Annotated in this window: 49 protein-coding genes and 1 tRNA gene (2 of these 50 cut by a window edge); 23 read left to right on the top strand and 27 right to left on the bottom strand. The window is 33.8% G+C overall.

Annotation, left to right across the window (positions count from 1 at the left end):
• On the bottom strand, positions 1 to 947 hold the 5' portion of the coding sequence (locus FOL89_RS11610) for an OmpP1/FadL family transporter (protein WP_144282967.1). Its footprint begins 481 nt before the window's first position; only the first 947 of its 1,428 coding nucleotides appear in the window; the start codon lies at positions 945 to 947; its stop codon lies beyond the left edge, outside the window.
• Positions 948 to 977: 30 nt separating this feature from the next.
• The gene (locus FOL89_RS11605) at positions 978 to 2,024 is read right to left on the bottom strand and encodes a prolyl-tRNA synthetase (RefSeq protein ID WP_144282966.1); all 1,047 of its coding nucleotides are present in this window, start codon (positions 2,022 to 2,024) and stop codon (positions 978 to 980) included.
• A 147-nt stretch (positions 2,025 to 2,171) separates the two neighbouring features.
• On the opposite strand from FOL89_RS11605, the gene proS reads away from it, so the two are divergent.
• The 15 genes from proS (at position 2,172) to FOL89_RS11530 (ending at position 23,436) form a co-directional block, all read left to right on the top strand.
• Positions 2,172 to 3,647, top strand: a complete 1,476-nt coding sequence (gene proS / locus FOL89_RS11600) for a proline--tRNA ligase (protein ID WP_144282965.1) — start codon at positions 2,172 to 2,174, stop codon at positions 3,645 to 3,647.
• Between the two features lie 127 nt (positions 3,648 to 3,774).
• The gene (locus FOL89_RS11595) at positions 3,775 to 5,067 is read left to right on the top strand and encodes an OmpA family protein (RefSeq protein WP_144282964.1); all 1,293 of its coding nucleotides are present in this window, start codon (positions 3,775 to 3,777) and stop codon (positions 5,065 to 5,067) included.
• Positions 5,068 to 5,177: 110 nt separating this feature from the next.
• A complete protein-coding gene (locus FOL89_RS11590; protein ID WP_144282963.1) occupies positions 5,178 to 6,506 on the top strand; it encodes an Nramp family divalent metal transporter in 1,329 nt (442 codons plus the stop codon).
• A 131-nt stretch (positions 6,507 to 6,637) separates the two neighbouring features.
• The gene (locus tag FOL89_RS11585; RefSeq protein ID WP_144282962.1) at positions 6,638 to 7,174 is read left to right on the top strand and encodes a nucleotide exchange factor GrpE; all 537 of its coding nucleotides are present in this window, start codon (positions 6,638 to 6,640) and stop codon (positions 7,172 to 7,174) included.
• A 102-nt stretch (positions 7,175 to 7,276) separates the two neighbouring features.
• Positions 7,277 to 8,392 carry a molecular chaperone DnaJ gene (gene dnaJ / locus FOL89_RS11580; protein WP_144282961.1) on the top strand — a complete coding sequence of 372 codons (1,116 nt, stop codon included), beginning with the start codon at positions 7,277 to 7,279 and terminating at the stop codon, positions 8,390 to 8,392.
• A gap of 131 nt (positions 8,393 to 8,523) precedes the next feature.
• The gene (locus tag FOL89_RS11575) at positions 8,524 to 8,874 is read left to right on the top strand and encodes a prevent-host-death protein (RefSeq protein WP_144282960.1); all 351 of its coding nucleotides are present in this window, start codon (positions 8,524 to 8,526) and stop codon (positions 8,872 to 8,874) included.
• A gap of 224 nt (positions 8,875 to 9,098) precedes the next feature.
• A complete protein-coding gene (locus FOL89_RS11570) occupies positions 9,099 to 10,007 on the top strand; it encodes a universal stress protein (protein ID WP_144282959.1) in 909 nt (302 codons plus the stop codon).
• Positions 10,008 to 10,018: 11 nt separating this feature from the next.
• Complete coding sequence (locus FOL89_RS11565; RefSeq protein WP_144282958.1) at positions 10,019 to 10,465, top strand: GNAT family N-acetyltransferase; 447 nt, start codon at positions 10,019 to 10,021, stop codon at positions 10,463 to 10,465.
• Position 10,466: 1 nt separating this feature from the next.
• Positions 10,467 to 11,582: an alanine racemase gene (locus FOL89_RS11560; RefSeq protein WP_144282957.1), complete on the top strand. Its 1,116-nt coding sequence runs from the start codon at positions 10,467 to 10,469 to the stop codon at positions 11,580 to 11,582.
• Between the two features lie 84 nt (positions 11,583 to 11,666).
• Positions 11,667 to 12,542: a helix-turn-helix domain-containing protein gene (locus FOL89_RS11555; RefSeq protein ID WP_185146972.1), complete on the top strand. Its 876-nt coding sequence runs from the start codon at positions 11,667 to 11,669 to the stop codon at positions 12,540 to 12,542.
• 957 nt (positions 12,543 to 13,499) lie between these two features.
• On the top strand, positions 13,500 to 15,131 hold the full coding sequence (locus tag FOL89_RS11550; RefSeq protein WP_144282955.1) for a helix-turn-helix domain-containing protein: 1,632 nt from the start codon (positions 13,500 to 13,502) through the stop codon (positions 15,129 to 15,131).
• A gap of 959 nt (positions 15,132 to 16,090) precedes the next feature.
• On the top strand, positions 16,091 to 17,077 hold the full coding sequence (locus FOL89_RS11545; protein WP_144282954.1) for a hypothetical protein: 987 nt from the start codon (positions 16,091 to 16,093) through the stop codon (positions 17,075 to 17,077).
• 436 nt (positions 17,078 to 17,513) lie between these two features.
• Positions 17,514 to 19,388, top strand: coding sequence for an FISUMP domain-containing protein (locus FOL89_RS11540; RefSeq protein ID WP_144282953.1), 1,875 nt, complete (start codon positions 17,514 to 17,516; stop codon positions 19,386 to 19,388).
• A gap of 627 nt (positions 19,389 to 20,015) precedes the next feature.
• Positions 20,016 to 21,512 carry a hypothetical protein gene (locus FOL89_RS11535; protein ID WP_144282952.1) on the top strand — a complete coding sequence of 499 codons (1,497 nt, stop codon included), beginning with the start codon at positions 20,016 to 20,018 and terminating at the stop codon, positions 21,510 to 21,512.
• A 487-nt stretch (positions 21,513 to 21,999) separates the two neighbouring features.
• Entirely contained in the window at positions 22,000 to 23,436 is a 1,437-nt protein-coding gene (locus FOL89_RS11530) for a helix-turn-helix transcriptional regulator (RefSeq protein ID WP_185146971.1), read from the top strand.
• Positions 23,437 to 23,743: 307 nt separating this feature from the next.
• Here FOL89_RS11530 and FOL89_RS11525 read toward each other — a convergent pair whose 3' ends face one another.
• Positions 23,744 to 24,634 (bottom strand): AraC family transcriptional regulator, encoded by an 891-nt coding sequence (locus FOL89_RS11525; protein WP_144282950.1) that lies wholly within the window; start codon positions 24,632 to 24,634, stop codon positions 23,744 to 23,746.
• 350 nt (positions 24,635 to 24,984) lie between these two features.
• On the opposite strand from FOL89_RS11525, the gene ccoG reads away from it, so the two are divergent.
• Positions 24,985 to 26,442 carry a cytochrome c oxidase accessory protein CcoG gene (ccoG, locus tag FOL89_RS11520; RefSeq protein ID WP_144282949.1) on the top strand — a complete coding sequence of 486 codons (1,458 nt, stop codon included), beginning with the start codon at positions 24,985 to 24,987 and terminating at the stop codon, positions 26,440 to 26,442.
• Positions 26,443 to 26,646: 204 nt separating this feature from the next.
• Here ccoG and FOL89_RS11515 read toward each other — a convergent pair.
• The 3 genes from FOL89_RS11515 to FOL89_RS11505 all read right to left on the bottom strand — a co-directional run bounded on the left by FOL89_RS11515 (position 26,647) and on the right by FOL89_RS11505 (position 31,588).
• Positions 26,647 to 26,718: transfer RNA gene (locus FOL89_RS11515), tRNA-Arg, on the bottom strand.
• A gap of 54 nt (positions 26,719 to 26,772) precedes the next feature.
• Positions 26,773 to 28,542, bottom strand: a complete 1,770-nt coding sequence (locus FOL89_RS11510) for a TonB-dependent receptor (protein ID WP_144282948.1) — start codon at positions 28,540 to 28,542, stop codon at positions 26,773 to 26,775.
• An 82-nt stretch (positions 28,543 to 28,624) separates the two neighbouring features.
• Positions 28,625 to 31,588: a tetratricopeptide repeat protein gene (locus FOL89_RS11505; RefSeq protein WP_144282947.1), complete on the bottom strand. Its 2,964-nt coding sequence runs from the start codon at positions 31,586 to 31,588 to the stop codon at positions 28,625 to 28,627.
• A gap of 255 nt (positions 31,589 to 31,843) precedes the next feature.
• Here FOL89_RS11505 and FOL89_RS11500 point away from each other — a divergent pair, with 255 nt between their 5' ends.
• The 3 genes from FOL89_RS11500 (at position 31,844) to FOL89_RS11490 (ending at position 34,278) form a co-directional block, all read left to right on the top strand.
• Positions 31,844 to 33,520 (top strand): APC family permease, encoded by a 1,677-nt coding sequence (locus FOL89_RS11500; protein ID WP_144282946.1) that lies wholly within the window; start codon positions 31,844 to 31,846, stop codon positions 33,518 to 33,520.
• 86 nt (positions 33,521 to 33,606) lie between these two features.
• A complete protein-coding gene (locus tag FOL89_RS11495; protein ID WP_144282945.1) occupies positions 33,607 to 33,921 on the top strand; it encodes a DUF962 domain-containing protein in 315 nt (104 codons plus the stop codon).
• A 15-nt stretch (positions 33,922 to 33,936) separates the two neighbouring features.
• Positions 33,937 to 34,278: a DUF4377 domain-containing protein gene (locus FOL89_RS11490; RefSeq protein ID WP_144282944.1), complete on the top strand. Its 342-nt coding sequence runs from the start codon at positions 33,937 to 33,939 to the stop codon at positions 34,276 to 34,278.
• A 52-nt stretch (positions 34,279 to 34,330) separates the two neighbouring features.
• On the opposite strand, the gene FOL89_RS11485 is transcribed toward FOL89_RS11490, so the two are convergent.
• Positions 34,331 to 35,239: an SPFH domain-containing protein gene (locus FOL89_RS11485; protein WP_144282943.1), complete on the bottom strand. Its 909-nt coding sequence runs from the start codon at positions 35,237 to 35,239 to the stop codon at positions 34,331 to 34,333.
• Positions 35,240 to 35,312: 73 nt separating this feature from the next.
• Positions 35,313 to 36,668, bottom strand: a complete 1,356-nt coding sequence (locus FOL89_RS11480) for a deoxyguanosinetriphosphate triphosphohydrolase (RefSeq protein ID WP_144283069.1) — start codon at positions 36,666 to 36,668, stop codon at positions 35,313 to 35,315.
• 45 nt (positions 36,669 to 36,713) lie between these two features.
• Between FOL89_RS11480 and FOL89_RS11475 the strand changes: the two genes are divergently transcribed.
• The 3 genes from FOL89_RS11475 to FOL89_RS11465 all read left to right on the top strand — a co-directional run bounded on the left by FOL89_RS11475 (position 36,714) and on the right by FOL89_RS11465 (position 40,017).
• The gene (locus FOL89_RS11475) at positions 36,714 to 37,472 is read left to right on the top strand and encodes a DNA-formamidopyrimidine glycosylase family protein (protein ID WP_228444903.1); all 759 of its coding nucleotides are present in this window, start codon (positions 36,714 to 36,716) and stop codon (positions 37,470 to 37,472) included.
• A gap of 611 nt (positions 37,473 to 38,083) precedes the next feature.
• On the top strand, positions 38,084 to 38,806 hold the full coding sequence (locus FOL89_RS11470; RefSeq protein WP_144282942.1) for an AAA family ATPase: 723 nt from the start codon (positions 38,084 to 38,086) through the stop codon (positions 38,804 to 38,806).
• Between the two features lie 176 nt (positions 38,807 to 38,982).
• A complete protein-coding gene (locus FOL89_RS11465) occupies positions 38,983 to 40,017 on the top strand; it encodes a hypothetical protein (protein ID WP_144282941.1) in 1,035 nt (344 codons plus the stop codon).
• Positions 40,018 to 40,101: 84 nt separating this feature from the next.
• On the opposite strand, the gene dnaN is transcribed toward FOL89_RS11465, so the two are convergent.
• Positions 40,102 to 41,232, bottom strand: a complete 1,131-nt coding sequence (gene dnaN, locus FOL89_RS11460) for a DNA polymerase III subunit beta (protein ID WP_144282940.1) — start codon at positions 41,230 to 41,232, stop codon at positions 40,102 to 40,104.
• A 156-nt stretch (positions 41,233 to 41,388) separates the two neighbouring features.
• Between dnaN and FOL89_RS11455 the strand changes: the two genes are divergently transcribed.
• On the top strand, positions 41,389 to 41,745 hold the full coding sequence (locus FOL89_RS11455; RefSeq protein ID WP_144282939.1) for a diacylglycerol kinase family protein: 357 nt from the start codon (positions 41,389 to 41,391) through the stop codon (positions 41,743 to 41,745).
• Positions 41,746 to 41,769: 24 nt separating this feature from the next.
• Here FOL89_RS11455 and FOL89_RS11450 read toward each other — a convergent pair whose 3' ends face one another.
• The 18 genes from FOL89_RS11450 to FOL89_RS11365 all read right to left on the bottom strand — a co-directional run.
• On the bottom strand, positions 41,770 to 42,150 hold the full coding sequence (locus tag FOL89_RS11450; protein WP_144282938.1) for a ribonuclease inhibitor: 381 nt from the start codon (positions 42,148 to 42,150) through the stop codon (positions 41,770 to 41,772).
• A 52-nt stretch (positions 42,151 to 42,202) separates the two neighbouring features.
• Entirely contained in the window at positions 42,203 to 45,892 is a 3,690-nt protein-coding gene (locus FOL89_RS11445) for a phosphoribosylformylglycinamidine synthase (protein ID WP_144282937.1), read from the bottom strand.
• Between the two features lie 10 nt (positions 45,893 to 45,902).
• Complete coding sequence (locus FOL89_RS11440; RefSeq protein WP_144282936.1) at positions 45,903 to 47,228, bottom strand: glycosyltransferase family 39 protein; 1,326 nt, start codon at positions 47,226 to 47,228, stop codon at positions 45,903 to 45,905.
• 40 nt (positions 47,229 to 47,268) lie between these two features.
• On the bottom strand, positions 47,269 to 48,696 hold the full coding sequence (gene purB, locus FOL89_RS11435; RefSeq protein ID WP_144282935.1) for an adenylosuccinate lyase: 1,428 nt from the start codon (positions 48,694 to 48,696) through the stop codon (positions 47,269 to 47,271).
• Positions 48,697 to 48,816: 120 nt separating this feature from the next.
• On the bottom strand, positions 48,817 to 49,272 hold the full coding sequence (locus tag FOL89_RS11430; protein WP_144282934.1) for a DoxX family protein: 456 nt from the start codon (positions 49,270 to 49,272) through the stop codon (positions 48,817 to 48,819).
• 90 nt (positions 49,273 to 49,362) lie between these two features.
• On the bottom strand, positions 49,363 to 49,806 hold the full coding sequence (locus FOL89_RS11425) for an SRPBCC family protein (RefSeq protein ID WP_144282933.1): 444 nt from the start codon (positions 49,804 to 49,806) through the stop codon (positions 49,363 to 49,365).
• A 24-nt stretch (positions 49,807 to 49,830) separates the two neighbouring features.
• A complete protein-coding gene (locus FOL89_RS11420; protein WP_144282932.1) occupies positions 49,831 to 50,259 on the bottom strand; it encodes an SRPBCC domain-containing protein in 429 nt (142 codons plus the stop codon).
• A 30-nt stretch (positions 50,260 to 50,289) separates the two neighbouring features.
• Positions 50,290 to 51,123: an SDR family oxidoreductase gene (locus FOL89_RS11415; protein WP_144282931.1), complete on the bottom strand. Its 834-nt coding sequence runs from the start codon at positions 51,121 to 51,123 to the stop codon at positions 50,290 to 50,292.
• Between the two features lie 121 nt (positions 51,124 to 51,244).
• Positions 51,245 to 52,111, bottom strand: a complete 867-nt coding sequence (locus FOL89_RS11410) for a VOC family protein (RefSeq protein WP_144282930.1) — start codon at positions 52,109 to 52,111, stop codon at positions 51,245 to 51,247.
• A 70-nt stretch (positions 52,112 to 52,181) separates the two neighbouring features.
• Entirely contained in the window at positions 52,182 to 52,415 is a 234-nt protein-coding gene (locus FOL89_RS11405) for a helix-hairpin-helix domain-containing protein (protein WP_228444902.1), read from the bottom strand.
• Between the two features lie 32 nt (positions 52,416 to 52,447).
• Entirely contained in the window at positions 52,448 to 52,861 is a 414-nt protein-coding gene (locus tag FOL89_RS11400) for an SRPBCC family protein (RefSeq protein WP_144282928.1), read from the bottom strand.
• 155 nt (positions 52,862 to 53,016) lie between these two features.
• Positions 53,017 to 53,448 carry a VOC family protein gene (locus tag FOL89_RS11395; protein ID WP_144282927.1) on the bottom strand — a complete coding sequence of 144 codons (432 nt, stop codon included), beginning with the start codon at positions 53,446 to 53,448 and terminating at the stop codon, positions 53,017 to 53,019.
• A 65-nt stretch (positions 53,449 to 53,513) separates the two neighbouring features.
• Complete coding sequence (locus FOL89_RS11390) at positions 53,514 to 54,038, bottom strand: DinB family protein (RefSeq protein WP_144282926.1); 525 nt, start codon at positions 54,036 to 54,038, stop codon at positions 53,514 to 53,516.
• Positions 54,039 to 54,049: 11 nt separating this feature from the next.
• Positions 54,050 to 54,421, bottom strand: a complete 372-nt coding sequence (locus FOL89_RS11385) for a DoxX family membrane protein (protein ID WP_144282925.1) — start codon at positions 54,419 to 54,421, stop codon at positions 54,050 to 54,052.
• A 111-nt stretch (positions 54,422 to 54,532) separates the two neighbouring features.
• A complete protein-coding gene (locus FOL89_RS11380) occupies positions 54,533 to 55,123 on the bottom strand; it encodes a Crp/Fnr family transcriptional regulator (RefSeq protein WP_144282924.1) in 591 nt (196 codons plus the stop codon).
• 228 nt (positions 55,124 to 55,351) lie between these two features.
• Positions 55,352 to 56,563 (bottom strand): DUF763 domain-containing protein, encoded by a 1,212-nt coding sequence (locus FOL89_RS11375; RefSeq protein ID WP_144282923.1) that lies wholly within the window; start codon positions 56,561 to 56,563, stop codon positions 55,352 to 55,354.
• A gap of 164 nt (positions 56,564 to 56,727) precedes the next feature.
• Positions 56,728 to 57,609, bottom strand: a complete 882-nt coding sequence (locus FOL89_RS11370) for a YitT family protein (protein ID WP_144282922.1) — start codon at positions 57,607 to 57,609, stop codon at positions 56,728 to 56,730.
• Positions 57,610 to 57,617: 8 nt separating this feature from the next.
• A protein-coding gene (locus FOL89_RS11365; RefSeq protein WP_144282921.1) for an HD domain-containing protein crosses the window boundary here: on the bottom strand, positions 57,618 to 57,671 show its end. It continues 531 nt past the right edge of the window; only the last 54 of its 585 coding nucleotides appear in the window; its start codon lies off the right edge, out of view — the gene reads right to left on this strand; its stop codon occupies positions 57,618 to 57,620.

Below are 57,671 nucleotides of genomic sequence, written 5' to 3'. Positions count from 1 at the left end.
TCTACATTTAAAGCAAAATTTTTGCTTGGAACAAATGCACCGCTTAGAGTAGCTTTCATTGGAGATCTGAACCTTCTGTCTTCTACAAAACTATCGGCATAAATATATCCATCTGTTCCCGTATAATGATCAGTATAAATTCTATCCAAAGACCACCAAGTCGGTGTTTCAATTGATGCTCCCAATCTCAGTTGATTGGTCACTTTTCCGATCACGCCAAGACTTGCAGAGAAGCCGTTTGATTTTTCAGAAAAAGGAGTATACTGTTTATCGAAAGTATAAGCAGTATTATCTAAATCTAATCCAAAACTTGCACTGTCGTATTGTTCTAGATCTACGTAGTGCATATTAATACTTGCACCAAGATACAGTGAGTTATTATAATTCGCTCCTACACCTAAATTAAATTTAGTTTGAGTGCCATATCGGTTGTAAGCCTGCCCCAGATAAGATAGGTTTCCTATGACATTATTTCCTGAACCATCAATAAGATTTTTAGCAATTACAACATTTGTATTACCCGGAGATTCTACATAATTTTCAATAGATGTAGTAGAAATATTAGCTCCAAGATTAATAAATTTCCACGGAGTTTCCGTCATAAGCTGAAAGACCGCAACGCCTCCCACATTACCTATATTTGCTTTGCTAATATTATAATTGATTGAGTTTCCTGCAAGTGAACTTGTATTTTTGTTATTTTCTATAGACAATGTTGCGGAAACATCACCTGCAATAGCCACACCTAAACCGGCAGGGTTGGTAAGCAATGAAGAAGCATCGCCTCCCAAAGCTCCATTTGAACCAGCCATTGCATTAAATTTTGAATTTCCTGTCATTGGTGTGTTAGAATAAACGTCAACAGAATTTCTGATTACAGATATATCCTGAGCCTGCAGATAAAACGCTGCAGTAACACCCATTAATACTAAAGATTTTTTTAACATTATTTTTAAGAATAGTTATTAAGATTAATATTATCTGCCGCCTGATCTGAAACCGCCGCCACCGCCGCCTGATCTGAAGCCACCTCCTCCTGAAGAACCACCTCTAAAGCCTCCACTGCTTCCGGAATTGGATCCGCCTGATCTGAAACCGCCATTATCACTTGGTCTGTAATTGTCATTTCTTCTTGGCTGTGATTGTTGTGGTCTGTAGTCATAGTTTGGTCTTTGAGGTCTTACACCATTATTAGGATTTCTCATTCCGGATGGATTTCTAAAGCCCCCATTTGTTGTTCCTTGTCTGAATCCTGAGTTGGTATTTCCTTGTCTAAAGCCAATATTTGTATTTCCTGATCTAAAACCGTTGGTATTATTTCTAAATCCAGATCCTTTTCTGTATCCTGATAAAGCGCTTCCATTAAAACCTGATCGTCCATTGGCTCCACTTCTTCTGTAAGCAGGTGCATAATAACTTCCTCCCCAGTAACCAGTTCCCCAGCCCCAGTAAGGATTTCCCCATCCGCCCCAGTAAGGAGTATTCCAGCTGTTCCAGCCATATCCCCAATAAGGATTAAAGCCTCCCCAGCCCCAGCCGCTACCCCAGCCAAAACCAACTCCCATTCCCCAACCGGAACCCCAGCCCCAGTATGGATTATAGCTCCAGCCCCAAGGTGAGCCCCAACCCATCATTCCTCCCCAGCCCCAACCCCATGAGTTATCATAGTAGTTGGTTTCACTTCCGGCAAAATTGCCCCAGTCAGAATCTGTGGCAGATGAATTGAAATTGGTATCACTCCAATTATTATAACGGTTATTTTGTTGCTGCTGATTTATCTGTGCATTTTCTATGACATTACTGTCGTTATAGTAATCGTAATAATCGCCTACTCTATTTCCTTGATTATTAATAATTACACCTTCTGGCAACGTATCTTTATTAGGATCGTAGTAAACGCCGTCCGTCTCACTATATCCTCCCATCTGCGCACCACAAGACATCAACAGCAAACCACTCGAAATAGCTAAAATACCTTTAGATCTTAGTATTCCAAATAAATTTTTATGTATATTTCTCTTCATGATAATGTATATTTTTTTTAAATTGAATTATATTTGCATTCTGTACCAAAAATATACCAATAATTCGGTATAAAAAATCTATCAAAAATAGATTTTTATTTTTAGATTACATAATTTTACAAAAGTTAAAATATTAAAAAAAAATTAATGGCAAAATTAACTTCAAGAAGTGAAGATTACAGCAAGTGGTATAATGAGTTGGTTGTAAAGGCTGATTTAGCCGAAAACTCAGGAGTGAGGGGTTCTATGGTAATTAAACCTTACGGCTACGCAATCTGGGAAAAAATGCGTGACGAAATGGATAAAAAATTCAAAGAAACCGGTCACGTGAATGCTTATTTCCCTCTTTTTGTACCCAAGAGCTTGTTTGAAGCTGAAGAAAAAAATGCCGAAGGTTTTGCTAAAGAATGTGCTGTTGTTACCCATTACAGACTTAAAACAGACCCTGATAATCCTCATAAGCTCATCGTTGATCCTGACGCTAAGCTTGAGGAAGAACTTATTGTAAGACCTACTTCAGAAGCCATTATCTGGAATACCTATAAAAATTGGATTCAGTCTTACAGAGATCTCCCTATTCTTATCAACCAATGGGCAAATGTTGTGCGTTGGGAAATGCGAACAAGACTATTCCTTAGAACCTCTGAGTTTCTTTGGCAGGAAGGTCATACTGCTCATGCAACACGTGAGGAGGCAATAGAAGAAGCTGAAAAAATGAATAAAGTATATGCTGATTTTGCCGAAAACTTTATGGCAATGCCGGTTATTCAGGGATTAAAAACTCCGTCTGAAAGATTTGCGGGTGCTGATGAAACTTATTGCATTGAAGCACTAATGCAGGACGGAAAGGCATTACAGGCAGGCACATCCCACTTCTTAGGGCAAAATTTCGCAAAAGCTTTTGATGTAAAATTCACCAACAAAGAAGGTAAGATTGAGTACGCATGGGCAACTTCATGGGGAACTTCTACCCGCTTAATGGGAGCCTTAATTATGACTCATTCTGATGATTTGGGATTGATACTTCCACCAACTTTAGCTCCAATTCAGGTAGTTATTGTTCCTATTTTTAAAGGTGAAGAACAATTGAGTCAAATCAGTGAAGTAGCATTAGATATCCAAAACAAATTAAAATTAAAAGGAATTTCAGTAAAATTTGATAACGATACTCAAAATAAACCGGGCTGGAAATTTGCGGAATATGAACTTAAAGGAGTTCCTTTAAGAATTGCTATCGGACCGAAAGATCTTGAAAACAACTCTGTAGAAATTGCAAGAAGAGATAATTTAACCAAAGAAACACGACCATTAGAAGGGATTGATTCTCATATCGAAGATTTATTAAAAACCATTCAGAAAGATATTTATCAAAAAGCTTTACAATTCAGAGAAGAAAATATTACAAAAGTAGATTCCTATGATGAATTCAAAAAAACCCTTGAAGAAAAAGGCGGATTTATCTACGCTCACTGGGACGGCACAGAAGAGGAAGAAGAGAAAATAAAAGAAGAAACCAAGGCGACAATAAGATGTATTCCTCTAAATGATGATCATGAAGAAGGAATTTCTATGATTAGCGGTAAAACGTCAAAAAGAAGAGTTTTGTTCGCTAAAGCATATTAGAAACTTAACATAATATTATTAAATCTTTAAAAATTTTAAGAATTTTTAAAGATTTTTTATTTTTAAAGCGAATTTGGATAAATTTTTGTTTAATTTTAAATAACATTAATTTTCAAAATAAATTATTATGGCTTTAAACATTATTGATCTTATTAAAGGGCAGCTAGGTGCTGCACTTGTTTCACAAACTGCATCTCAACTAGGAGAAAGCGAAGCTGGAGTTTCAAAAGCAATTTCCGGTATGCTACCTGTAATTGTCGGCGGATTAGCAAATAATTCTGAAAATCCTACTGTTATAGACACTATTGCCAACTCTTCATCCAACGGAATTTTGGGTAATTTATCGGGAGTTACCTCAGGAAATTCATTTATAGCAGGATTATTATCATCAATTTTTGGTGAAAAACTGAGCGGGATTATCAATAGTATTGCTACATATGCGGGAATCAGCAATAATTCATCCTCATCATTACTTAATATTGTTACCGCAGCAACTGTAGGTTCAATCGGGAAATATGCTTCCGATAACAATTTAGACAGAAACGGAATTTCTTCGTTGCTCGATGAGCAGAAAGGAGTTGTTTCAACATTACTTCCCGCAGGACTTTCTTTAGCCTCTCTGAATGTAGGAGACTGGGCAAAAGGTTATGCTTTTGAAGGCAACGAAAACCCGGCTACCAAAAAATTTGAAGAAAAAACACCTCATGTAGAAGTTACCAGAAGTACAGCAGAGACCGGAACATTTCCCGATAAGAAAACATCTTCTGAAGGTGGATCAATCTGGAAATGGCTTTTACCTCTACTTTTACTTCTTGCCGCATCTTATTTCTTATGGGAACAATGCAGAAAAACAGAAACAACAACGACAACAGCGGTTTCGGGAGATTCTATGACAACAACCAATGACACAATTCAGAGCAATAATAATGTAACAGATTCCGGAAGAATTGATGAAGACATTGATCTGAACGGAACCTCATTGAAGGGCTACAGAGGTGGAATGGAAGAGCAAATGATCGCTTTCCTCAAATCCGGAGGATATACTAATGCTCAAGACGATGCAGCTTTAAAGAACAAATGGTATGATTTTGATCATGTAAACTTTAAAATAGGAAGCGCTAATGAACTGGAAGCAGGATCAGAAAGTCAGCTGCAAAATTTAGTAGCCATTCTTAAAGCTTTTCCTGAAGCTAAAATAAAAATTGGCGGTTATACAGATAAAACAGGTGATGAGGCTAAAAATTTAAAACTTTCTGCAGAAAGAGCCAATTATATAAAAAACTGGCTTTCTCAACAAGGAGTTGGTTCACAGGTAATATCTGCAGACGGATATGGCAGCGAGTTTGCCACAGTAGATGCAAGTGCTTCGAATGATGAAAGAGCCATTGACAGAAAAATGTCTGTAAGGTTTACAAAATAATCTAATTTCTTATACATAATAAATCCTGAAAAATATTTTCAGGATTTATTTATAAATAATATTGTTATTTGCTTTATTTAATTAAATTTGTTAGTCAATTCTAACAAAACATGAGTCTCAATATAAAAAATGGGTGGAGAAAAGAAAAAACATCCAACTCTTTACCTGAAGTATTCTCTTCCATCTCCATACCAAAAAAATCTGGTTTTTGGAGAAAATATCTCGCTTTTGCAGGTCCGGGTCTGATGATTGCCGTAGGTTATATGGATCCGGGAAACTGGGCAACTGATATTGCCGGCGGAGCACAGTTTGGATATACATTACTTTCCGTTGTTCTTATTTCCAATATTTTTGCAATGATCTTGCAGCATCTTTCTGTAAAGCTTGGTGTTGTTGCAGAAAGAGATTTAGCACAAGCATGCAGAGACCATTTTAAACCTACAACAAATTTTATTCTTTGGGTATTTTGCGAAATAGCTATTGCAGCATGCGATCTGGCAGAAGTCATTGGTTCTGCCATTGCGCTCAATCTTTTATTTGGAATTCCGCTTACGTGGGGAATTGTGATCACAACCATTGATGTGCTTTTAATTTTACTCCTTCAGGCAAAAGGATTTCGCTGGATAGAAAGTATTGTTGCCGGTCTGATTTTCATTATTCTTGCCTGCTTCGGATATGAAATTATAATTTCAAAACCAGAAATTAATGCAATTTTAGGAGGTCTGGTTCCTCAAAAAGAGATTATTACCAATCCTGCCATGCTGTATATCGGAATAGGGATTTTGGGAGCGACCGTCATGCCGCACAATCTCTATCTTCACAGCAGTATTGTACAGACAAGAGATTACACAAGAGATCATGAAGGAAAAAAAGAAGCCATAAAATTTGCCACATTAGACAGTACAGTTTCTTTACTGATTGCTTTTTTCATCAATGCCGCTATTCTGATTTTAGCAGCTGCAACATTTCACACTACAGGCAATAAAAATGTAGCAGATATTCATGATGCTTATAAAATGTTGACTCCTATATTAGGAGCTTCAATGGCAAGTATTGCATTTGCAATTGCGCTTCTTGCATCCGGACAAAATTCAACACTGACAGGAACACTTGCCGGACAAATTGTAATGGAAGGGTTTCTGAATATCCGTCTAAAACCTTGGCTGAGAAGATTAATTACGAGATTAATTGCTGTAATTCCTGCATTAATTGTTACTATCATTTATGGAGAACAGGGAACTACCGATTTGCTGGTTTTAAGTCAGGTCATTCTTTCGATGCAGTTAAGTTTTGCAGTGGTGCCGCTTGTGATGTTTACGAATGACAAAGCAAAAATGGGTGAGTTTGCTAATAAACCTTTTCTTAAAATTTCTGTCTGGATCATTTCAATTATTATCATCTTTCTGAATATCTATCTTTTACTCCAGACATTTTTATAATCATTTTTCAGGAATATTTCTAGAATTTGAGTCATGAATGACAATGAATATTCATTCACATCTGCCTTATTGTCATTTTTTCCTCTTTGGCAGAATGTTTGACAAACCTCTGTGTAAAAAGTTATTGAAATATGGAAAATCAGGATATCAACGAAGAAAACATCAATAAACAGGAAGAAAACGTAAACGAAACTCAAGATACTCAACAAGAAAATGTGACAGAAACTCCTTCTGCCGAAGAACTTTTGGCAGTAGAAAAAGATCGTTACATCAGACTGTATGCAGAATTTGAAAATTATAAAAAAAGAACATCCAAAGAAAAAATGGAATTCTTTCAGTACGCCAATCAAGATATGATGATTTCTATGCTGGGAGTTTTGGATGATTTCGAAAGAGCAATAAAAGAGATTGCAAAGACCGGAAATGAAGCAGATCTTCAAGGCGTGGAACTGATTTATAATAAATTCAAAAGCAAACTGACGGAAAAAGGGCTTAAAGCAATGGAGGTAAGAGCCGGAGATAGCTTTAATGTAGATTTTCACGAAGCGATTACACAAATCCCTGCTCCTTCTGAAGAATTGAAAGGTAAAATTGTAGATATTATTGAAACAGGGTATACTTTAGGAGAAAAAGTAATACGTTTTGCTAAAGTAGTTACAGGAAACTAAAATTTATTAATGATAAATGATGAGTGATTAATTGATAAGAATTTCACATCCGAATTTTAAAATCATCAATTATCATTTATCTATCATCAATTATAATATATCATGTCAAAAAGAGATTATTACGAAGTGCTTGAGATAAGCAAATCTGCAAGTGCCGACGAAATAAAAAAAGCTTACCGAAAAATGGCGATTAAATATCACCCAGATAAAAATCCGGGAGATAAGGTTGCAGAAGAAAAATTTAAAGAAGCTGCAGAAGCTTATGAAGTGCTGAGCGACGAGCAAAAACGCGCCAGATACGATCAATTTGGTCACGCTGGAGTTGGCGGAAACGGTGGCTTTGGTGGAGGCGGTTTTGGCGGAGGTATGAATATGGAAGATATTTTCAGCCAGTTTGGAGATATTTTTGGAGGTGGCTTCGGCGGCTTTGGAGGAGGCGGCGGTCATCAACAGGTAAAAGGTTCTAATCTGAGAGTCAGAATAAAATTAAACCTTGATGAAATGGTTAACGGAACCCAGAAAACTCTCAAGGTAAAAAAAATGAAACTGGCAGAAGGTGCTACTTCAAAAACCTGCCCTACATGTAACGGTTCCGGTGTACAGATGAAGGTAATGAATACCATGTTCGGACAGATGCAGACCCAAACTACCTGCGGAACCTGTCAGGGAATCGGAAAAGTAGCTGATAAAATTCCGGCAGGAGCTAATGCTCAGGGTTTAATAAGAGATGAAGAAGAAGTTACCATTAATATACCGGCAGGAGCCAGAGACGGAATCCAGCTGAATGTAAGAGGAAAGGGTAATGATGCTCCTTTTGGAGGAGTACCCGGAGATCTTTTGGTAATTATTGAAGAAGAATCTGATCAGACGATAAAGAGAGAGGGTGACAATCTTCACCAAGAGTTATATATTTCTTTTGCTGAAGCTGCACTCGGAACTAAAAAAGAAATTCCTACCGTTGGTGGAAAGGTGAAAATAACGATAGATGCAGGAACTCAATCCGGAAAAATTTTAAGATTGGCAGGAAAAGGTTTACCTAGTATCGACAGTTATGGAAAAGGCGACATGTTTATACATATTAATGTCTGGACTCCGCAAAAACTCACAAAAGAGCAAAAAGATTTTTTTGAAAAACAAATGAATTCCGGAGAGATGGTTGCAGAACCATCCGGAAAAGAAAAAACTTTTTTTGACAAAGTAAAAGATTTATTTAACTAAAGAATAGGCTTTATAAGCCTTTATCATTTGTATTAAAAACATAACACAAAATGCTCAGGAATATGATTAAAATCCAATACAATTAGAGGATTTTTTTGTATTTTCGATGCGCATTTTTAAAATATTTCAAAATGAATTATCAGCTTAAGCTTCGAACACCGGAATCTAACGCCAATCTTGTATTTCATGCTATTTTGTTTGATGCTTTTAAGGTAAATATTGTTGAAAGATATACCGGAAAGGGTGCTAAATTGTGTGAGGTTATCCTAAAAGTAAGAACTTTGGATGATCAGATTATCAACAGAAAAGACGGATTCGTAAAAATAAAATTAAAGGGTGAAGATTTCGATATTTATAAAAATTTGATCAAGACACTCACCTCTTATGATTATAAAAACAGACTTATCAACAGAAATAAGGCTGACGAAGATTTTGTGCATTTCGTTTTAAGACTTGTCATTATCAATTATAATTTCAGTTAAAAATGAAATGAAATTTAATAGAATTTTTAAATTTTGATTTGATAATCATATAAAGCTAAAAATCTTTACCCTATAGTAAAGATTTTTTTAATAACCATCAATATCTTTCAGAACATAATTTCAAAAAAGATAAATCATACCATAAATACATTCATTCTTCACATCAATTGAAACGTTGATTACCTAATTTTGCATATTAACTTTTAGAATTATTCTAACCTCAAATGCAGAATTTTATCAGCACAATCTTAGTCGCGGTCGATTTCACCGAGAAATCACGGAATGCAGTCATAATGTCTGTAAATATTGCCCTGCGTCATAAAGCGAGAGTCATATTACTTCACAATATTACCAATCATACCATCATAGACAGAACAGGAAAACAAGTAATTGGTGCAGAAACCATTGATGAAAATTATAAAAAAACAGAGTTTGCACTCAGTGAACTTGAAATATCTGTAAAGTCACAGTATCCTGATCTGGAATTGCAGACTATGATTAAAAATGATAGTTTAATCCATGCGATTAATGATACAATTGATCTGGAATCTGTAGATCTTGTAATCTGCGGAAGCTCTGGACAGCAAAATTTTACACAGCTATTTTTAGGTTCACTTTCTTATCAAATTTTAACGGAAACCAACAGTTCTGTTTTACTTGTTCCTGAAAATTGCAGAAAATATGCTTTTGATAAAATACTTGTGCCTGTAAGAGTTCTGGAAGACCTAACTGATAAAATAGATATATCGATTGCCATTGCAAAGAAAAACAAAGGTGTTATTAGCCTTCTGGGAATAAGTAACGAAGATGATTTATTAAAAATCAAAGATGCTTACCAAAGAGCGCGGACAAATATTGCGATTAAAGCACAAGACTATGACTCGCAGTTTTTAATGACAAGAAGCAAAGCTACTCAGATTTCAAAATTTTCTCAAGAAGATGACGCTGATATTATCATTCTTAATTATAAAGATGAAGACAGCTGGAAGTCATTTTTTATGGAAAATTTCTTTAAACAAATTATTAACAATACAGATATTCCTTTATTTTTCTTAAAAAGTAAACGAATGACTAATAAAAGAAAAACCGATGATAATATAGGCATTGATATTACTCTGCCTTCTCCGGGATAAAACAAAAATTTATGATAACATTACAAAAATATTCAGATGAAAACCAACCCAATGCTAATCAAAAAAAAGAGATCATTCAGTTTCTTTTCGAACATTTGGAACAATACGGTGATCCGGAAAAAGATATTTCTGATGCTGTCGACTACGCATTAGGCTATAACAACAAGCCGGGCGGTATTGTGATTACTGCAAGAGACGAAGATCAAAATGATCTTGCAGGAGCTGTTGTCATTAACAACACCGGAATGGGCGGATATATTCCTGAAAATATTCTCGTATACATTGCTACCAATAAGAATGTAAGGGGGAAAGGCATCGGAAAAAAACTGATGCAATATGCTATTGACTCTTCACAGGGAGATATCGCACTCCATTGTGAACCGGAAAATCCGGCAATACATCTTTACCGGAAACTAGGATTTTCCAGTAAATATCTTGAAATGCGATTAAAAAAATAAAATGTCATACATTACTTTAAATACCAGCAAATTACTTCATAATTACAATTACCTCAACGAGCTGTTCAGAGAAAACCAAATCGAATGGGCCGTTGTTGCAAAACTTCTTTGCGGTAATGAAAAGTTTCTTAAAAGTCTTCTGGAAATCTTTGATAAAGAAATCTGTGATTCCCGGCTGACGAATTTACGCCACATTAAAGATCTTTCACCAAAAACACAAACGGTTTACATTAAACCTCCTGCTAAAAGACTTGCTAAAAGCATCGTTAAATATGCAGATGTCAGTTTTAATACGGAGTTAGATACCATTAAAGCTCTTTCTGAAGAAGCCATCAAACAAAATAAAGTACATAAAATTGTGATCATGGTGGAAATGGGAGAATTAAGAGAAGGTATCATGGTAAAAAATCTCTCTTCATTTTATGGTGAAGTGGTAAAAATGCCTAATATTGAAGTGGTTGGAATAGGAACTAACCTCAACTGTCTCAACGGAATTCTTCCGGATGAGAAAAAATTAACAGAACTCAATCGTTTTAAGAAAGTTATTGAACAGGCTCATCAAACGAAAATTCCTTTTATATCGGCAGGGTCTTCTGTTACCATTCCTCTTATTTTTAAAAATAAAATACCTGAAGGGATCAATCATTTCAGGATTGGTGAAACTTTATTCTTCGGTACTGATGTTTACAATGATTCTGTAATCAAAGGCATGTATCAGGATGTATTTAAACTTACAGCCGAAATTATCGAAATTGTAGAAAAACCAATGATCCCTACAGGAAAAACGGGTACTAATCTTACCGGCGAAACTCCTGTACATGATGAAAAAAACAAAGGTAAAACCTCAATTAGAGCCATTGTTGATGTAGGTATTCTAGATATTGATCCTAAAAATATAAAACCTAAATCGTCCGGAGTTGAAATCATCGGAGCCAGCTCAGACATGATGATTCTTGATCTTGCAGATAATGGTAATGATTATCACATCGGAGATACCATTGAATTCAGCATGAATTATATGGCAGTTCTACGTGCCATGAACTCAGAATATGTAGATAAAGCAATTGAAAAGAAAATCAGTGCAAAGCATCTGAAAATACTAGAGCACCTTAATTAATACCTTACTTATTCATACAATCAATACCATAAGCAATTATGGTATTTTTTATGTTTATATTTGATGAAGAAAAAAATAAAAATTTTGAATCACACCATTCAATCCCTAACTTTAAGCAGACTCAAAGGTCCATCACCATTGCGAAATGATTTTATCATTATGCCACTTGAAGAGTTTGCAGGAAAATTATATTCAGGCTCAGATTCACATTTTAAAAATAAATTTTATGCCGTTTTACTTTTAAAAAATGCAAATGGATCTATTATGATTGATCATCAGGAATTTGGTTTTCAATCAGAAAAGTTTTTTTTCATCAACTATAATCAGGTATATCATTTTAAAGACATTGAGCATATTGAAGGAAGTGCGCTTTTATTCACAAAATCTTTTTACAATTATATCTATACCGGAAATAAAGTGATCAAAAGCGACACAGCTCTTAATGATTTGATACCTTATATTCAATTATCCACCGATAATGCAGAAGATATATACCAAACTTTTGAGGAATTGCAGAGAGAATACGACAGAAATAAGTTACTTAGAAAAGAAATAATCTGTCTTTTACTGAAAGTTTTTATTTTAAAATATATCAGAAATTCTAATAAACAAAATCGTGGTAAAAAATCTCCTGATCATAAAAAAGAAATTGTGGAAAACTTCAGCAATCTGGTAAACCAATACTATAAAGAACTGAAAATCACTTCAAAATATGCCGAAAAGCTCAATTTAACTCCCAATTACCTAAATGTGCTTATCAAAGAAAATATGGATATTTCTGCTGGTCAGATGATTAAAAACCGGGTCATACTAGAAGCAAAAAGACTTCTCCTCCATACAACACTTTCTGTCACAGAGATTTCCTACGAGCTTGGATTTAACGACAATTCTCATTTTGGAAAATATTTCAAATCTGCTACAAAATATTCTCCCCAACAGTACAGGATGCTCAATCTTTAAAATCAAGATTTGATTGCTAATCTATACTCAAGCTTAAAAAAAACCGCTAAAAAAGGCAATATTGTGAACTCAAAGCTGCAATTTTTGAACACTTTTGTAGCTGATCTAAAGTTTGAGAGAGAAGCCCAGTCTTCTCACCGAAACTCTGTCGTAGAGAATGATCTGAACCAGAATTTTCCGCTTAAAAAAGTCTGATCGTTGATATTATCTATAGTGACTTGAATTTTATTTAGAATCAGATTTAACAATTTAAAAGTAAATTTACTAAATTGCGATACAATTGATAAATTTATAATGATGAAAAAAGATTTAATACTCTCTATGCTGTTGTCATGTCGTGCAATATTTTTACTCAAGTTAATGACCTACGCTAGGTACGAAGTAATGTAGCAAACAATGCATGATTTCCAGATAAAATATAATAACACCTTCTCACCAACTCTTACGGTCGATTCACAGCTTGCAGGAAATGCACTAAGATAAATCTATGGAATAAAAAGACAGATCGGCTTCATGAACAAATCAATCACAGAAAGACATTTCTATATAATGAAAACGGCACTCCAATTTCAACGATCAAGATGATTGTAATAGAAGAAATTTATAGAAATCTACTCCTAATAAAATATTAATAAGCAGTTTTAAGTCTAGTAAATTATTAATGTTTAATGTTCTTATTTTTAATTTAATTCTGTAGACTTTAAAAGACAAAATTCAGATAATTGTTTTGACAATGATGCATTTACCATTATTCGTGATGCCATATTTTTATTCGTTCCGGGATAAATATTTTGCTTCTGAATAAACATTAGAAAGCCGTAATCTGATTATTGCGATCCCGTTAAATGTGTTATTGAAAAGAATCTTATTTGAACTTACAAGTATATTATACCGGCGATCAACAGTTCTATTTCGAATCACTTGACTCGTGAAATTTATTTACAATTATTTTTAGATATGAAAAAAAATTATAATTCTTTTTTGAAAAAAATTACCATTATTATTTTTTCTATACTGTCTCAATTTCTATTTGCTCAGATAGACGAAAAGCGACAACAAGAGATTCAGAATCTATGGGATAACTCTGATAAGTATATACTTAGGGATGCTGTAAGTTCAATGAGATATGCCAAGCAGGCTTCCCTACTCTCAGAAAAGTATGGAGATTCTTTTAATAAAGCAAAATCATATCTAATATGCTTACTTTCTATTAATATGTATAAGGAAAGTTTATTTTATTTAGACAAGGGTCTCAAAGAACCGGCAACAGCTGACCATCACGTTTTAAAAGTTCTTTTCAAAGAATTTAAAGGTGACAATTATGGAAAAATGGGTTTACCTGAACAGGAATTTAATGAATACTCTGATATTTTATCTTTTGTTCCTAAAGATGAAAAAAACCATGAATATCAAAGGACAATATCTCGTATACAAGCTAGAATAGCTGCTAATTTGATCAAAATGAAAGATTATGATAATGCAGATAGATATATTAATAAGTCTATGAAGATACGGGAAAAATTTGCAGAAGGAGAACTGTATAATATTTACATGGTTAAAGGGGATGTATGTTTGAACAGGAAAGTCTATGATTCTGCCTTTTACTTTTTTAATAAAAGTTATAATATGGTAAAAAAGGGTATAGAATACGAATACCCAAACTTAAAATCATTTGGTGATTATTATAAAGCGATAGGTAATATACCAAAAACTATTTCGTTTTACGAGAAAGCCATAGCTAATATAAAGGATTCTAAGATAGATGATGTTCCTAATAAAGCGGAAATTTACAAAAATCTATATCAGCTTTCAGGAAAGATTGGCAATGAGCAAAAGAGAGATCAGTATTCAGAACTTTATCACATTGAATACGAAAAACTTCAAGATAATAATAATCAAGATATTCAGTTTGCTGTTAAATCCATATTGAATCAGGAGCAACAGGAAAAAAAATTGTTAAAGAAACATAATTCCACTACTGTGTTTTCCATTCTGGGAGTTTTCTCTATATTTTCAGCGATTTTTTACTTTCAGTTTATTAAAATGCGTCGGAAGAAAAAAGAACTAAAAATAAGGTTTGAAGAAATTGTAAAAGAATTGGAAGAAAGAAAAAAAAGACAGGAAGACAATAATTTGGAGATCGCCGTTCATCAATTATCAGAAAAAGATGCGGATCCTGAAACTTCCTTTAAGACAAACACCAAGTTAATTTCTGATGAAACTGAAAAAGTCCTTTTGTCTAAATTAATAAGTTTTGAAAAAGGAACTGCGTTTACCGAAAAAGGATTTACACAATCAAATCTTGCAACAATCCTTGAAACCAACACAAAGTATCTTAATTATATACTCAAAATTCATCGCAACAAAAGTTTTAATGATTATGTAAACGGACTTAAAATAAATTTTATTGTGGATAAGATTTATAATCATCCTGAGTATTTGAATTATAAAATAAGCTATTTATCCGAAATATCAGGTTTCTCATCCCAAAGTCGTTTTACCCATATCTTTAAACAGGAACAAGGTATGTCCCCATCAGAATTTATAACCCAACTTTCACAAAAACAAAACAAGAACATAAGTAAATGATTATCAAAAGTATAAAAATAAAACTTTGCCACTTTCCGGAATTCTGTCAATGAAAATTTAGGATTCGATATGGAGCACCGATATATTTGTATTGAATTAAAATCATATTAAATGATTATTTAGATATACTATTTCATTATATTAAAAACACGCTATGATCATTTAATTGTACTTAAACTTATATTTACAAAAAGTATTTAATATATTAAAACACAATGTCATTATAAATAAGCAGACAGGAATAAAACCTGATCGAAAAAATTACAGAAAATGGGACAGAGTTGTCCCGATCTGTAATTTGTCACAGTACAAAATGCAACAAATAAACAATTTTGTCACCTTATAACCTCTACAAAAAATGGATTAGGAAAAGTTTCTTCAATTCATTGTCAAAAATTTTGGATCTCACAATTTACTTAAAAGCAAAGTAAAGAATGTAGAAAAACCATATTCTTACAAGATAAATCAATTTTGATCGTGTAAAGCCTTGTTCATATAATATACAGTTAGATTTAAATACTTTTTTAACAACGCTTGAAAATACTTGGAAATAAAACTACTTCTCATTAATTACAAAAACCTATGAGATCTTTTTTAGTAAATTTCAACTTACACACATTCTTAAAACGCAAATTACTATATATCAAATCATTAATTAAAAACAGTACTACTTAAGTAGTGCTTTTTTTGTAGTTAGACAGATAAATCTCAGTAATTTGTATGCAGATATTTAGATGGAAAATGAATCAAAACTTAGATAGCATTAAGGGCTTTATTTATTCTGTCCTTGAATGGATGTTGACCTTTCTTACAATAAATGCTGAGCAATAACCTGATTTATATAAGTTGTGATTTCTCTATATCGTCATCCGTATAATTAAATTATCCAGAGTAATAGACCAAACGATTACAACGAAAAAATTGAAGATAATAATTAAAAATATACTAAATAGAAAATCATGAGAAAAACGATTATTTTTACATTTACGTTACTTTCATCCATTACATTTGCGCAGGTAGGCATTAATACAGAAAACCCTAAACAAGTATTACATGTTGATGGGAACAAAGACAATCCAAACACTGGAATGCCAAATTCAACCCAGCAAATTAATGATGTAGTGATTACGAGTAATGGGCAAATAGGAATAGGAACTGTAACTCCTTCTGCAAAATTAGATGTCGCAGGAAACATTTCTGTGAACACAAACTTGGCTGGAAATGCTTCATCCATAAACTTCTACGAAGATTCCTCAAATGGTACCAACTCGGTATCTTTAAAAGCTCCTTCAAATCTGAGTACCGACCGTTCAATTATTCTGCCTTCAAACGCGCCTTCAAACGGTTATGTGTTAAAAACTAATGATTCAGGAGCAACAGAATGGGGACCAGTCAATCCTGCTTCTGCAACATTAGCATCAATCTCTTTAAGCAACTCATTATCAGGCAACACTTCCATAAACAATGGAGGAATGAATGGAACATTTGTAAATCAGAGATTTTTTCAAAAATTTGATAATATAGTGACAGATCCTAACAATAGATTTGATGTCACTACCGGCACTTACACAGTATCTCAATCAGGAATTTACCTCATTACCGCTTACATTATGCCAAATGCAGCACCCGACAGGAATGAGACGGGATTTTATTATCCTGTAAATCTTGAAATTAGAAAAAACTGTTTTGGAAACCCTTCAGCAGGTATCAATATAATGGATAATGCGACAATCAGATGGGCAACACCAGGACAATCAATCTTACGCTACTCCGTCGTAGTGACCGGTATGGTTACATTAACGGCAGGTGATACATTAAATACAGTCATTTATCTGAACGGAACCAATGCTTCAGCATCAAGCAATGCAGGCATATCTTATCCAACAAATTTTACATATGCAAATATTTCCGACTTTAAAGCTTTATTTAGTGTTACAGCTCTGTAAGATCACTATAAGAAAAAATATCATGTGTAACAGCAAAACAGCAGCTCTCATTTTCAATTATTTTGGAATCATCCAATATACATGACAACAATATAGAAAATTATATTTGTTGTTTTTTGTAATGGATGGATGTATATCTTTTCAAATCTCAGGAAGAATATACAATGTTTATTGCTGTGAGAAGTGTGTCTTTGAACCAAACTATCTTTCCAAATTGATAGCACACCAAAAATTACAAAAAACAATAAGATATTAATTATCAATGTTTTAAAGTTTAAATTTTTGCACATTTCCAGAATTCTGCCAATGTAAGTTTAGGATAACACCTTTTAATCATCATATTTTTGCAGTATTAGAGTCAAGAATTAGACGAATTAGTTTCGTAAAAAATTTCTGGGCTGTATAAAATTGTATACTAATTTTAAAACATATTTTGATGAAAAAAATGCTTATCATCTCAGCTTACGGAGCAAGTTCGATGATGTTTGGACAGGTAGGAATCAATACTGAAACACCACATCCAAGTTCAGATTTAGAACTTGGTTCCAATAATAAAGCTCTATATCTGAATAGAGTGGAAAATCCTGAGACTAATATATCTTCTCCCCAAAATGGTATGATTCTTTACGATACCACCAAAAAATGTGTGCGTGCCTATCAAAATAACGCTTGGTCTAACTGCTTTGGCGTTCCAGTTGAAAATGTGGGAACAGTTGTCTCTTTAGAGTGCAATTCTGCTACTCATTCTGGAATTATTTACAATGGTACGGCGTACACTTCCGGAATAGAAACAAGTGTTCCATACTCGGGAGGGAATGGCGGTTCATATTCTGCTATGTCTATAAATTCCACAGGAGTTACGGGATTGGTCGCTACTTTACAAGCTGGAAACCTAAACAATGGTTCTGGAAATTTAATCTTTCAGATTACGGGAACTCCATCAGGAACTGGTAGCGCATTATTTACGGTAAATATAGCAGGAAAAACTTGTAATTTTACCCGTAACGTAGAGCCACAAACCCCAACGGTGGGTACAGTAACTAGCTTAAATTGTAATGCACAACTAAACCCAACTACTTTGTTTGTAGACCAGAATTACTCTGGCGTATTAAAAATTCAGTATACCGGTGGTAATGGTGGATCTTATAATGCTGATACATTTACATTAAAAGGGCTTACATTTACACGGAATGCCGGTAATTTTGTAATAGGAAATGGTGAAATTGTTTACAATGTCTCAGGGATTCCCGATTCAACAGGCAGTATCATAATAAACGAAATAATCATTGGCGGACAATCGTGTACATCATTGAATGTCGGTATTATAACAGGACTTACCCTATATTGTGATACAGGGTCATATCAACCGGTTTTAAACCCTGACAATCTGATAGCAGGACAAACTTATACCGGAACTTATACCGTAAAGTATTTTACCAATTCCGGAGGTTTTTATGATGGAACAGCTTATCCCGCAGAGAGCTTTACAGTCAACGGACTCACTTTTTCCCGTTCGGCAGGTACTTTTACAGGAGGATCAGTAACGGATATAATTTATAATGTAGCCGGAACTCCAACCACTAGCGGAAATACAAATATTACAGTCAATTTAGCGGATAAAACCTGTACAAAATCTGTCAATGTAGCAGCAATATCTGCTAATTGTATAAATAATGATTATATAATACATAACGGACAAAAATCAGTAAGGATTTGTGGACAGATATGGATGCAGCATAACTTAGGAGCAAATACCAACCTCGATCCCAATGCCAATCCTCAATCACAAGCTCTGATTGGTAATTACTATCAATATGGAAGAAATGCGGTAATTGCAACTGGATACACTTCTCCAGGACCTATAACAGGCTTTAATACTAGCTGGCCCGTACCAGCAAACCCTACACAAAGATGGAATACAGGTACAGAAACCTCACCTGTAAAAAATACAACTTATGATCCTTGTCCTTCCGGATTTCGTTTACCAACTTTAACAGAATTTCAGAAATTAGCGGCAAATACAACGCTGGAAGTCTATGGAAATAACTGGAGTTCAAATGACAACAATTATGATAACGCCATAATCTTCAAAAGTGGAAATGTACAAGTAACTTTTCCTGCAGGAGGATTTAGAACAGTAAATGGTCCGGGAAATCTTCAAGGAAGAGGTCAAGGGGGAACTTACTACACAAGTACTATAGGTAATGTAAACCCTTACAATACAAGACCTGCTTTTCTTGGTCAATCGGGTCTTGGGGGCGGAATGCAGGCTGGTAACAGAGCATTTAATGTAAAGTGTATCGCTCAGTAATATTAGTAAAATATAACTAAAAATGATCTATCCTGTGAGTAATCCGGGTCTCCATTTTGTTATAAATTAAAATTAATAATTATCACACAATTCATATCGACCCTTTAATTAGCCAAAAGGTTACAGAGCTCGGGATAAATTTTTCCCGCGCTCTGTTTTTTTGGTTAAGCAATGACAATTCCAACACTTTGGATAAAAATTTTCAGGACTTTCTAACAGAGATTTTTGGATTCCTCAAAACAGAGCCTTCGCACATTTTTATTTGTAATTAAGTTTCCCTTTGCTCTTTCAAACAATATTCTTCAAAGCGATTAGAACAATTGAAGATAATGTTACGACTTATGGAAAGTAAAAACCCTTCAACCAAAACAGGCTTCTCATTTTTTCGCTTGTTTAAGTACTCATAATCAATTATCTAAAAAAATAAAGTACTCGTTAAGTAGTCGTTTTTTTGTACTTGATTGAAGAAATTTGGTCATTTGCAGCCGGATTATTTCTGAAAAAAGATACCCAAAAGACGTACAATAATTTTTCCAGCATCAGCATATTATTTTATAGATCATTGTTGTTTGTCTTGTGGTTATTCTAAAAAGAATACAAAATAAAAATTAACATAAATTTACACAAATGAAAAAATGCATTATTGCCTTATCTACATTTACTTCCTCTCTTATTTTCTCACAAGTTGGCATAAACACAGAAAATCCACATGCCACTTTAGACGTTAAATCATCACCTTCTGATCTTACCAAAACAGATGGAATCATCGCTCCGAAGGTAACAGGGAATGAGCTGAAAGCAAAAGACGGGCTTTACACAAGCCAACTGCAGGGAACTGTCATATACGCTACATCCGCAGCAAATCCTACCAGCATCAAAACCGTGAATGTTACCCAGGAAGGATACTATTACTTTGACGGGAGTAGATGGATGAAATTCTCTACAGGGTCATCGGTCGCAAGTGGGAATGACATCAATCTTTACAAGGATAATGGCAGCTTGACAGGTAACCGTAATGCCAATCTAAACGGATTTAATCTGGCATTCACAGGAAAAGGAAATTTTGGAATTGGAACTACCGCTAATCCCTTGGAAAAGCTGGAGGTCGTTGGAGATTCTCGTATAAAAGGTAAGGTTGTTATAGGCTCCAGCTCAACCAACAGCAAAAATGCGGCTTTGGCAGTACGGAACATAGATGCAGCAGAACCTATAGTTCGATTTACGAATGTAGATGGTTACAGACAATTTTCTGTTACAGATGACGGGAATGTCGGCATTGGACTAGGAACAATAGAACCCACTGAAACACTGGATGCAAATGGTAACGTAAGATTTAGAAGCGTACCTCTGGAAACCGTTATTGATGCTACAGACAGAATAATGGTCTTGAAAAGTGACGGAACCGGTAAGAAAGTCTCTTCGTCCACTTTAAAATCTGAGATTGATACCAACACTAATATTTATACGAACAACGGAAGTCTGTCCGAAGACAGGACACTAACATTAGGTGGAAACAATCTCAATTTTGCGGGAAACGGTTCAATTGGTATTGGTGTAGCTGCACCTACTCAAAAGATTGATATTGCCGGCACCGCACGTTTGAGAAATGTACCTAATGGCAGTATAGATGATAATAAATTACTGGTAATAGATAATGACGGGATCGTCAAAAAAAGTGCTCTTCCTCCAGCCAGTTCTTTTGTATTATATGATACTACAGGTAATACTGTTACTCATAGTACAGATAATACACACAGACCTTTGGTCTTTCAAGGAGAACCTGATAGAATCTACACCGACTACATTGAAAAATTGAATAATACCACTTACCGTGTGAAAAAGAGGGGCGTGTATACGGTTGATTTAGTTACAATTTTTGAAGATATTGCGATTGGAGATAATGGTACTGTCGGTTGCATCACAGGTCTATACACTGGAAATAAATCATTAAACAGAATTGGAGATCGTTGGAATGGTGGTAGTGGGACAACTTCAATTACTCGAAGTGTGATTCTGAATACAGGAGCTGAAATACGTGTATCAACTGCATGTTTGAAACCGGGAAATACAACTTATAAAACAAGTTCAGGGTCTACAATTTTTATAACCTATATGCCCTTGTGATAATGATGTTTTTACCAATTCAATTAGTTAGAGAGTGTTTTCCAACAACACTCTCCATTTAATTAAATAAAATCATTTGCAAAATCTTTTTTAAGGACTTCTTTGTCTTACTTAACTTTAAAGTAAAGTAGGAATATTTTTATCATTGTTGTAATATCATTACAGACTGAAAAGAGTTATAAGAAATTATACTTTTTTTAATATTACTTGGAAGAAACTGCACTTTTTGGCGTTTTCCTTAAGACTAATCAAAAAATTTAAAATTTAAACAACTCCATTGTTATATTTAAAGTATTAAACATTAACTTAGATTTGAAAATGTGCGTGTCAATTTTTAGGCTGTTTGCTATTTGTTTTTTTAAGATATAATATCTTAAATAAGATTGATTTCATCACTATGTTTATTTAACTTATAACTATGTCGTCTTCACAAGCATCTATCATATTTTTTTTCTTCTCAATATTCTTTTTCCCACAAAAATCAGAAATGGACTACCGTACTGGCGATCTAAAGGATCAATCCGCTCAATTTGATGAATGTACAGAAAGAGCAGAACAATTTTATCAGAAGGCAAAAAATGTACAGTCATTAAAATATGCATTGAAAGCTAATGACTTAGCAATAGAATCTAAGAACTCAAAAGCTTTGGCCAAATCTTACCACTTGGTTGCTAGAGCCAGTGCTGTCATTGGCCTATACAAACAAAGTTTTTCTTATATAGAAAAGGCACTAAACGAAAAGTATACGCAATCTGATTTGGAATTGCAAATACGCCTTTTGGAAATTAAAGGCAATAATTATTATAATCTTGGACTATACGAATTTTCCAGAAATATAAGCGAAAATATTATAAAACAATCTCAGCGAGAAAAAAAAAATAGTACAATATTAAAAATTGCATCTTCAGCGTTTGGAAATATCGGATATACCTATTATCAAGAAAAAAAATCTTTGGACTCGGTATTTAAATATAATAATATTGAAATAAAGGTTTTAAAAACTCTGCCAGAAGAAATAGTATATCACCAATTGTATTCCGTATATATAAATCAAGGTAGTGTATATTTAGAAAAGAAAAAAGGAGATTCTGCCCTATTTTATTTTGAAAAGGGCTATAATTTATTCAGTAAATACCAGACAGAATATTTTTTCGCAGATTATTATTACGCAATGGGTGATTATTATCTTTCAATAAATGAAAAAAACAAATCCCTTAATTATTATCTCAAAATCATTGAAGATATTGATAAATTTCAGGAAGAAAGTAGTGTTTACCTTATTACTGTATATAAAAAAATATCTGAATTATATGGATCTTTAGGAAATTCTGAAAAAGAAAAAAAATATTTAGGAATTTATACTAAAAAAATTGAGGAGCGAGCAAGTAAGGATAAGAATAATACAGCATTTGCTTTAAAACTAATGATGAATAAAGAACAAGACAAAAATATTTTTTTGTCCAGATGGATTTATATTATAATATCAATATCAATTATTTTATTGTTTTTTATCTTATTGTACTACCTAAAGGAAAAGAAAAAGCGAAAAACAATAATATTAGATTCGAAGAAAATTCTTCTGGAAAAAGAGACAGAAACCCAGCAGATGAGACAGATGATAAATATTTCGTTTGAAGAAATAATTGTTCTGGCGAAAGAAAACAATCCGCATTTTTTAAAGAGATTTCAGGAAGTTTATCCAGAATTTTACAATAATATTTTGAAGATTAATCCCAATCTTAAACCATCCGAAATCACTCTCGCTGCCTACATTTCTCTTGGATTCTCAAACAAGGAGATTGCTGAATATACTTTTAAATCTGTAAGAACAATAGAAAGCAATCGGTATAACCTACGCAAAAAACTAAATCTATCAACAGATATAGACTTTTTTGTATGGCTGAATTCAATGAAGGAATTATAACATTCATATATTGTTCGTTGAACACTTTTACACATTCCATTCTGATCCGCATCAAGAGATCAGAAAACGAATTTGATTTGGAAAAAAAATGGAACAGCCAAAATCCGTCATTTATTTAATTTTCAACAACTTACACAATTTTACAGTAATTTTTTCAACCCTAATAAAAAATCATTACTAACTACCTTTCTCGTGATAAATTGACGATTGCAAAATCGGTTACAACAATTTAAGAGCAACTCAGATACAATATCTGACAATCATTATTTCTAGGAATACTGTGAAATTTAAAACCCCAATTATTAGCTTAAAACTCTTTTTTATAGTATTGTTTTCTAAAAGATTCTGGAGTTAAACCTGTATTTTTTTTAAAAAATTTCACAAAATAGGACGAATCGTGATAATTTAACTTTTCAGCTATTGCACTTACAGAAAGATTAAAATTAACTAACAATCTCTTTGCCTCTAGGATAATCCTATCCCTTATCAGCTCTCCCGCTGATAGTTTAGATTGTTGTTTGCAGATAAAATTCAAATGACTTGGGGTAATGTGTAAAAGTGCAGCATAATCTTTAGGCATTTTCAACTCTAAAAAATTATTTTCAATGTACTCTATAAATTTTTTAAATATCAATGAATTATAACCATTTTCAGCAAAATTAAAACTACTTTGAATTTCCTGGCTAGCCAAACCACATATTTGTAAAATGGCTGCAGCAATAATTATTTGAGAATTGCGGTTGGCATCATTGGGGGATTCTGTAATAATTTGCTGAAAATAACTAAGGATTTTATCTTTTTTACTTTCAGATACAAGGACTCTTTGTTCATCGTGAAAAATGCTAAAAAAGGGGAATTCATCAATAAGGGACGAACTTATTTGCAATTGATCAAAAAAAGTGGGTGCAAAATTAATAACATACCCTTCAACTGTCGGATCCAAATCCCAACTGTGAACCTGACCGGGTCTCATAAAAAACAAACTTTGTGGCAGGACTTTATATATCTGAAAATCAATAACATTATATCCTCCTCCATTAATAAAATAGGTTAAGTGATAAAATGAATGCCGATGAACCTGTGTTGTTTTAGGATTTCCCGGCAAGTAATCTGAAAATTGATCAATGCTGAAAATTTCATTAATTGAATGGCATGTTGACAGGTTATTTATATCAAATGTGGGATAGAGATCTTTCATTCTATTAAAGTATTCATTGATAAAAATAACAATTTTTTAAGTAAAAACTACCATAAAACCGAGAATGTCATTCGATAACTTTGCCTCGTTAAACTTCCACCGAGAAATGCTCAGTAAACTCAGTAGTGCTGGTTATTTTAAACCTTATTATAAATTAAAAACGAGGTAAAAGGAAAGAAAGTTTATTTTACATTAGATATGGATAATTTGAATACTTTCAGCAATACAATTTATATTGATTTTTTGTGCCGTCATTCTATAGAGACATTTTGAAGTGTAATGGACTGCAATTTTTTATTGCATATCATTTTAAACTAAAAAAAGTATAACATAATAAAAGCTTACTAATAATGTCAAAAATAGAAGAAGAAAAAATAAAAGGAGGTCAAGGACAAGTTCTGATTCCAGAAACCTACAGAGATTCCATAGGAACAATGGAACAATCTGGAAAAAGAAAATGGGTCTTCCCAAGAAAACCTAAAGGAAAATATACAAATTACCGGGAGTTGGTAAGTTATTTATTACTCATTGTATATTTCGCTATACCCTTTATAAAAATAAATGGTAATCCTCTGTTTATGTTTAACATTATAGACGGAGAATTTTTTATTTCGGGGCAGCCATTTTATCCTCAGGATTTCTTTATCCTTACTTTAGGAGCCATAGCATCTTTAATATTTATCATTGTTTTTACTATAGCCTATGGTCGAATTTTTTGTGGTTGGATATGTCCTCAGACGATCTTCATGGAATCTGTTTTCCGCAAGATAGAATATCTTATTGAAGGAGATCGTAATAAGCAGATGAAATTGGCAAGACAAGAGTGGAATTCAGAAAAAATCTGGAAAAGAAGCTTAAAATGGACGGTTTATGCTGTTATCTCTTTGCTAATCACCCATTTTATGTTTATGTATATCGTGGGCTACGAAGAAGTATTGAATATCATTGCGGAGGGACCTGTTGCTCACATCACAAATTTTATTGTAATGATTCTTTTTACTTCTGCCTTTTATTTCATATTTGCTTGGTTTAGAGAACAGGTATGTACATTAGTTTGTCCATACGGTAGATTGCAGGGTGTTTTAATTGATAAAGATACCATCAATGTTTTCTACGACTTTAAAAGGGGAGAAAACCGATCTAAATGGAGAAATGGAGAAGATCGAAAAGCAGCTGGTAAAGGGGATTGCATTGACTGTCATCAGTGTGTGGTTGTATGTCCTACGGGAATTGATATCAGAGAGGGACAGCAACTCGAATGTATCAATTGCACAGCTTGTATTGATGCTTGTGATGAGATTATGGAGAAAGTTGGATTACCTAAAGGATTAATACGATATGCTTCTGAAAACGAAATAGAAAATCAAACTAAGTTTAAATTTACTGGAAGAATGAAAGGCTTTGCAGTAATTTTAGTCCTTTTAGTCGGATTCTTAGTTTTCTTATTGTATAACAGAGGAGAGATGGAAACCAAATTCATTAAACCTGCTGGAAGTACGTTCTTTGTTAGAGATGGTAAAATTACCAATACTTATAACTATACTTTTCTTAATAAAACGAATGATAAAAAAATTGTAACCATTAAAGTATTAGAACCTATGCACGGAGTCGTTAGTTATAGTGCGGCAAGCAAAATTACCGTTGAACGTGATAAAATATCAAAAGGAACTATTAATATCAGTTTTCCGGAAACAGAGATCAATTTATCTAAGCAGAACATAACCATAGGTGTTTATGATATGAAAGGAAAGCTAATAGATTCTTATAAGACCTATTTTGAAGGACCTTTTACATTAAAAATACCTTAGATAAAAAATAACTCTATTGATCAGGTGTTAAAAAATATCACCAAATTTCTCTCAACTCTATGCTGTTGGGGATAATAATACTAAAAAAACAATGATGAGTTCGATTTCTGCGCTATCTTCTATCTTGGTAATTAATAATCAACAATCTGTTACAAAAAGAAAAAAAGGGAAAAATCACCGATAAAAGTGACTTTTCCCTTAGAGTGACCGCAGAAGGATTCGAACCCTCACTGTCGGAGCCGAAATCCGAAGTTCTATCCATTAAACTATGCAGCCATTTATTCAATTGATATGATAATCATTCATCAATAATCATTTATCAACAATTTTTTAGAAAGTGATCTTCACTCCTCCTGTAATCTGTGCGCCAAGAACTTTATATCCTTTGTACGTCTGATATTTTGAACTTAGAAGATTATTTCCGAGTGCAAAAATACTGAAATTTTTGTGAATTTTGTACTCTGCTGATAAGTTTAAATCTGCATAACCGCCAACTTTATCATTGGTATCTTCCGTAGACTGAAACATCATGGCAGGATTTGCTATCTCTTCCAAAAGATAAGAGTTTGTAGTTCTGTCACTTGCAAAAATCCCTTTAAAGCCTAAAGATAATTTTTTCTCCAGCAAAGTATATTTTGCCCCAATACTTCCCGTCAGTAAAGGCACGTTATAAATATTTTCGTAATTTTTCAGATCATATCTTAAAAACCTCACATCAGCATCTACCACCAGATTCTCCAGTGGGAAATACTGAAGACTTCCTTTAATGTCGCTTACATTTCCATCATCGTAAACTGCAGAAAATGTGTTGGCAAAGTCAAATCCAGGTCTTTCTAAAGTAAACTCGTTGGAAAAAAGATTGTTGGCACTGAAAAACATAATATTTTTCATTTTACCAAATCCTGCGGAAACATCATATTTAAAAGTTTCATCAATATCACCTCTCAAACCTGCATAAAAATGATACGTTGTTTCTGTAGGTCTCAGCATTTGATCTGAAACAAGAAACGGATTTGTCTGAAGCAATTCTCCGTACGTATTTAATTTTAAGCCGCCGTCAATTCCGCCGTAGAATTTGAATTCATTAGATGCAGCCACCTGAAATTCTGCTTTTGGAAACCAATACGTTTTATTGTTTTTCACTTCTTCGGCAAGCATCATATTCGAGTTTCTTGCATTTAAAAAATTAAATACAGAACCTAAAGTAAGATAGGATTCCCCTTTCGCAAAAGTAATTTTCGGAGTAATATCCGCATTAAAAAATGTTGCAGAATTTTTACTAAGCAGCGCAAAATCAGTTTTTACAGTTTCTAGGCCTAAACCTAAATCAGCATTCATCACGATTCCGTTTTTTGAAAGTTCAACGGCATGTTTTGAAAGATTTGCCAAAATGGAAGCCTGATTTTCTTTGGCATCAAAATGATCGGTTAAAAATGATGATTTTACTCTTACATCATTTAAAATTTCATTAGAATAGAAATCATAATAACCATTCACTTTAAACTGATTAACTTTTTGCTGTAAATCTACATCAGCTGAAGGAGCAAGAGCATAAATCCCGTAATAATTATAATTATCTAAACCATATTCTGCATTGACGTTGATCTTACCTTTTTCTCCGTAAGAATTTAGAAATGCTCCCAAACTTGCTGTACTTTGTTTAGAATTCCAAGCGTAATCTTTTTTCAATCCATTAGTTGATAAAACATGAACATCCGCACCTACTTCCAGCTTATTTTCAAGAGTTTTGGAAATATTGGCATCCGCTAAAATTTTACCGTAATTCCCCATTCCGATCTGGAAATAGTTGTTTTGAGCTGTTGCGTCAAACTTCGGAGCTACATCTTCTCCCTGAATAGTAGAGGTTTTAAAATCTGAAACCGCAGGAACATCCGTAATCGTATATTTTACCGGATTTGCCGATTTCTCTTCAGGCGGATAATTTTTCTCCGTAACTACAGACGTTTTTTTCTTCTCAATTTTTTTTACTTCCGGCTCTCTTTTTTTATTAAGAATCAATCTTTCTTCTTTAATCTGAGAAAATGCCACAGAAGAAACTCCTAAGAAAAGTATAGATAATATTTGAATTTTCTTGTTCATATATGTTGTATTAATGTATAAAGTAAAAAGCATTAATGATTAAACTACATCAATAAATTTTACATGAATACGACAGTACATTTTACTTTTTAATCATTTTTTTAACCTCTTTTGCCTCTGAAACAATTTCAGGGAAATCTGCATAATTAGCAATAATCTGGTCGCAGGTATAGCTAGCCTGATAATTATCTTTCAGACCAATATAGTTTTTAGCCATCAAAACCAACGCTTTTGCTCCCCAATAATCTTCTGAGGCATAATTGTTAGCTAATTTGAAAATGGTTTCATTAGAAGACTTAAAAGCTTTTCCTTTATTCTGATAATATGCTTTTGCGTAAAGTGCTTCTGCAGCAACTTCAGTGTTTGAAGATTTCTCAAGTACAGCATAAGCAGTCTGAGCATCTTTATCTTTTCCTGAATTCATCAGACTTCTTGCTTTAATAACTTTTGCTGTTTCAATCAACGCCGCAGAGTTTTTGCTGTTGGCAATTACTGCATTGGCTAATTTTTCAGCTTCTGCAAAATTCTTCTCTTCCGCATACATTTTCATCAATTCCACATTAGCATAATTTCTGACGTTAATGTTGGATGAATTTCTGATATTCTGAAGGTACTTTTTAGCTTCATTACCATTGCCTTGAGCAATGTAAATCTGCGCCACCCTGGTTGCTGCATCATCTTGATAATCATTCTGTACCTCTGCAACCTCCTGTAAAACCAGAAGTGCTTTGGTAGGATTATTATTTTGATAATAGCTTTCGCCCAATTCATATTTAGCCTGATAAAGCCCCTCTCCCACTGGGTTTTGGGTTAAATATTTTTCGTAATAGGAAATAGCGTTTTTGTAATCTTTTTTGGTGAAATATTGTTTTGCAGTAGATAAATTGATTTCATCAATCTCAGAAGCCGCTATATTAACTCCGATATTTCTCGCAAAACTTTCATACCCGGCAACGTCTCCGTTTTTAGTAAAAATAGGTTTGGAAGCCTGAACAATTTTTTGGGCGTAAGCTGTATTTCTGTATTGTTCTCCGAGAGATCTCAGCTCAGACAAAGCTTTATCATTTTGATTCTGGTCAATATAATTCTGGGCTCTGTAGATAGATGCATTCGCTACCAAATCTCGGTCTGAAGAAGATTTCACAACTTTTCCGAAGAAATCATTCGAGTTATTATAATCTTCCTGAGCAGCATAAGCAACTCCGATTTCGTACTGTGCATCATCTATATATTCAGAATTCGGATATTTCGAGATGAGCGATTTCAAATTGCTTATTTTTGCAGCATTATCGTTTTTAAAACCTAATGCCAAAGCTTTCTGGTACAATGTATAATCTGTTGCATCCTCGTTCTTTTCATAAATTGCGATTGCATTATCCAGATCATTGTTGGCGTAATTAATATCTGCTAAGCGAAGTTCAGCATCATTTTTAAACTCCGGTTTAGGATTTTTTAGATATTGCGTAAAATATTGCTCTGCCTGATCAAATTTTTTAGATTTAAAATAAGCATAGCCTAAGTCATAAGAAAGTTGCTGCTTTTCCGGGAAATCCTGATTGATAAGCTTCTCGTAGCGAACGATAGCCGAAGGATAATTACCTTTCTGGTAATACACCTGTCCAAGCCAATATAATGCTCTGCTGTGAAATTCTTTATTGATATTAAATTCCAGACTTCTCAGAAAATATCTTTCAGCTTCATCAAAATTTCCTTTGTTGAATTCTTCTGTTCCCAATAAGTAAGAAACTTCCTGGTCTACTTTATCCGTTTCAGGCGTTGAATTGGGAAGTTTATCAATCGCATTAAGCGTTTCTTTAAAATTACCGGAATATAGATAAGATTTTACCAAAAGAGATCTCATCTCTGCTGTTTTAGCATCATTGTTATTGATGGTTATATAATTCTGAATTACCGTTGTAGGACTCTCAAAAGGATTTCCAATATCGTAGCTCAACTTTGCATATTGCTCATGAGCGAGCTTTTTGACATTTACATCATAATCCATCTGATAAGAAGAACGGAATGCAGAAAGTGCTTCCTGTTTTTTATCAACTGCCAAATAAGCGTTTCCTAACTGATAGTAGGCATTTTGAGCCAACGCAGAATTGCTGTTTAAAAGCTGATTGTAGTAAGAAACCGCCTCATCATATTTTTTTAGCTGTGCCGCAACAAATCCCATTTCATATAAATCATTTTCAGAAGGATTCTGCTGAACACTCAGATAATCTTTCAGATGTGGATAAGCCGAATTATAATCATTTTTCATGAAATAACTTTCTCCTATGATCTTATGAACTTCCGCTTTGTAAGAATCTGAAAGATCTTCGTTCAATAATGCATTTCCTTCGCTAATTGCTTTGTCATAATCTTTATCATTGTAATACATCTGGACGTAATACGGACGCACAAGTTTTGAAAACTCAGGCTGATCTTTGATGGAATCAAAATATTGGAATGCTTCATTATTCTCTCTTTTAGAATAATACAAATGTCCAAGCATATAAGCGATTTCGCCTTTTTGAGATTCATCGGCTGTTTTATAAGCTTCTTCCAGTGCTTCAATGGCACCTTTGGAATTTCCGGTCATAAATTTCGCATATCCGAGCTTTAGAACGTATTGTGTATTTTCTTCTCGGGTAAGCTGATATTGATTAACTTTTTTCAGCGTCTTCAAAGCTTCCTTAAAGTCTTTTTTTGCTAAATAATAATCCGCCAAAGGCAAATTTGCCTGTGCAAAATAAGCAGATTTGGGATATTCTTTCATAAAGGCAGTTAAACCTTCTTCCGCATGATTCTTCTGAAGAATAACTCCGATAACGTTATCAAAAAACTGAGCTGCTTCTTTTTTAGACTGTTCCAGATTTTGATTATAAAAATATTGCCGCGCATATTCAAACTGCGAAGCATTATACACTTTGGTCTGATAAAGATTTTCAGCAAGACTAAACCTGTAGTTATCTTTTTGGGTAAAATATTGAGACTGCTGCGCTTCGGAGATTCCGAAATAGAAAACCGCAGCGGCTAATAGTAATTTTTTTGATTTCATTAATATCAAATTTTAAATGGAAACCGGAAGCAAAATCCAGACCGGTTGTTTTTAAATTTCAAATGAGATTTTATCCACAAATTACCAACGAAAATAGGCAAAATATATTTCGCAGACAAACCTTTTTTGACAATGTTAGTATGTGGATAATATTTTAATATATCTTAACAGAGCTGAAAGAAATATTAAGAAAACCTTAATTATTTAAGAGAAATAATTACATTTGTTTTTTTCAAACTTCAAATAAACTATTGAATGAACCAGCTTTTCAGAAGAAAACAGTACTCAGATAACGATACTTCAACTAATTTATTACGTGTTCTCGGTGTTTGGGATATCGTATTTTTCGGTATTGCCGCCATTATTGGTGCAGGAAGTTTCAGCAGTTTGGGAGAAGCTGTTTTCAGAGGTGGTCCAGGAGTGATCCTATTGTATCTAATATGTGGATTTGCGTGTGGCTTTACTGCTTTATGCTATGCTGAATTTGCGAGCAGAATTCCGAAAGCGGGTTCTGCTTACACTTATGCTTATGCAAGTTTTGGAGAATTAATGGCTTGGGTGATCGGATGGGCACTCATTATGGAATATTCTTTTGGTAATATCTATGTTGCTTTTTCCTGGTCAGATTATTTCACAAGCTTTCTGGAACGACTTGGAATGCACATTCCTGATTATTTTACCTGCAGCTACACAGAAGCAAGAAAAGCTTTTCAGAACGGTTCTGAAAATAAAGAACTCATCAACGCATGGAACACCGCTCCCCTTCTGGGAAATCTAAAGGTTATTGTAGATATTCCGGCATTGGTTATTAACGGATTGATTACCTGGCTCTGCTATCGTGGAGTAAAAGAAAGCAAAAATTTTAATAACTCTCTTGTTATTCTTAAACTTGCTGTAATTGTTTTAATCATATTAGTCGGAACAGCCTATATCAATACAGAAAATTGGACTCCTGTAAGTCTGGAAACCGGAATACCTTCCTTTATGCCCAATGGTTTTACCGGCGTAATGAGTGCTGTATCCGGAGTTTTCTTTGCTTACATTGGTTTTGATGCACTCAGTGTACTTTCGGAAGAAACTAAAGATCCGCAGAAAACACTGCCAAAAGGAATGATCATTTCCTTGGTTGTTTGTACTGTAATTTATATCTGTCTTACTTTAGTTCTTACAGGAATGGTAGATTACAGAAAATTTGATGGTATTGGCGATCCTCTTTCATTTATTTTTGAAAAATCTAATGCAAATGTTGCATGGATGGAACTTACCATCTCTTTTGTTGCTATTGTTGCGATTACTACGGTTTTGTTGGTATTCCAGATGGGACAGCCCAGAATTTGGTATGCTATGAGCCGCGACGGACTGATGCCTGAAAAATTTCAGAATGTACACCCAAAGTATAAAACACCAGCTTTCGCAACGATAATTACCGGAATTGTAGTGGGAGTTCCTATTATTTTCACCGATAAAAGTTTCATTCTGGATTTTACAAGTATAGGGACCATTTTTGCTTTTGTCTTGGTTTGCGGTGGAGTCTTAATGCTTCCTCCGAAAGAAAAAATAAAAGGACGTTTTCATCTTCCTTATATTAATGGAAAATTTATTTTCCCTGTCGTTTTTATTGGCGGGTTGGTTGCTTTTTATTTTTGGCAGCCAGAGTTTTTTAATCATTTGATGAACTGGAGCGATCCTAAAGAAGGTGAGTTCAGAGCCTCTATTTTCTTTTTCATCATTATTAATTTGGTACTTTGTATTGTGGCTTTTACAAAAAATCTGTCTTTGATTCCTTTAATCGGTTTAAGCTCATGTCTTTATTTATTAACAGGAATGAGCCACGACAATTGGTTCTATTTTGGGATCTGGTTTGCTGTAGGTCTGGTTATATATTTCTGCTATGGATATAAAAACAGCAAGCTAAGAAACACTACGCAATAATAGAGACTCAGACGGATCAAAAAATGATTCGTCTTTTATTTTTGGCGGATTTATTGCATTGATTTTTTCAAACTAAAATTGAAGCCATGTCTGAAAGAATAAAAACATTTTCCAAATTCTATCAGTTTTATCTTACCGAGCACAGCAAAACAGGAACAAGAGTATTTCACTTTATTGGAACTCTCTTGGTACTATTAGTTATCGGATACGTTATTTATTCAGGAAAAGAACGGTTTCTGTGGTACGTCCCGATTTTCGGATACGGATTTGCATGGCTTAGCCATGCTGTGATTGAAAAAAACAGTCCTGCGACATTCAGATATCCTATATGGTCTTTGCTGTCTGATTTCAGATTATTTTTTGAACTTTTAACCGGGAAGCAAAAATTTAATTCTCAATAAGAAAAAATTAGATTTATGAATTATTTTAAATCATTACTAAAAGGTTTTCTGGCATCAGCAGTATTCCTGATTATCTTTCAGTGTAAAACCACATCAACTATTTCCAACGAAAAGACAGTTATGGTTGCTTCTCAAACCGCAGACTGTACCGGAGTTGCTCCGATGAAATGCCTCCAGATAAAAGAAAAAGAATCTGACAGATGGGAAATGTTGTACACCAATATTGAGGGATTTACCTATGAACCTGGTTTTGAATATACTCTAAAAATAAGAACCGAAAAAATTGATAATCCGCCAATGGACAGCTCTTCAATAAAATATATTTTACTAAAACAAATTTCCAAAGTGAAAAAATAAAAATGGCTCTCAAAAATGAGAGCCAAATTTTATTTATGAGTAAAAAATATTATTATTTATTACCCGTAATTCCTAAATCATCTAATTTCTGGGTTGCTGCCATAGAAACAACCAAATCATTCAGCATTGTACTTGCTGCAGTCGGAGAATTAGGCAAAAGCACAAGATTACTTCTGTTATTAGCACCAATAGATTGCAAAGTATCATAATGCTGCGTTACTACAATCAATGCAGATGCTTCCTGCGGTTTGATGTCTACAGAGTTAAGCATATGAACAGATTCCTGTAGTCCTTTTGCAATTTCGCGACGCTGATCTGCAATACCCTGCCCCTGAAGTTTTTTAGATTCTGCTTCAGCTTTTGCCACCGCAACAATTCTGATTCTCTGCGCTTCAGATTCGTATTCTGCAGCTGTTTTTTCTCTTTCTGCCGCATTGATTCTGTTCATTGCGTGTTTTACCTGCTCGTCCGGATCAATATCGGTTACCAGAGCTTTTACAATATCATAACCGTAGCTTTGCATTGCATCCTGCAACTCACCTTTTACGGCAACGGCAATATCATCTTTTTTTACGAAGACATCATCCAGTTTCATCTTAGGAACTTCAGCTCTTACCACATCAAAAACATATGAAGTGATCTGCCCTTCAGGATTTTCGAGACGGTAATAAGCATCTGCCACCTGCGTTCTGATCACCTGAAACTGTACCGAAACTTTCATACGGATAAATACATTGTCTAAAGTTTTAGTATCAATAATAACATCCAACTGCTGAATTCTGAGATTCATTCTTTTAGAAATCTGATCTATAAAAGGAATTTTCAGATGAAGCCCAGCATGACGCACAGAATGAAGTTTACCTAAACGCTCTACAATGGCTGCCGTTTCCTGTTTCACAATGAAAAAAGAAGCCAGTAATGTTACCAGTCCGAAGAAGACCAAAATACCTAAATACACCATAAGTTTTTATTTTTAATTGATTTGTCGATAAGATACGGATTTGTTACAGAAATAAGGCAATAATTCTGAATTTTCACATCGTCATTCCAATATCTATTCCTTTTATTTTTCGGTAAAGATCTGTAGCATAATTATCAGTCATCCCTGAAACATAATCAATAATTCCCAAAGTTTTCTGATAATCATTTCCTTCTTCATATACAAACTGCTTCGGCAACAGTTTCAAAGCTTTTTTGTCGTAAGATTTTCTTTCATCTTCAGATTTCAAAATAGAAGGAATGAAATGATCCAGCAATTCATACATCACGTTATAGCCGGCATTTTCAATCTCTACAACTGCTCTGTGATTGTAAATTTTTTCAATTGAAAAAGATTCAATATCCTGTAATGTCTTATTTTCAGATTTATAAATATCCAAAAGTGCTTTATCTAAATTTCCTTCAAGAATCGTATTAAAATGACTTTTAAAAAGTTCAACCGACTTATTAATTAAGGCATTGATCACTTTTGCTCTAAGATAAGAAATCTGCTCATTTTCATTTCCTATAGAACTTAATTTTAACTCTACTCGTTTAATGTCATCTGTTTCTGATTTTACGAGTTCAAAAAAAAGATTTTTACAGTCGGCTGTGGAAACAATTCCTAAACGGTGTGCATCTTCCATGTCAATAATATTATAACAGATATCATCAGCAGCTTCTACCAGCCAGACAAAAGGATGTCTTTTAAAAATAAAAGGTTCGTTATTTTCCTGTAACAAATTAACTCCATTTGCAATCTCCAGAAAAGTATTTTTTTCGTTCTGGAAAAAGCCGAATTTTTTCCTGTGAATAATTCCTTTCTTTTTTGCAACCGCTTCACAAGGGTATTTTGCGATACTTGCAAGAGTAGTTAAAGTAAGTTGAGTTCCGCCAAAATCTTTTCCTTGTTGCTGATGAGTCAATACACGGATTGCATTTGCATTTCCTTCAAAATTAACAAGATCTGCCCATTCCTTTTCGGAAAACGTGTGTTTGATCTGGTCTTCATTTTTTTCAAAATAACTTGCAATCGCATCTTCTCCGGAATGTCCGAAAGCAGGATTGCCTACATCATGACACAAACAGGCAGCAGCTATGACATTTCCTAAATTATGATTATAAAAATTAATGGATTCCTCGGTAAGCTCTGACTTAAAATTTTCGGCAATATACTCGCCAATTACACTTCCCAAACTTCTTCCTACAGACGAAACTTCCAGAGAATGCGTCAGTCGGTTGTGCACAAACACGCTTCCAGGAAGCGGAAAAACCTGAGTTTTATTCTGTAATCTTCTGAAAGCTGACGAAAATATAATTCTGTCAAAATCTCTCTGAAAATCTGTTCTCGAAGCAATGGTATTGGGATTGTTACCAGTACGCTGACTGGTAAATATCTGGTTCAAATTCATCATTTTTCAAAATTAAAGCAAATTTTACTTTTAAAGGAATAATATTTGAGTTTTCCCTCTAAAATCATTGCCATGCCGGAAGGACCTACCATTATTCTGATGAAAGAAGATTTACAGCAGTTCAAAGGAAAAAAAGTTACTGCAGCAAACGGCAGTATCATCACCAATAAAAAGATGGTTGAAAATAAAATTCTGAAAGACATCAAAACTTTCGGAAAACTTACATTTCTGGTCTTTGAAGATTTCAGTTTCAGAATTCATTTACTAATGTTTGGTTCGTACAGTTTAAAAGAAAAACCTGAAATTCAATCTTTGAAACTTTCATTACAATTCGACAACGGTATCGTTTATTTTTATACCTGCTCAGCGAAAATAATTCATAATAATGAACTGGATACAATTGATTGGGAAGCTGATATTATGAGTGATCTGTGGAATCCTGAAAAAGCAGTCAAAAAAATGAAAGCAACACCAAAAATGATGATTTGTGATGCCCTTATGAATCAGGATTTATTTTCCGGTGTCGGAAATATCATTAAAAATGAAGCATTATTCAGGGCAAGAGTGCATCCTGAAAGCAAAATTCAAGAAATTCCGGATAAAGTTTTACACAAAATAATCACAGAAACACAAGATTATAGTTTTGATTTTTTAAAATGGAAAAGAAAAAATGAACTCAAAAAGCATTTCAAAGTATATCATCGGGAAAAATGTCCTCATTGCGGAAAAGCAATCATTAAAAGAGAAACCGGGAAAACCAAAAGGATGAGTTTTTACTGTGAAAAAGATCAGAAAATCTATTAAGAAATCATTAATTCTAAACACAATACAATTCTTGAAATTTTAAATTCAACGCATAATAATTCAATATAATTTAAAATTTGAATTTATCACAGTCTCAAAACAAGATATATAATTATTAAATATATAATAATTTTTTATCAATAATATAATTAAATAACCATTTAAAACCCACAGTTAATTATTATAAAAACAAATCTTAAAAACCACAAAAACCCAATTTAAACAACACTTAACACTGATAAACATCATAATTACAGTATTTGCAGAGCAACAATATTACCCTATCTTTGCATTACAGAATTCACAAAATAAATTAATAATATTAAAAATTTAAAAATTATGATCGCTTACATCGGTATCGCTACATGTGCAGTTTTAGTAACTTCTTATTTAGCAACAGTTAGAAGAGAAGGAAACTAATTTTTCTCTACTACTTTTATTTTAACAAATTCTATTATTTATATGTTTTCAGTTTATCAATAAACTGTTGCTCTTTTACTCTTTCTGAGTAAAAGAGCGCCAAAAACATAATTCTCTCCCTATTATTCATCTACATTATATTCAACTCAGATTACTTCTGAGTATCTTTGCGCTATTAAAGCATAATAGTTATGAATTTGTATAATCTTATCATTCAGGACAAAGAACAAGTCAATTTGAATGATGTATATCTTTCACCTGAAAATAAATCTGAGGTTGTACAGCTCATCAAAGAACACACTTATATCAAAGAACTTCAGAAGTTTGGCTTACCTGTTAATAACAAAATACTTTTGCAGGGAAATTCAGGCTGCGGAAAAACCATGACTGCAAAAGCAATTGCAAATGCTTTAGGCAAAAATATCATCGTTCTTAATCTGAGCAAAATCGTTTCTTCAAGAATCGGAGAAACTTCCCAAAACATCAAAATGATTTTCGACAAAGCTGCAAGAGAAAAATCGGTTCTTTTTCTTGATGAACTGGATCAGATCGGAAAAGCAAGAGGAAGTGACGACAAAGATGTAGGCGAAATGAGAAGACTGGTAAATACATTGCTCCAGCTTATTGATTACTATCCTGAGAACGCACTTTTAATCTGTGCTACCAACCACGCTGAAATTATTGACACTGCTCTTCTTAGACGTTTCCAGTTAAAAATAGATTACCGAATGCCTTCAAAAGATTTTCTTGATGAATATTATGATCATCTTTTGTCTCAATTTCCTGAAGAGTTAAGGACTATCGAAAAGAAATACGAGATTTCTTTTGCGGAAGCAAAGGATTATACTTTTACTCTTGTGAAAAAAATGCTTATTCAAAAGTTGGAAAAGAACGGTGATTTTAAATCGTACTAAATAACCTATCAAAGTTAAAATTATAACTTTTATTTATTTCATTAATGTTTGATTTAAAAATTTTGTTTAATTTTAGCAAAAATTAAGTTTAGATTGTTTCATCAAGAAGATCTGACTGAATCATAGAAAAACATTATCAAAAACAACCTATAGAAAACTACAAATTAATAACATATATGAAAAGAATCATTTTAATGTCTTTTTTGGCATTATCATTAACGAGCCAAGCTCAGGAGATCACAAAAATCGAAAAGGAAAAATCTAAACTACAACTTTTTGAAGAAGAAAAACTAACTGGTAATTTCAACAATGTTTACAAAAAAAACATTGGAAAAGTTTTATTTTCTAATTCACCAATTGAAAGAGATGAAGCTTTAAATAATATTACAACATATACACTGGGAGACAAATTGTTCGCAAGAGGGTTTTATGAACACTCTGTTTCAAACAGTATATTATTGCAGTTAGTAGAAAGCGGTATTAAAGTCAAAGATATAAATGAATGGAAAGACGATTTTGAAAAACAGACAAGATTGATTACCAATTTTTATTTCGACGACAAATTTGTCGCAAGCGCAGGAAGAGATAGTTATTTGAATGATGATGATGCAACAGAAAGAATTTTATCTATAAGATATTATGTAAATGACGGCACCGATAAATTATGGAAAGACGAACTTCCTTTTCAAGAATTATTAAGCAACCAAGAATTGTTGACGCCAGGAAAACATAAATTAAAACTAGAGCAGGTACCATTAAAAACTTTTGGTCAGGGCGCAGATTTTAAATATAAACCGATTGCAGTTGGCGAAATTGAGGTAATTGTACCAAAAGAAATAAAAGTTAGCGAATCTGATTGTTTCCCAAAGTCCGTATTAAATGACGCAAAATTAGAAAATGAGGTTTTAAATGCTTCTAAAAACTTTTTTAAAAATAGCGAAGCTACTGTCATTAAAGCGATACTTCCTTTTGATGATATTACGATCCTCCGAAACGAGTATGGTGCTATTGTAAAAAAATCGTTTATTGCAGCAATAGTTTATAAAAATACGAATGTATCTGGTTATGAATATTATATTTTTGACAAAGTATATGATGGTTCCAAGTATTTAGACGCAACAATCAGCAAGGATATTAGTTTAAATGGAAAAACAGCTCCTTATGGAAGGAAAATCAATAGTGCTTGCCTTAAATTTTTAAACAATAAATAGTTTTGTCTTTACAATAGGCATGCAACATATACAAAAAAAGGATTTCAAAATTGAAATCCTTTTTTTTGTATATTATATTTAATCTTACAATCCGATTACCGGCATGGAAAGCATTAATATATTTTCGTTTTCTTCCAATCCGTCAAGCGGCTCGATGATTCCCGGTCTGTTTGGCTGAGACATTTTCATCGTAATATCGTCTGCTCCTAAAATCCCTAGCATCTCTGTCAAAAATTTTGAACTGAAACCAATATTAATGTCTTCTCCGTTATAATCACAAGGAATCTGCATATCTGCTTTGTTTGCATATTCCGTATCTTCTGCATGAAGGTGAAGAATATTTCCTGAAAGCTTAAATCTTACCTGATTAGTAGATTTATTAGACATAATAGAAGCTCTTCTGATTGCACTCAGCAAAAGATTTCTGTTAATCGTTAAAACATTCGGATTCTCTTTAGGAATTACCGCAGTATAGTTTGGGTATTTGCCATCAATCAGTCGGCAAATCCAGATATGCTGGCCGAATGTAAATTTAGCCATATTTTCATTAAAATCTATTGTAACATCTTCATTGGAAGAAGCCAGAATATTTTTGAAAATATTCAACGGTTTTTTAGGCATGATGAATTCCATGGGTTCAGCATTCATCAGATCCGTTCTTTTGTAAACCACCAATCTGTGAGAATCTGTAGATACAAAGTTGGTTTCATTTTCACCAAACTGAAACAAAACTCCCGTCATTACAGGACGAAGAGAATCATTACTGGTTGCAAAAAGCGTATTTGTTAAAGCTTCAGACAAAACCCCAGCTGACATAGTTACACTTTGTGAAGCATCAAATTCAGGAATATCCGGATAATCATCGGCATTGTCTAAAGCAACAGCAAAATTATCCTTTTCATCTAAAATTTCAAGCTGACTACCCGTTCCTTCAGCGTTATCTTTCACCGCTAAAGTAAGAGGCTGTTCGCCATAAGTTTTTATAAAATCTTGAAAAATTTTCGCAGGAACAGCAAACTTACCCGAATCATCAGACCTTACTTCCAGAGAAGTAATCAAAGTTGTTTCGCCATCAGATGCAGTAATGGTAAGGTTGTTTTCGTTAAGCTCAAAAAGATAATTCTCTAAAATCGGTCTCGACTGAGAACTTGATATTACACCACTTACAGTTTGCAAAGCCTTCTGCAGCTCACCACTTGAAACAATAAATTTCATAGATTTAAAATAAGTTTTTACAAATATAATAAATAGAAAACAGATTGAGAAATTTAATTCTGGGAGTTTTTAACAAACATCAAAATAAGTTTATCTTTGTGAAAGATAAATACAAAATACTCAAACGTAGAAAAAACCTCTGCAAATTTATTATTAATGCGTAAACCGCCTATTCACAAAAGTTTTCTGAACGCTTTCCGGGGTGTCTTTTTCATGATCAGATCTGAAAGAAATTTTCAGCTGGAGCTTTTGGCTTTATTTATCAATCTATTTTTGATTTTTTACTTAAAACTTTCTTCTTTAGACGCAATTCTAATCTTAATGGTCTCGTTTGGAGTTTTATCTGCTGAAATTTTTAATACAGCTATTGAAAAAATTTGTGATATTATACAACCGGAATTTGATAAAAGAATCGGTTTTATAAAGGATATTGCAGCCGGAGCAGTTATTTTGACAGCAATTTTATCTGTGATTGTTGGGATTTTGGTATATTGGAAATATATTTTTAATTGATCCTAAAGTTATCGTATGAGAAACTCAATCCAAAACCAACGTAATATTTTGATGTGACTTGATAATTTCAATGAAGATCTCAAAAAGAGTCTGTCCCCTTGCATTCATCAATTCATCCAGTTTTTGCTGAATCAATGGAATGTTAAACGGCTTTCCCTGCCGGATTTTGTTTTCGTAAAATTCTTTCGTCAAATCAAAACCTAAATCTTCTTTTGATTTTCGAGAATCTTTCCAAGTAATTTCACCTTGAAATCCATATAAAATATCATCAAAACCATCTAAAGTTCCGACTTTCCAATCTTCATCTTTCAAAAAAAGTTGAGAAATTTCTTCGTAAAAACCTTCCAGATTTGAAAAATGACTGCCATTGATGACAGTCATTTTTTTATTTGAATTATTATTCATTTATTCTTAACATTTTTTTAAAGCCAAAAACTAACTGCTAAAAGCCGGAAGCCTATTTAAAGTACTCCACTCCATTTTTGAATATGTTATGATAATTCGCAGTTGGAATATTTTTCATCAAACCTTCCGCAAAACGTTCCGGATGTCCCATTCTTCCGAAGATTTTTCCATCCGGACTGGTGATTCCTTCAATTCCGAATAATGAATTATTTGGATTGAACGGCATTCCGTGCGCAATATTACCTTCTAAATCAAGATATTGCGTTGCAATCTGTCCGTTTTCATACAACTTCTGGATTTCTGCTTCTGAAGCCATAAAACGACCTTCACCATGAGAAATCGGAATGGTAAACACCTGATCCTTCATTCCTTTTAACCAAGGCGATTCGTCATTTACAACTTTTACATTGACCATCTGAGAAATATGTCTTCTGATCGCATTGTGAGCCAAAGTCGGAGAATCTTCATCCAAATCTTTGATTCTTCCATAAGGTAACAATCCCGACTTCACCAAAGCCTGGAAACCGTTACAGATTCCGATAATCATTCCGTCTCTGTCTAGTAATTCGTGAACTGCATTTCTCATTTTTTCGTTTTTTAAAACGTTGACAATGAATTTTGCAGAACCATCCGGCTCATCACCCGCAGAGAAACCTCCTGAAAAAGCCAAAATTTGAGAAGTTTTGATTTCTTCAACCCAAGCATCAATACTTTCGTCCAACAATTGGTGATTGATATTGATTAAAGGTAAGCTGCTGATAACCGCACCTTCTTTTGCGAAAGCGTTCAACGTATCATACTCACAGTTTGTTCCCGGAAAAACCGGTGCGAATACTTTTGGCTGAGCAATTCCGTGTTTTTTAATGATGATATTTCTTGGGTTGATTGAGTTTAATTTCTCATCAATTTCAACCGTCAATTTTTCTTTTTCAACCGTTGGGAAAAGGTTTTCGAAGGTGTTCGTGTTTGCTGTTAACAATTTTTCAATCGCAAATTCAACATCATTAATTTTAATAGCATTTGAATCTTTAACTTCTCCGATGAACTGAAGATTTGCTGAACTTAATTCTTCTGTAGATTCAATGATTAAGCTTCCGATATTTTTCGCTAATAAAACATTTTCATCCACTGTAATTTCAGCACCTAATCTGTTTCCGAAACTCATTTTAGCGAAAGCAACTGCAACACCACCTTCTTTGATTGTCTTCACTGAAACTATTTTTCCTGCTTTGATATTTTCGAAAATAAATTCATAAATATTTTTTAAAGCATCATAATTCGGAAGTCCATTTTCCTGAGCAATATGATTGAAGAAATATACTTTATTTCCTTCGTTTTTAAATTCAGGAGAGATAATATTTTTCTTTTCTCCATTCGCACAAGCGAAAGAAATCAACGTTGGCGGAACATTCAGATCCTGATACGTTCCACTCATTGAGTCTTTACCTCCAATGGCTGCCAATCCGAAATTAATCTGAGCATCATAAGCTCCCAACAAAGAAGCCAAAGGCTTACCCCATTTTTCAGGATTCTGACCCAATTTCTCAAAATATTCCTGGAAACTGAATCTGATATTTTTATAATCGCCGCCCATTGCAACGATTTTTGCAACACTTTCCACAACTGCATAAGAAGCTCCCAGCAAAGAATTCTGTTTAGAAATTTCTGCATCAAATCCCCAACTCGCCAAAGAAACTGTTTCAATATTTTTTGCCCCGATGATAGGTAATGTCTGAACGCTTCCTTCCATCAAAGTCTGCTGATATTTTCCACCTAAAGGCATCGCAACCGTAGTCGCACCGATAGAAGAATCGAACATTTCCAACAAACCTTTTTGAGAAGCAACATTTTTATCACTTAATATTTTTAGGAAATTCTCTTTATTGAATTCTAAAGTCTTGTCTTTCAATTTATTAAGATGAGTAATTTTAACTTCCTGACTTTTTGAACAACCGTTCGTATCTAAAAATGCTCTTGAAAGATCAACAATTTTATCGCCTTTCCAGAACATCTGCATTCTTCCTGAATCTGTCACTTTTGCAACTTCAACAGCCACAATATTTTCAGCTTCACAGAATTTGATGAACTGTTCTTTATCTTTTGGTTCAACCACAACCGCCATTCTTTCCTGAGATTCAGAAATAGCAAGCTCGGTTCCGTTCAAACCTTCGTATTTTAAAGGCAGAACATCTAAATTAACTTCCAAAGAATCAGCGATTTCGCCAATTGCAACAGAAACACCTCCAGCTCCGAAGTCATTAGATTTTTTAATTAATCTCGTCACTTCAGGATTTCTGAATAATCTCTGGATTTTACGTTCTTCAACCGCATTTCCTTTCTGAACCTCTGAACTCATCGTGTGAATTGAAGTTTCGTCCTGTTCTTTTGAACTTCCACTTGCTCCACCAACACCGTCACGACCCGTTGCACCTCCTAAAATGATGATAGAATCACCAGCTTCAGGCTTTTCACGTCTTACCCAATCCACAGGAACTGCTCCGGCAACGAAACCAACTTCCATTCTTTTTGCTTTGTAACCTTCATCGTAAATCTCAGAAACCATTGTAGTTGCCAAACCGATTTGGTTACCGTAAGAAGAATATCCGTTTGCCGCCTGTTTTGTGATTGTTTTTTGAGGTAATTTACCCGGTAGCGTTTTATCAACCGGTTCCAAAACATCCGCAGCGCCCGTCAATCTCATCGCCTGGAAAACGTAAGAACGTCCGGACAAAGGATCTCTGATCGCACCACCTAAACAGGTTGAAGCACCTCCGAAAGGTTCAATTTCCGTCGGGTGATTGTGTGTTTCGTTTTTGAATAATAAATACCACGGTTCTTTTTTACCATCGTATTCAGCTTCGATTTGGATGGTACAGGCATTGATTTCGTCAGAAACCACCAAGTTCTCCAAATTGCCTGTTTTATGGAAATATCTTCCGCAAACTGTCGCCAAATCCATTAAGGAAATTGGTTTCAATTCACGTCCTAGGAATTTTCTTTTTTCGATATAATCATTGAAAATCGTTTCCAATGTATGTTTAAACTGTCCTTCAAATTCAATATTTGACAATTCTGTTTCAAATGTTGTGTGACGACAGTGGTCGCTCCAATAAGTATCTAAAACTTTAAGTTCTGTTTCCGTAGGGTTTCTTTGTTCAGATTTAAAATATTCCTGAATGAATTTCAAATCATCCAACCCTAATGCAAAACCATGAGAATTATAAAATTGCTCTAATTCATCCGAATTAAACGAATTAAAATTTTCATGAACTATCACTTTTGACGGTGTTTCTTCCGCAGGAATATTTAAACTTGACAAATCTTTTTCCTGAGATTCAACCTTGTTGATTAAAAGGTCTTTGATTTTTGCTAAATCAGATTCAGAAACTCCTTCGAACTCTATTAATTTTCCGCTTCTTACTTTAGACTTCTCATTTTCAGTTAATAAAGCGATACATTGTTGTGCAGAATCTGCACGCTGGTCGTATTGTCCGGGCAAAAATTCTAATGCGAAATAAATTCCCTTTGCCGGATTTTCTTCAATTAAAATATCAGTAACCGGGTCCACGAAAGTGCTGTTTACCACTTTTTCGAATTCACCGTCATTTAAATTAAATATATCGTAAATGTTGTACACTTTTACGTTTTGGACAGATGGAACCACCGCTTTTACTTCATCAAAAATCTTTGGACTTTCAACATCGAAAATTCCTCTTTTTTCTACGAAAACTCTTTTATTCATTTTTACTTTTTTATCGATCAAAATTGAATTCAGTTAAGATTCCCTGTCCACATTCTGAAATATCATATTGATGGAAATCTTTAATTTCTTCTTTAACTGCAATTGGATAATATATTTTATATCCTTCTGAAATATAATATTTTAAAAGATCAACCGTAGGTCTTTCGTACACTTTTATATTTCTTTTATTATTGGGGTAATTATATAGATAACAGTTGTAAAAACCGCCTGTCACCAATAATTTTTTATCATTTTTAATTTTTGAAAACTGATTATGAATTGATTTTGTATAATCTAAAAAATCGTTTTCCATTTTCTCGTTAACAAAAACAGTTCCTGTAAACTGAACTTTATTTGAGCTTACATAGATAGCAAACGGACTTAAAATGAACAAAGAAAATATAATATTCTTTACCATTTTATTCTGAATCAGAAACACCAAAACTAATATTACAAACGGAATAAGTGGTATATTATAATAACTTTCAAATGGAAATTTTAAATATAAGAAGCTTGTTATCAAAATCATTAAGCCTGAAAAAATCAAAATTTCTTTACTTTTCTGAAAATTTTTGGCTAAATCTTTTTGGACAATTATATAAATTAAACCTATTAAAAGCCCTAAAAGTCCTAAAACACCATAAATATACAATGTGTACTGACTTATGATACTTTTGATATCAACTGTACTTTCTCCTACATCCGGGAAAATATTCAATGAATACTTATTAAAAACCGGAATAAAAACTATGGCAAAAGTTGATAATGCAACTCCAAATATCAAAAAATAGTCTTTTAAAGATCTAATCTTGACGTTAAAATACAAAAAGTACAAAATGGGCAATAACAATAAGACATTTGTAAATCTTGTACTTATCATTAATCCTAGGGATAATCCTGCCCAAACAATATATCTTTTTAAAATAAGCCATATTCCTGACAAGAGGAAAAATAGACTCCACAGATATTCCATATTGCTTGTAGATGCTATAAAAACAGATTGCACAAAGCCAAGAGCCAATGCAGCCATAATTTTATCTTTTACATCAAAATGCTCTAGTATTTTGTAAAAAGTTACACAACAAAAAGCTGTGAATAATACACTTAAAATAGTAAGAACAAGCCAAGCCGAATTTCCAAAAAACGAAGCCAAATATTCTGAAATCGGATAACCCGGAAGTCGTGATGCTCTGTAAATTCCAGTCTCGTGAATTTTCTTTCCCGTCTGAAGTACAAGCCAATTATCAAGATCCAATCCCGGACTATTCCAGATAAATGGTAATCTTGAAATGACTACTGTAAAAAAAATAAATATAATATTAATTTTATCCTTCATGTAGGCTCATAAAATATGCAGCCAGAAGACTGCATATCATTTATACTTTAAGATCAGCTTCCAGACCAATCAAATCTTTGTTGGTGTCAATAATCGGCTGAACTTCATTAGCAATGAATTCCTCCGTTTGAATAGGTGCAAAACCAATAAAGTTTTTAGGATCAAGAACCTCTTTCAATTTTGATTTATCCAGTTTTAAAGAATCGTCATTTAAGATTCTTTCGATAAGGTCGTTTTCTTTACCCTCTTCTTTTACTTGTTTAGAAGCTTCCATTGAGTGAACTCTGATCACTTCATGGATTTCCTGACGGTCACCACCAGCTTTCACTTCTTCCATGATGATATATTCTGTCGCCATGAAAGGAAGTTCTTCCATAATGTGCTTGTTGACTCTGTTCGGATAAACCACAATTCCGTTCATAATATTGTTCCAAATCAATAGAATGGCATCAACTGCTAAGAAAGCCTGAGGAATCGTTAATCTCTTGTTTGCAGAATCATCCAATGTTCTTTCAAACCATTGTGTTGAAGCAACCATTGCAGAACTTGTCGTCAATGACATCACATATTTTGCCAATGCTCCGATTCTTTCACTCCTCATTGGATTACGCTTGTAAGCCATTGCCGATGAACCGATCTGATTTTTCTCGAATGGTTCTTCAATTTCTTTCAAATTTTGAAGTAAACGTAAATCATTGGTGAATTTATGTGCAGATTGAGCAATATTTCCTAATAAAGCCACGACTTTCGCATCAATTTTTCTGTCGTAAGTCTGTCCGGAAACGCCGAAAACTTTTTCGAAACCGAATCTTTTTGACAGTTCTTTATCTAAATGTTTTACTTTAGAATAGTCTCCGTTGAAAAGCTCAAGGAAACTTGCTGCAGTTCCGGTAGTTCCTTTTACGCCTCTGAAACGTAGAGTTTCAAGGAAAAAATCAAGCTCTTCGATGTCAAGAACCAGACTTTGTAACCAAAGAGTCGCTCTTTTTCCGACAGTCGTTAACTGAGCCGGTTGAAAATGTGTGAAACCTAAAGTAGGCAAATCTTTGTACTGAATGGCAAAATCAGCAAGATTTTTCATGACGTTAACCAACTTTTTCTTTAAGATTAAAAGTCCGTCACGGATCTGAATTAAGTCTGTATTGTCTCCTACAAATGCCGAAGTTGCTCCCAAGTGAATGATTCCCTTTGCTGAAGGTGCAACATCACCATAAGCATGAACGTGAGCCATTACATCGTGTCGGAATTTTTTCTCGTATTCCGCTGCTTTGTCATAATCAATATTTTCAGCATTGGCTTTCAACTCTGCAATCTGCTCATCCGTGATATCAAGACCCAGGTCTTTTTCAATTTCAGCGAGAGCAATCCAAAGCTTTCTCCAATTTTGGAATTTGTTATTATGTGAGAAGTTAAATAACATTTCTTCACTGGAGTAGCGCTCTTCCAATGGATTTTTGTAGGAATTCATTCTTTACTTTTACTTTTAGATATGCAAAAATAAAGATTTTCTGCGAGAGTTGAAAATTGAAAAGTCTGATTTCAAATTTATCAAAATCAGACTTTACAATCTATCATTTTTTTGCATTAATCACAGGTAAATTCCGAAGAACCAAGTCCATGCAATGAGAATGAGCTGCATAGGTAACCGCTCTTTATACAAATAACCCATTCCCGGTCCTGAAAAATCTGCTTTAAAAATATTGATATTTTTTTTAGAAGAATTAACATTGGCAACAAATACCAATATCAGAAAAATAATTAAAAGCAATGCCGTCATCATTCTTAAAGAAGGAATCATTAAGCCAATTCCTGCTGCAATTTCTAAAATTCCCGTAAAATAAACCCAAAACATTTTTGCCGAAATGAAATCAGGTATCATCATTGCCATTCCTCTCTGAAATTTAAAGTGAGATAATCCTGTAAAAATAATAAAAACTGCCATCCCAAGATTTCCTGAAAATATAAAATTCCAATCTCCCTGAATTATTTTGGTGGCTAAAAGCGCTACAATAAATGTTATAAAAAGGATGCTTAATAATTTCATAGACAATGATAATTTACCTGTTTAAATTTCCAAAATTATTTTAAAATAAATAAAAAGAGGTTATACTAAACCTCCTTTATTTTGATCTTATTAAAAATTTTCTGCGAGATTCTTCACCATCTCTAAGCCTTTTGTAAAACCCATATTCATGTGGTCTTCCCATTGTTTATGAGTTTGCACTTCTGTATGAAGCTTTGTTTTCCCATCATAATCAATGAGAATATATTTTTCAAAACATCCGCTCCACTCCATGATTTCTTTACTTTGGGTATCTTCATTTCCGTTTTTATCTACCATTCCCAAATGTTTAAAAATAATCTGATCGGGCTTTTCGAGACTATCAATAGTAGAAACCATTCCTTCTCCTTCAGCATTGAGGAAATAAGTTTTTCCTCCTACCGCCCAGTCTGTTCTCATTTGTGAGCCTGCGCCGAAGAACTGTGTCCATTCTCCATAGGTTTTATCGCTCCAGAGAACATCCCAAACTTTCTCTTTAGAAGCATTGATTACAATTTCGTACGATAAAGTTTCCATATTATTATTTTAAAATATTATAAATCAAAGTTGGTTTTCGGCAAGGTTTTTCACATTCTGTAATGCTTTGGGAAACGCTTCTTCAAAAAACTTTTCAAATTCTTCAGAAGAGTTCACTTCCACTTTCAGAAATGTTTCATTATTAAATTCTTGCAAAACATACGATTCGGTAGCATTTTCCCAATCCTGAGGAACCTCAATTCCATCATGAATTTCACCCTGATGAAGAAATACCATTTCCTGATTGGGAACATTTTTTATCACTTGGCTATACATACCATTATTTTCGGGATCGAAAAACTTTACGGTTGATCCTTCATCCAGAGTTCCCTGATAGAATGATCCTTTACAAAAGGCGGAACTCCACTGCCTGTAATGCATATCTTCCCAAAGAGTCGTCCACACTTTTTCCGGCTCGGCATTTATTTTTATTTGGTAGTGTAATTTTTTCATTTTAATAAATATTTTATACAAAAAACTGAATTATCCTCCCACGAAATCTCCTCCATTGATATGAATAATTTCTCCTGTAATAAAACTGGAATCTTCTGAAGCAAGAAAAACATAAGCCGGCGCAACTTCTGAAGGCTGTCCTGCTCTTTTTAGAGGATTATCTTTCCCAAAAGTAGATAGATCATCAAACGTCTCTTTCACAAGGGGTGTCCAGATCGGACCCGGAGCAATTCCATTTACCAGAATTCCTTTCTCTGCAATATTGGTTGCCAATGAACGTATAAAAGTTGCTATTGCCCCTTTTGTAGAAGAATAATCAATTAAATGATCGCTCCCTCGGTATGCTGTAACAGATGTGGTACAGATAATTCTTGCCCCTTTTTTCATTAATTCAAGACAATCACGGGTAAAAGAGATCATTGAGAGTATATTCACATCAAAAGTTTCTTTAATCTGCTCATCGGTAATTTGATCAACATCACTTTTTGGAAACTGAATTGCAGCATTGTTAACGAGAATATCCAATGTCTTCCATTCATTTTTAATTCTATCCAAACACTTAGTCCTAAAAGCTTTTTTGGAAATATCTCCTTTTAACAATAGACATTTCTGACCTTCTTTTTCTACCAGTTTTTGTGTTTCTTTAGCATCGTCATCACTTTCTTTATAAATGATGGCAACATCTGCTCCTTCTCTGGCAAAATGCACTGCCACTGCTTGTCCGATTCCGCTGTCTCCGCCGGAAATCAGAGCTTTTTTATGGAGTAATTTCTCGCTTCCTTTATAATTTTCTCGAATAATTTGAGGGAAAAGACCTTCCTTTGGAACTTTTGACTTAGCATCTGACTTGTTCTGTGTTTTCATAAGCAAATCTTTTCATGAATACTATCAAACAGCAAGCCGAAGCGAAAAAGTTCAATGATTGAAGTTGGATTTTAGAAGTTATTTTCAGACTTAATATTACTTCCAGCTTTCATCCAAATATTCAAGAATTGTAAGCGTCTTCCAAATCCTGAATGACAATTTTCTGCATTTTCATCATTGCCATTGCTACTTTTTGCGCTTTCTCCTGATCTGCATCACTCATCAATTCTATCAATCTTTTAGGAACAATCTGCCAACTGAATCCGAAGTGGTCTTTCAGCCATCCGCACATACTTTCTCTGCCTCCATTGCTTATCAAGCTATTCCAGAAATAATCTGTCTGCTCCTGATTATCTGTCATCACAACCATGGAAATTCCTTCATTAAAATCAAACTGATGGTCATAAGAATTATCCATACAAAACAAAGTATATCCGTCTATTTCAAAGTGAGCGTGCTGCACATTTTCAGGAATTTCATGAGTTTCATTCCCTACTCCGTCTCCATATTTCAGAATATTTCCAATTTTGGAATCAGGAAAAATTTTTGTGTAAAATTCCATCGCTTTCATCGCTTTGCCATTATTCTGATGGATAAACATCAATGTCGGAATAATTTTCTGCTCCACATCTTCGTTTTCGTCCAGATAAATCTGCCATGTTACACCAAATCTGTCACGAACCCAGCCATATTTTTTACTCCAAGGGTACTCACCTACTTCCATTAAAACTATTCCGTCAACAACCAGCTCATCCCAATATCTCTGAACCTCATCTTCCGTCTGACACATAATCATGAATGAAACCGAAGCATTTTTTGTAAAATGTGGTCCGCCATTCAACAACATAAATTTTTGACCAAAAAGCTCTATATTGATTACCATAGGTGTATCTGCAGTAATTTTTCCGTCAAATATTGTACAGTAAAAATCTGCAGATTTTTTCGCATCACCATCGTACCATAGGCATGGGAAAATATTATTGTTCATATTATTTTTAGTTTGAAAATAGTGTTATTATGATTTTAAAAACATTTCATCATTAAAATAAATGTATGAGCTATTTAAAATAGATATGATTTTCGCGCATATGAGCTTTCAGTTTTTGCATAGCATTTTTTCCGAACCCATGAAGCTGCATAATTTCTTTTTCTGAATATCTTGAAAGCTTTTCCAGTGAATCTATTTTCTCATTTGCTAAAGCACGTCTTGCAGGAGCTGCGATAAGCCCCTTCAAGAACAAATCCTGTTGCTGTTGACCCGCTTGTGAAAACGGTCGTAAACTCTTTGCCATGATTACCAAATTGATCATGTGAGAAGAAATTGCTAATTGTTTTCTACATGCTTGTGGAAATTATCCAGTATAGAATACCAACCTTCCCGCTGCATTTCTGCAGAATTTTGGTTTTCAGGATCAAAAGTTATCTCAACATTTGTTGTATTGTTATCAACTTCATCGAAAATGATGTCAACCTTTCTTCCATCTTCAAGATGATATTTAATTCTTTGATTCAAAACAACTTCGTCATAAGTTCCTTCAAAATCAAATCCGAAACTTTTATCTTTTGCTTCCATTCTGTGTTTAAACTTTCCTCCCACACGAAGATCGTTTTCTGAACTTGGACATTCCCATGATTCGTGTGCAAAATTCCACTGCTTGATATGCTGCGGATCATTATAATAATTCCAGACTTTTTCAACGGGAGCTAAAATAGTAATCTCTATTTTTATAGGTTCCATAATATTATTTTTTATTTGAATTTACGTTTTCCACACATCCTATTGTAATTATTAACTCATGTTTTTTTATTAGAATTAATTACAGAGAATTGTAAAAATAGAAAGTAACAGTTACATTCACGCTTCCAACGCAGTATAATTTAATAAAGGTAGGACTATTTTGTGTATTCTTCGTTATAATTAATCATCCAATGCACTCCGTATTTATCCTGAAAACTCCCGAAATAATCTCCCCAAAACTGATCTTCAAGAGGCATTTCTATATTTCCGCCTTCAGAAAGACCTTTAAAAAGCAACTCTGCTTCTTCTCTGGATTCCGGAAAAACAGAAACATAATTGTTGTTTCCTACATTCAATGTCTGTCCGAAAGCCGGAACAATATCCGATGCCATCAAAAGATCATTGCCGATTGGAAGTGCAATATGCATCACTCTGTTTTTTTCTTCATCAGATAAATTTTCAGTTCCGGGAGCATTTCCCATTTTGTGAATTTCTCCTGCAAACTCGCCGCCGAAAACAGATTTGTAAAAATTGAAAGCTTCTTCCGCTTTTCCATCAAAATTTAAGTAAGGGTTTAATTTAGCCATGATTTTTATTTTTAAATGTTAACATTTTTATTCAATACCAGCAGTATTTATAGTTATGGTTTGTTTTAATATTTCATATTTTCATCAAAATCATATTTCATTCCTTCATATCCTAAAATTCTGCGCATTAACCCGATTTGTCCACAGAGATAATCTTCTCGTCCTATACACATTCCTATAAAACTGAGTATTGTTTCAGGAAAAAAATCAATGTTCATTCCCATCGGAAAAGCTTTATCTAAATCTTCATCCGGAACTTCTAATAACTTTTTGTAAACTAACGGAGATATCTTATGAAAACTACTTTTAAGCTGTTCCAATGTCGGATAGTCTACATTTTCATCCAAAGCTTTGCCTTGAAAGAATAAGTCTTTAAATTCAAACTCTTCATTTAAACCAAGTACACTCCCCATTGCATAACGCATATCAAGAAAATTTCCAGCCATCCAAATGATGTGATTGGTTTTTCCTTCCACTCTTTTCAATGCATCCTCTTCTGAAATTCCATTAAGAACCATCAGAAAATTCTGACTGTGACCACGAAATGCAGGAATGATGATATTCAATTTTGGTGATTTTGATGTATCCATAAAATTAACGGTTAATTAATTAGTGTTTTAATTTTGTCTTTATTATCAATAAGAATCCAAATATTAATTAAAAAGAAGATTCCTGAAATTATTAATCCTTCAGGCATAAAAGTCGCATTATGACAAATAATACCAATCATTACCGGAAAAATCATTACTGCGCCCAATGCTCTTGTTTTAGGAAATAGAATCAGAACCCCACTGAGCAATTCTATAAAACCTACTAATGGGATCATCCATTTGAGAGATGTCATTGCTTCATTAATTTTCTGAAGTTCTTCAGGCATTGGCGGAACCGGCATATAATGCAAAAATTTATCTAAACCAGCATTGATAAACATCAAACCAAAAATGACGAATACAATTGTTTTAACTATTTTCATGGTTATATAAATTAATTTATTTGAATTGATAAAAAATTTTATGAGGAATCGTATTTTATTGAATCAAATTTAGAGTTTAATCCAAAAAAATAACTTGCCATAAGACAAGTTTTAGTTTTTTGTGGGATGAGAAACCAATTCTTTTCGGATTCTGCTTAAAGAAGTATCTGTAATGCCAAGATAAGAAGCGATCTGCTTCAGAGGAGCAAACTGAATAACCTGAGGTTTTTGGTTTAAAAGATTGAGATAGCGTTTGGTAGCTGAAAGCGTAAACATCTCAACGGAGCGCTGTTTCCCGATGAAAAGCTGCTGCGACATCCACGCTCTGCCCCATTCTCTGAGATTAGGAATTTTATGAAAAAGTTCCTGAAAACTGTCAAAATCAAATTTCCAGCATTCGCAGTCTGTAATGCAAATGATATTTTCCTGAGTCGGAATTCTTTGAAATAGTGATGAAACCTCAATAATAATTTCGTTTTCTGCAAAAAAGCTGATTGTTACTTCGTTTCCGTTGAAATCATTTACAAAAGAACGAGCTAAACCTTTTTCCAGAATATAATACTCGTTGGCTGTTTTTCCTTCCTGTAAAATAAAATCTCCTTTATGAAAACTTACTTTTTGATGCGCCTGAAAGATCTCTTCAAGCTCTTCTTCTAAGAAAAACGGGAAATCATAGCAGATTTCTAGGGCTTTATTCCTCATCAGTGAATGTTTTTAAAAGCTTTAAAAATAAAATTTTTATTTCACTTGGTAAAGTAATCATTCAACAAAATAGTAAAAAGTTCTGACAGGTCAATTTATTCAGTTTAAAACTTTATATTTAGGAGGATCCTTAGTGAGAATAAAAAGAAATATTCATATTGAGAATTGGAGACCTTTCAATTATATGAGAGTTTATTATTAAATGAAAGATTTCAATATCAGAATAAATTAAAACAAAGAAAGCTGAATCGGTTTTGGGTCAGAAGGTTTTTCAGCATCACCAAACACAGTTTTACCACCAAAACGCCATGAGTTTTGCCTTTCTTCTTCAATTAAATCATTAATATCAAAATCCGGAGTGAAATTTTTCTCAGCATCAGAAATTATTTTGTGCAAATGATTTACAGACTTTAATTTATCCGAATTTCCCAGCTTTGATTTTTCAATTCCTTTTTGTAAAATTGAAATTGTTTCATCATAAACGGTAATAGGAACCGGGAACGGATGACCATCCTTTCCTCCGTGTGCAAAAGAAAATCTCGCCGGATCTCTGAATCTTGAAGGAGCACCATGAATAACTTCACTTACCAAGGCAAGACTTTGTAAAGTTCTGTGACCAACTCCTTTTAGCAATAATAATTCTTCGAAATTTTCAGGGTGATTTTCTCTGGTCATATACAAAAGTGTTCCCAGTTTTTTCAAATCTACCTCTGAAGCACGAACATCGTGGTGAGCAGGCAAAATGAGATTGGCAAAATCCCGCATTATTTTTTCTGAATTGGTATGCGAAATCTCCAAAATCCCTTTACGGTTTTCCTGAGCTTCGCTGGCGGTAAGATTAAGAATATTCCCACGATTGATTCCCTGAATTCCTTTGTGAGGCTCGTCAACAAAAGATTCCATGTTTTCTGAATGCCAATGATAACGTCTTGCTGTTCCGTCTGAATCATTCATTCCCTGCTGAACAACCGACCAGCTCCCTTCATCCGACAAAATGAAATTATGAAGATACAGCTGATAACCATCCTGAATTGCCGTATTATCAACTTTTGCAGATAATTTACTTGCACGAACCAATTCACTTCCATTCAGTCCGGTTTTATCGGCAATTACTAAAAGTTCATTGGGCGTTTCTTTTGAAAATCGTCCTTTACCACCACAAATATAAATCCCAAGTTCTTTAGAGTTAGGATTGATACTTCGCTTCAAAGCGCCCATCACAGAAGTTGTAATTCCTGAGGAATGCCAATCCATACCCATCACCGCACCAAAACTCTGAAACCAAAACGGATCTGCGAGCCTTTTGAGAATTTCGTTCTTTCCGTAATCCGCAAGAATGACTTCTACAATTGAAAGCCCGAGAATCGACATGCGCTCATACAGCCAAGGTGGTACTTTGCCATAGTGAAGAGGTAATGTAGCGGTTCCGGAGCGTTTCATTGCATTGTTGGTTGTTGGATCTACAAAGTTAAAGCCTTATGAACGAAATTCATAAGGCTTTGAGATTTTTTTAAAGCTCAAATGTATTTTAATATCTTCAAACTTAAAGAAAAAGAGGCAAAAATTTTGTTTTGCTGCGCTTGAAATTAAGTAGAATTTAAGCTCTAATGCTTAACAATTTCCTTTACAATTCCGCCTTGAGGTTCCCTTACAGTTTGTGTAAAAATGAAAGCTTTCGGATCAATGGAACGAACAATGTTCTGTAATTTTCGTACCTCCAGTCTTGTGACAATAGTAAAAATAATATCGGCATTCTGACTCTGCTCAAAAGATTCTTTCATAAACCCTCTTTCACCTCTGTAAACCGTAATTCCTTTATTCATCGTTAAAACCAAAGCTTTTTTGATTTCTTCGCTGTTTCCTGAAACAATCGTTACTCCGGTATAAGCTTCAATTCCTTCAATGACATATTTGGTTATCTGACTTGCGACAAGATAAGTCATAATGGCATACAAAGCAGTTTCCACTTTTAAAAATACGGCGGCAATGATAAAAATAATAATATTCATTCCCAAAATAATTTCTGTGATGCTAAAACTGCTTTTTTTGAATGTCAATAAAGCCAGAACTTCCATCCCATCGAAAGTTCCGCCACCTCTCATGGAAAGTCCGATCCCGATTCCTAGAAAAAATCCGCCAAACATGGCAACCAAAAGCTTGTCATGTGTAAGTTCTGGAAAAGGTACGAAGTATATGCTAATAGCAATCAGTAGAATCGTAAGACTGCTGCGTATTGCAAAATGTTTTCCGATCTGAAAATAAGCAAGAATAATAAATGGAATGTTTAAAACCAATAAAACCACACCCACATTCCAGTCATACACTTCGTATAATAGTAGTGAAATTCCTGTCACTCCACCATCCAGAAAATGGTTGGGAACAAGAAAAGATTTTAAAGCAAAACTTGCAGAAATCACTCCCAGAAAGAGATAAATAATATCCGATAAAGTAAACAGCGGACCATGTTTAGTTTTGGCTGAGCTCATAAAAATGATTAGTTGTTTTTTAGTTTTGTTTTAATAATATCCAGGTTTTCCTGTTTTTTTTC

The organism is Chryseobacterium echinoideorum (assembly GCF_007474535.1).
Lineage (GTDB): Bacteria > Bacteroidota > Bacteroidia > Flavobacteriales > Weeksellaceae > Chryseobacterium > Chryseobacterium echinoideorum.
Note: the sequence above shows the minus strand (reverse complement) of the source record. Positions and strands in the feature narration are given on the sequence as shown.

What these genes read in the sequence shown, in the direction of transcription:
- FOL89_RS11605 (WP_144282966.1), bottom strand. Translation starts at nt 2,024, where the DNA reads ATGAAGAGAAATATACATAAAAATTTATTTGGAATACTAAGATCTAAA.
- proS (WP_144282965.1), top strand. Translation starts at nt 2,172, where the DNA reads ATGGCAAAATTAACTTCAAGAAGTGAAGATTACAGCAAGTGGTATAAT.
- FOL89_RS11595 (WP_144282964.1), top strand. Translation starts at nt 3,775, where the DNA reads ATGGCTTTAAACATTATTGATCTTATTAAAGGGCAGCTAGGTGCTGCA.
- FOL89_RS11590 (WP_144282963.1), top strand. Translation starts at nt 5,178, where the DNA reads ATGAGTCTCAATATAAAAAATGGGTGGAGAAAAGAAAAAACATCCAAC.
- FOL89_RS11585 (WP_144282962.1), top strand. Translation starts at nt 6,638, where the DNA reads ATGGAAAATCAGGATATCAACGAAGAAAACATCAATAAACAGGAAGAA.
- dnaJ (WP_144282961.1), top strand. Translation starts at nt 7,277, where the DNA reads ATGTCAAAAAGAGATTATTACGAAGTGCTTGAGATAAGCAAATCTGCA.
- FOL89_RS11575 (WP_144282960.1), top strand. Translation starts at nt 8,524, where the DNA reads ATGAATTATCAGCTTAAGCTTCGAACACCGGAATCTAACGCCAATCTT.
- FOL89_RS11570 (WP_144282959.1), top strand. Translation starts at nt 9,099, where the DNA reads ATGCAGAATTTTATCAGCACAATCTTAGTCGCGGTCGATTTCACCGAG.
- FOL89_RS11565 (WP_144282958.1), top strand. Translation starts at nt 10,019, where the DNA reads ATGATAACATTACAAAAATATTCAGATGAAAACCAACCCAATGCTAAT.
- FOL89_RS11560 (WP_144282957.1), top strand. Translation starts at nt 10,467, where the DNA reads ATGTCATACATTACTTTAAATACCAGCAAATTACTTCATAATTACAAT.
- FOL89_RS11550 (WP_144282955.1), top strand. Translation starts at nt 13,500, where the DNA reads ATGAAAAAAAATTATAATTCTTTTTTGAAAAAAATTACCATTATTATT.
- FOL89_RS11545 (WP_144282954.1), top strand. Translation starts at nt 16,091, where the DNA reads ATGAGAAAAACGATTATTTTTACATTTACGTTACTTTCATCCATTACA.
- FOL89_RS11540 (WP_144282953.1), top strand. Translation starts at nt 17,514, where the DNA reads ATGAAAAAAATGCTTATCATCTCAGCTTACGGAGCAAGTTCGATGATG.
- FOL89_RS11535 (WP_144282952.1), top strand. Translation starts at nt 20,016, where the DNA reads ATGAAAAAATGCATTATTGCCTTATCTACATTTACTTCCTCTCTTATT.
- FOL89_RS11530 (WP_185146971.1), top strand. Translation starts at nt 22,000, where the DNA reads ATGGACTACCGTACTGGCGATCTAAAGGATCAATCCGCTCAATTTGAT.
- FOL89_RS11525 (WP_144282950.1), bottom strand. Translation starts at nt 24,634, where the DNA reads ATGAAAGATCTCTATCCCACATTTGATATAAATAACCTGTCAACATGC.
- ccoG (WP_144282949.1), top strand. Translation starts at nt 24,985, where the DNA reads ATGTCAAAAATAGAAGAAGAAAAAATAAAAGGAGGTCAAGGACAAGTT.
- FOL89_RS11510 (WP_144282948.1), bottom strand. Translation starts at nt 28,542, where the DNA reads ATGAACAAGAAAATTCAAATATTATCTATACTTTTCTTAGGAGTTTCT.
- FOL89_RS11505 (WP_144282947.1), bottom strand. Translation starts at nt 31,588, where the DNA reads ATGAAATCAAAAAAATTACTATTAGCCGCTGCGGTTTTCTATTTCGGA.
- FOL89_RS11500 (WP_144282946.1), top strand. Translation starts at nt 31,844, where the DNA reads ATGAACCAGCTTTTCAGAAGAAAACAGTACTCAGATAACGATACTTCA.
- FOL89_RS11495 (WP_144282945.1), top strand. Translation starts at nt 33,607, where the DNA reads ATGTCTGAAAGAATAAAAACATTTTCCAAATTCTATCAGTTTTATCTT.
- FOL89_RS11490 (WP_144282944.1), top strand. Translation starts at nt 33,937, where the DNA reads ATGAATTATTTTAAATCATTACTAAAAGGTTTTCTGGCATCAGCAGTA.
- FOL89_RS11485 (WP_144282943.1), bottom strand. Translation starts at nt 35,239, where the DNA reads ATGGTGTATTTAGGTATTTTGGTCTTCTTCGGACTGGTAACATTACTG.
- FOL89_RS11480 (WP_144283069.1), bottom strand. Translation starts at nt 36,668, where the DNA reads ATGAATTTGAACCAGATATTTACCAGTCAGCGTACTGGTAACAATCCC.
- FOL89_RS11470 (WP_144282942.1), top strand. Translation starts at nt 38,084, where the DNA reads ATGAATTTGTATAATCTTATCATTCAGGACAAAGAACAAGTCAATTTG.
- FOL89_RS11465 (WP_144282941.1), top strand. Translation starts at nt 38,983, where the DNA reads ATGAAAAGAATCATTTTAATGTCTTTTTTGGCATTATCATTAACGAGC.
- dnaN (WP_144282940.1), bottom strand. Translation starts at nt 41,232, where the DNA reads ATGAAATTTATTGTTTCAAGTGGTGAGCTGCAGAAGGCTTTGCAAACT.
- FOL89_RS11455 (WP_144282939.1), top strand. Translation starts at nt 41,389, where the DNA reads ATGCGTAAACCGCCTATTCACAAAAGTTTTCTGAACGCTTTCCGGGGT.
- FOL89_RS11450 (WP_144282938.1), bottom strand. Translation starts at nt 42,150, where the DNA reads ATGAATAATAATTCAAATAAAAAAATGACTGTCATCAATGGCAGTCAT.
- FOL89_RS11445 (WP_144282937.1), bottom strand. Translation starts at nt 45,892, where the DNA reads ATGAATAAAAGAGTTTTCGTAGAAAAAAGAGGAATTTTCGATGTTGAA.
- FOL89_RS11440 (WP_144282936.1), bottom strand. Translation starts at nt 47,228, where the DNA reads ATGAAGGATAAAATTAATATTATATTTATTTTTTTTACAGTAGTCATT.
- purB (WP_144282935.1), bottom strand. Translation starts at nt 48,696, where the DNA reads ATGAATTCCTACAAAAATCCATTGGAAGAGCGCTACTCCAGTGAAGAA.
- FOL89_RS11430 (WP_144282934.1), bottom strand. Translation starts at nt 49,272, where the DNA reads ATGAAATTATTAAGCATCCTTTTTATAACATTTATTGTAGCGCTTTTA.
- FOL89_RS11425 (WP_144282933.1), bottom strand. Translation starts at nt 49,806, where the DNA reads ATGGAAACTTTATCGTACGAAATTGTAATCAATGCTTCTAAAGAGAAA.
- FOL89_RS11420 (WP_144282932.1), bottom strand. Translation starts at nt 50,259, where the DNA reads ATGAAAAAATTACACTACCAAATAAAAATAAATGCCGAGCCGGAAAAA.
- FOL89_RS11415 (WP_144282931.1), bottom strand. Translation starts at nt 51,123, where the DNA reads ATGAAAACACAGAACAAGTCAGATGCTAAGTCAAAAGTTCCAAAGGAA.
- FOL89_RS11410 (WP_144282930.1), bottom strand. Translation starts at nt 52,111, where the DNA reads ATGAACAATAATATTTTCCCATGCCTATGGTACGATGGTGATGCGAAA.
- FOL89_RS11405 (WP_228444902.1), bottom strand. Translation starts at nt 52,415, where the DNA reads ATGGCAAAGAGTTTACGACCGTTTTCACAAGCGGGTCAACAGCAACAG.
- FOL89_RS11400 (WP_144282928.1), bottom strand. Translation starts at nt 52,861, where the DNA reads ATGGAACCTATAAAAATAGAGATTACTATTTTAGCTCCCGTTGAAAAA.
- FOL89_RS11395 (WP_144282927.1), bottom strand. Translation starts at nt 53,448, where the DNA reads ATGGCTAAATTAAACCCTTACTTAAATTTTGATGGAAAAGCGGAAGAA.
- FOL89_RS11390 (WP_144282926.1), bottom strand. Translation starts at nt 54,038, where the DNA reads ATGGATACATCAAAATCACCAAAATTGAATATCATCATTCCTGCATTT.
- FOL89_RS11385 (WP_144282925.1), bottom strand. Translation starts at nt 54,421, where the DNA reads ATGAAAATAGTTAAAACAATTGTATTCGTCATTTTTGGTTTGATGTTT.
- FOL89_RS11380 (WP_144282924.1), bottom strand. Translation starts at nt 55,123, where the DNA reads ATGAGGAATAAAGCCCTAGAAATCTGCTATGATTTCCCGTTTTTCTTA.
- FOL89_RS11375 (WP_144282923.1), bottom strand. Translation starts at nt 56,563, where the DNA reads ATGAAACGCTCCGGAACCGCTACATTACCTCTTCACTATGGCAAAGTA.
- FOL89_RS11370 (WP_144282922.1), bottom strand. Translation starts at nt 57,609, where the DNA reads ATGAGCTCAGCCAAAACTAAACATGGTCCGCTGTTTACTTTATCGGAT.